General features: G+C 68.9%; 51 protein-coding genes and 1 pseudogene (1 of these 52 running past the window's edge). 24 read left to right on the plus strand and 28 right to left on the minus strand.

Annotated elements, in window-relative coordinates; all coding sequences use genetic code 11:
* Positions 1-130 precede the first annotated feature (130 nt).
* The 6 genes from A3CU_RS0115890 to A3CU_RS0115915 form a co-directional block, all read right to left on the minus strand.
* Positions 131-1477 carry an MCE family protein gene (locus tag A3CU_RS0115890; RefSeq protein WP_027943138.1) on the minus strand — a complete coding sequence of 449 codons (1347 nt, stop codon included), beginning with the start codon at positions 1475-1477 and terminating at the stop codon, positions 131-133.
* A complete protein-coding gene (locus tag A3CU_RS0115895; RefSeq protein WP_027943139.1) occupies positions 1474-2337 on the minus strand; it encodes an MlaE family ABC transporter permease in 864 nt (287 codons plus the stop codon). Before A3CU_RS0115895 ends, A3CU_RS0115890 begins: the two co-directional genes overlap by 4 nt.
* 277 nt (positions 2338-2614) lie before the next feature.
* Complete coding sequence (locus tag A3CU_RS0115900) at positions 2615-3409, minus strand: MlaE family ABC transporter permease (RefSeq protein WP_027943140.1); 795 nt, start codon at positions 3407-3409, stop codon at positions 2615-2617.
* An 83-nt stretch (positions 3410-3492) separates the two neighbouring features.
* Positions 3493-4248, minus strand: coding sequence for a glucose 1-dehydrogenase (locus A3CU_RS0115905; protein ID WP_027943141.1), 756 nt, complete (start codon positions 4246-4248; stop codon positions 3493-3495).
* Between the two features lie 6 nt (positions 4249-4254).
* On the minus strand, positions 4255-5754 hold the full coding sequence (locus A3CU_RS0115910; protein ID WP_027943142.1) for an aldehyde dehydrogenase family protein: 1500 nt from the start codon (positions 5752-5754) through the stop codon (positions 4255-4257).
* Between the two features lie 105 nt (positions 5755-5859).
* A complete protein-coding gene (locus tag A3CU_RS0115915; protein ID WP_027943143.1) occupies positions 5860-6051 on the minus strand; it encodes a ferredoxin in 192 nt (63 codons plus the stop codon).
* A 237-nt stretch (positions 6052-6288) separates the two neighbouring features.
* Here A3CU_RS0115915 and A3CU_RS0115920 point away from each other — a divergent pair, with 237 nt between their 5' ends.
* From A3CU_RS0115920 to A3CU_RS0115930, 3 genes are read left to right on the plus strand one after another with little or no spacing between them, the layout of a single operon-like run.
* Entirely contained in the window at positions 6289-7470 is a 1182-nt protein-coding gene (locus A3CU_RS0115920) for an acyl-CoA dehydrogenase family protein (protein ID WP_027943144.1), read from the plus strand.
* Positions 7471-7485: 15 nt separating this feature from the next.
* Complete coding sequence (locus A3CU_RS0115925; RefSeq protein WP_027943145.1) at positions 7486-8556, plus strand: acyl-CoA dehydrogenase family protein; 1071 nt, start codon at positions 7486-7488, stop codon at positions 8554-8556.
* Positions 8557-8611: 55 nt separating this feature from the next.
* Positions 8612-9763, plus strand: a complete 1152-nt coding sequence (locus A3CU_RS0115930; RefSeq protein WP_027943146.1) for a hypothetical protein — start codon at positions 8612-8614, stop codon at positions 9761-9763.
* Positions 9764-9827: 64 nt separating this feature from the next.
* On the opposite strand, the gene A3CU_RS0115935 is transcribed toward A3CU_RS0115930, so the two are convergent.
* Together A3CU_RS0115935 and A3CU_RS0115940 are read right to left on the minus strand one after the other, a co-directional pair.
* Positions 9828-12509 carry a bifunctional acetate--CoA ligase family protein/GNAT family N-acetyltransferase gene (locus A3CU_RS0115935; RefSeq protein WP_027943147.1) on the minus strand — a complete coding sequence of 894 codons (2682 nt, stop codon included), beginning with the start codon at positions 12507-12509 and terminating at the stop codon, positions 9828-9830.
* A gap of 3 nt (positions 12510-12512) precedes the next feature.
* Positions 12513-13682 carry an acetoin utilization protein AcuC gene (locus tag A3CU_RS0115940; protein WP_027943148.1) on the minus strand — a complete coding sequence of 390 codons (1170 nt, stop codon included), beginning with the start codon at positions 13680-13682 and terminating at the stop codon, positions 12513-12515.
* A gap of 199 nt (positions 13683-13881) precedes the next feature.
* Between A3CU_RS0115940 and A3CU_RS0115945 the strand changes: the two genes are divergently transcribed.
* The 3 genes from A3CU_RS0115945 (at position 13882) to galE (ending at position 16845) form a co-directional block, all read left to right on the plus strand.
* A complete protein-coding gene (locus A3CU_RS0115945) occupies positions 13882-14574 on the plus strand; it encodes an iron-dependent transcriptional repressor DtxR (protein ID WP_027943149.1) in 693 nt (230 codons plus the stop codon).
* Complete coding sequence (galK, locus tag A3CU_RS0115950) at positions 14571-15773, plus strand: galactokinase (RefSeq protein ID WP_027943150.1); 1203 nt, start codon at positions 14571-14573, stop codon at positions 15771-15773. The genes A3CU_RS0115945 and galK overlap by 4 nt, the downstream gene beginning before the upstream one ends.
* An 82-nt stretch (positions 15774-15855) precedes the next feature.
* Positions 15856-16845: a UDP-glucose 4-epimerase GalE gene (gene galE / locus A3CU_RS0115955; RefSeq protein ID WP_027943151.1), complete on the plus strand. Its 990-nt coding sequence runs from the start codon at positions 15856-15858 to the stop codon at positions 16843-16845.
* Positions 16846-16872: 27 nt separating this feature from the next.
* On the opposite strand, the gene A3CU_RS45000 is transcribed toward galE, so the two are convergent.
* Entirely contained in the window at positions 16873-17967 is a 1095-nt protein-coding gene (locus A3CU_RS45000) for a DUF4192 domain-containing protein (protein WP_052371769.1), read from the minus strand.
* 249 nt (positions 17968-18216) lie between these two features.
* On the opposite strand from A3CU_RS45000, the gene A3CU_RS0115965 reads away from it, so the two are divergent.
* The 4 genes and pseudogenes from A3CU_RS0115965 (at position 18217) to A3CU_RS0115980 (ending at position 21707) form a co-directional block, all read left to right on the plus strand.
* Positions 18217-18723 (plus strand): hypothetical protein, encoded by a 507-nt coding sequence (locus tag A3CU_RS0115965; RefSeq protein ID WP_027943152.1) that lies wholly within the window; start codon positions 18217-18219, stop codon positions 18721-18723.
* Between the two features lie 5 nt (positions 18724-18728).
* Positions 18729-19844 (plus strand): sensor histidine kinase, encoded by a 1116-nt coding sequence (locus A3CU_RS0115970; protein ID WP_052371770.1) that lies wholly within the window; start codon positions 18729-18731, stop codon positions 19842-19844.
* Positions 19841-20488, plus strand: a pseudogene (locus A3CU_RS45005) (response regulator). Before A3CU_RS0115970 ends, A3CU_RS45005 begins: the two are co-directional and overlap by 4 nt.
* Positions 20489-20639: 151 nt before the next feature.
* Positions 20640-21707, plus strand: coding sequence for a DUF2293 domain-containing protein (locus A3CU_RS0115980; protein ID WP_027943154.1), 1068 nt, complete (start codon positions 20640-20642; stop codon positions 21705-21707).
* Positions 21708-21783: 76 nt separating this feature from the next.
* Here A3CU_RS0115980 and A3CU_RS0115985 read toward each other — a convergent pair whose 3' ends face one another.
* Positions 21784-22212, minus strand: coding sequence for a CBS domain-containing protein (locus A3CU_RS0115985; protein WP_027943155.1), 429 nt, complete (start codon positions 22210-22212; stop codon positions 21784-21786).
* Between the two features lie 97 nt (positions 22213-22309).
* Entirely contained in the window at positions 22310-23719 is a 1410-nt protein-coding gene (gene pdxR / locus A3CU_RS0115990; protein ID WP_027943156.1) for a MocR-like pyridoxine biosynthesis transcription factor PdxR, read from the minus strand.
* 89 nt (positions 23720-23808) lie between these two features.
* Here pdxR and A3CU_RS0115995 point away from each other — a divergent pair, with 89 nt between their 5' ends.
* Both A3CU_RS0115995 and A3CU_RS0116000 read left to right on the plus strand, forming a co-directional pair.
* Positions 23809-24381: a TIGR03086 family metal-binding protein gene (locus tag A3CU_RS0115995; RefSeq protein WP_027943157.1), complete on the plus strand. Its 573-nt coding sequence runs from the start codon at positions 23809-23811 to the stop codon at positions 24379-24381.
* Between the two features lie 52 nt (positions 24382-24433).
* Positions 24434-26458 carry a prolyl oligopeptidase family serine peptidase gene (locus tag A3CU_RS0116000; protein ID WP_027943158.1) on the plus strand — a complete coding sequence of 675 codons (2025 nt, stop codon included), beginning with the start codon at positions 24434-24436 and terminating at the stop codon, positions 26456-26458.
* Here the strand turns inward: A3CU_RS0116000 and A3CU_RS0116005 are convergent.
* A complete protein-coding gene (locus A3CU_RS0116005) occupies positions 26433-26834 on the minus strand; it encodes a hypothetical protein (protein ID WP_027943159.1) in 402 nt (133 codons plus the stop codon). The genes A3CU_RS0116000 and A3CU_RS0116005 overlap by 26 nt on opposite strands.
* A 150-nt stretch (positions 26835-26984) precedes the next feature.
* On the opposite strand from A3CU_RS0116005, the gene A3CU_RS0116010 reads away from it, so the two are divergent.
* Positions 26985-28250 carry a glycosyltransferase gene (locus A3CU_RS0116010; protein ID WP_043841305.1) on the plus strand — a complete coding sequence of 422 codons (1266 nt, stop codon included), beginning with the start codon at positions 26985-26987 and terminating at the stop codon, positions 28248-28250.
* Between the two features lie 111 nt (positions 28251-28361).
* On the opposite strand, the gene A3CU_RS0116015 is transcribed toward A3CU_RS0116010, so the two are convergent.
* Positions 28362-29567 carry an MFS transporter gene (locus tag A3CU_RS0116015; RefSeq protein WP_084143300.1) on the minus strand — a complete coding sequence of 402 codons (1206 nt, stop codon included), beginning with the start codon at positions 29565-29567 and terminating at the stop codon, positions 28362-28364.
* Between the two features lie 75 nt (positions 29568-29642).
* Here A3CU_RS0116015 and A3CU_RS0116020 point away from each other — a divergent pair, with 75 nt between their 5' ends.
* Complete coding sequence (locus A3CU_RS0116020; protein WP_027943162.1) at positions 29643-30014, plus strand: MerR family transcriptional regulator; 372 nt, start codon at positions 29643-29645, stop codon at positions 30012-30014.
* Here the strand turns inward: A3CU_RS0116020 and A3CU_RS0116025 are convergent.
* The gene (locus tag A3CU_RS0116025; protein ID WP_027943163.1) at positions 29977-30276 is read right to left on the minus strand and encodes a hypothetical protein; all 300 of its coding nucleotides are present in this window, start codon (positions 30274-30276) and stop codon (positions 29977-29979) included. The genes A3CU_RS0116020 and A3CU_RS0116025 overlap by 38 nt on opposite strands.
* Positions 30277-30331: 55 nt before the next feature.
* Here A3CU_RS0116025 and A3CU_RS49830 point away from each other — a divergent pair, with 55 nt between their 5' ends.
* Positions 30332-30649, plus strand: coding sequence for a nuclear transport factor 2 family protein (locus A3CU_RS49830; protein ID WP_169739638.1), 318 nt, complete (start codon positions 30332-30334; stop codon positions 30647-30649).
* 276 nt (positions 30650-30925) lie between these two features.
* On the plus strand, positions 30926-31321 hold the full coding sequence (locus A3CU_RS0116035; protein ID WP_027943164.1) for a PPOX class F420-dependent oxidoreductase: 396 nt from the start codon (positions 30926-30928) through the stop codon (positions 31319-31321).
* A 239-nt stretch (positions 31322-31560) separates the two neighbouring features.
* Here the strand turns inward: A3CU_RS0116035 and A3CU_RS0116040 are convergent, their stop codons facing one another.
* The gene (locus A3CU_RS0116040) at positions 31561-32553 is read right to left on the minus strand and encodes a helix-turn-helix domain-containing protein (protein WP_027943165.1); all 993 of its coding nucleotides are present in this window, start codon (positions 32551-32553) and stop codon (positions 31561-31563) included.
* Between the two features lie 111 nt (positions 32554-32664).
* Between A3CU_RS0116040 and A3CU_RS0116045 the strand changes: the two genes are divergently transcribed.
* A complete protein-coding gene (locus tag A3CU_RS0116045; RefSeq protein ID WP_027943166.1) occupies positions 32665-33696 on the plus strand; it encodes a saccharopine dehydrogenase family protein in 1032 nt (343 codons plus the stop codon).
* Between the two features lie 190 nt (positions 33697-33886).
* On the opposite strand, the gene A3CU_RS0116050 is transcribed toward A3CU_RS0116045, so the two are convergent.
* From A3CU_RS0116050 to A3CU_RS53495, 4 genes are all read right to left on the minus strand, one after another.
* Positions 33887-34477, minus strand: coding sequence for a hypothetical protein (locus A3CU_RS0116050; RefSeq protein ID WP_052371773.1), 591 nt, complete (start codon positions 34475-34477; stop codon positions 33887-33889).
* A 163-nt stretch (positions 34478-34640) separates the two neighbouring features.
* Positions 34641-37439: a vitamin B12-dependent ribonucleotide reductase gene (locus A3CU_RS0116055; protein ID WP_027943168.1), complete on the minus strand. Its 2799-nt coding sequence runs from the start codon at positions 37437-37439 to the stop codon at positions 34641-34643.
* Positions 37440-37474: 35 nt separating this feature from the next.
* Positions 37475-37969 (minus strand): transcriptional regulator NrdR, encoded by a 495-nt coding sequence (gene nrdR / locus A3CU_RS0116060; RefSeq protein ID WP_027943169.1) that lies wholly within the window; start codon positions 37967-37969, stop codon positions 37475-37477.
* A gap of 274 nt (positions 37970-38243) precedes the next feature.
* Complete coding sequence (locus A3CU_RS53495; protein WP_027943170.1) at positions 38244-38708, minus strand: LysM peptidoglycan-binding domain-containing protein; 465 nt, start codon at positions 38706-38708, stop codon at positions 38244-38246.
* A gap of 314 nt (positions 38709-39022) precedes the next feature.
* On the opposite strand from A3CU_RS53495, the gene lexA reads away from it, so the two are divergent.
* On the plus strand, positions 39023-39688 hold the full coding sequence (gene lexA / locus A3CU_RS0116070) for a transcriptional repressor LexA (RefSeq protein ID WP_245617123.1): 666 nt from the start codon (positions 39023-39025) through the stop codon (positions 39686-39688).
* Positions 39689-39986: 298 nt separating this feature from the next.
* Here the strand turns inward: lexA and hflX are convergent, their stop codons facing one another.
* Together hflX and A3CU_RS0116080 are read right to left on the minus strand one after the other, a co-directional pair.
* Positions 39987-41417 carry a GTPase HflX gene (hflX, locus tag A3CU_RS0116075; protein WP_027943172.1) on the minus strand — a complete coding sequence of 477 codons (1431 nt, stop codon included), beginning with the start codon at positions 41415-41417 and terminating at the stop codon, positions 39987-39989.
* A gap of 42 nt (positions 41418-41459) precedes the next feature.
* Positions 41460-41963 (minus strand): ArsR/SmtB family transcription factor, encoded by a 504-nt coding sequence (locus tag A3CU_RS0116080; RefSeq protein WP_027943173.1) that lies wholly within the window; start codon positions 41961-41963, stop codon positions 41460-41462.
* Between the two features lie 59 nt (positions 41964-42022).
* Between A3CU_RS0116080 and A3CU_RS0116085 the strand changes: the two genes are divergently transcribed.
* Complete coding sequence (locus A3CU_RS0116085) at positions 42023-43291, plus strand: MFS transporter (protein ID WP_027943174.1); 1269 nt, start codon at positions 42023-42025, stop codon at positions 43289-43291.
* Between the two features lie 43 nt (positions 43292-43334).
* On the opposite strand, the gene dapF is transcribed toward A3CU_RS0116085, so the two are convergent.
* From dapF to A3CU_RS0116100, 3 genes are read right to left on the minus strand one after another with little or no spacing between them, the layout of a single operon-like run.
* Positions 43335-44156 (minus strand): diaminopimelate epimerase, encoded by an 822-nt coding sequence (dapF, locus tag A3CU_RS0116090; protein WP_425388250.1) that lies wholly within the window; start codon positions 44154-44156, stop codon positions 43335-43337.
* Between the two features lie 5 nt (positions 44157-44161).
* Positions 44162-45067: a tRNA (adenosine(37)-N6)-dimethylallyltransferase MiaA gene (gene miaA / locus A3CU_RS0116095; protein WP_027943176.1), complete on the minus strand. Its 906-nt coding sequence runs from the start codon at positions 45065-45067 to the stop codon at positions 44162-44164.
* Positions 45064-45735 (minus strand): class III extradiol dioxygenase subunit B-like domain-containing protein, encoded by a 672-nt coding sequence (locus A3CU_RS0116100; protein WP_027943177.1) that lies wholly within the window; start codon positions 45733-45735, stop codon positions 45064-45066. The genes miaA and A3CU_RS0116100 overlap by 4 nt, the downstream gene beginning before the upstream one ends.
* A gap of 283 nt (positions 45736-46018) precedes the next feature.
* Here A3CU_RS0116100 and A3CU_RS0116105 point away from each other — a divergent pair, with 283 nt between their 5' ends.
* Positions 46019-47329: a DUF349 domain-containing protein gene (locus A3CU_RS0116105; protein ID WP_027943178.1), complete on the plus strand. Its 1311-nt coding sequence runs from the start codon at positions 46019-46021 to the stop codon at positions 47327-47329.
* Positions 47330-47469: 140 nt separating this feature from the next.
* Here the strand turns inward: A3CU_RS0116105 and A3CU_RS0116110 are convergent, their stop codons facing one another.
* Positions 47470-48447, minus strand: a complete 978-nt coding sequence (locus A3CU_RS0116110) for a 2-dehydropantoate 2-reductase (RefSeq protein WP_027943179.1) — start codon at positions 48445-48447, stop codon at positions 47470-47472.
* Positions 48448-48605: 158 nt separating this feature from the next.
* Here A3CU_RS0116110 and A3CU_RS0116115 point away from each other — a divergent pair, with 158 nt between their 5' ends.
* From A3CU_RS0116115 to A3CU_RS0116130, 4 genes are all read left to right on the plus strand, one after another.
* Positions 48606-50291, plus strand: a complete 1686-nt coding sequence (locus tag A3CU_RS0116115) for a thiamine pyrophosphate-binding protein (RefSeq protein ID WP_027943180.1) — start codon at positions 48606-48608, stop codon at positions 50289-50291.
* Between the two features lie 9 nt (positions 50292-50300).
* Complete coding sequence (gene frc / locus A3CU_RS0116120) at positions 50301-51527, plus strand: formyl-CoA transferase (protein WP_027943181.1); 1227 nt, start codon at positions 50301-50303, stop codon at positions 51525-51527.
* Positions 51527-53653: an acetate--CoA ligase family protein gene (locus A3CU_RS0116125; protein WP_425388251.1), complete on the plus strand. Its 2127-nt coding sequence runs from the start codon at positions 51527-51529 to the stop codon at positions 53651-53653. Before frc ends, A3CU_RS0116125 begins: the two co-directional genes overlap by 1 nt.
* A 90-nt stretch (positions 53654-53743) precedes the next feature.
* Positions 53744-55138 (plus strand): OFA family MFS transporter, encoded by a 1395-nt coding sequence (locus tag A3CU_RS0116130; protein ID WP_027943183.1) that lies wholly within the window; start codon positions 53744-53746, stop codon positions 55136-55138.
* Between the two features lie 61 nt (positions 55139-55199).
* On the opposite strand, the gene A3CU_RS0116135 is transcribed toward A3CU_RS0116130, so the two are convergent.
* The 3 genes from A3CU_RS0116135 to A3CU_RS0116145 all read right to left on the minus strand — a co-directional run.
* Complete coding sequence (locus A3CU_RS0116135; RefSeq protein ID WP_027943184.1) at positions 55200-55919, minus strand: GntR family transcriptional regulator; 720 nt, start codon at positions 55917-55919, stop codon at positions 55200-55202.
* Positions 55920-56025: 106 nt separating this feature from the next.
* Positions 56026-57315, minus strand: coding sequence for an MFS transporter (locus A3CU_RS0116140; RefSeq protein WP_043841308.1), 1290 nt, complete (start codon positions 57313-57315; stop codon positions 56026-56028).
* 192 nt (positions 57316-57507) lie between these two features.
* A protein-coding gene (locus tag A3CU_RS0116145; RefSeq protein WP_027943186.1) for an Rv2732c family membrane protein crosses the window boundary here: on the minus strand, positions 57508-57671 show its 3' end. The gene runs 319 nt beyond the window's last position; only the last 164 of its 483 coding nucleotides appear in the window; its start codon lies beyond the right edge, outside the window — the gene reads right to left on this strand; it ends in the stop codon at positions 57508-57510.

Raw genomic sequence — 57671 nt, forward strand, 5'->3', positions numbered from 1 at the left:
GCCCCCACAAGGCAGAGCGTCTGGGGGCTTGCCCCCAGACGGGGGCGTGGGGGCGGAGCCCCCACAAGACACGGGACAACGGCGCGCGCGTGCTGGTCATCTTGATTGCCGCGACTTGCCAAAGCTCTCCTCACTGCACCTCCACCTCCGCTCCGCGATAGAGCGGGCCGAGGAGCAGACTCGACCAGCCGGGCACCGCATCCGGCGTGGTGCCCAGTTCCGGTGCGACCAGCGTGGCGATCAGGTCCTGCTCGGCGGGCGAGTTGGCCAGCGAGCCGGCGGGCGTGGCGGAACCGCCGCCGATGATCCCGTTACCGGGCAGCGGGGGATTCTCGCCGGGTGGCAGGGCCGGGTGCGACGAGCCGTCCTGGACCGGGCCGTCCGGCGGGTACTGCGGCCACCGTCCCGGCGGTACGACCTGCGGATAGCACCGCGGCCCCCGTTTGTCGAGGTATTTCGGGGTGTCCACACCGGGCAGGTACTTGGTGCGGTCGGCGATGAACCGGATCGTCACGTGGTTCATCTGGTCGGTGCCGTAGCCGAACGCCTCGTACGCGCGGGGAACCGACTCCGCGACCTGCTGGAGCAGGCACGGGTACTCGGGCGCGTACTTGGCCAGCACATCCAAAGTGGGCTGTGCGCTGACGGTCAGCTGGATGATGTTGTTCTCGTTGACCCGCAGGAAGCTCGCGAGGTCGGTGGACGCGGTCGTCACCGACGAGAAGAAGCCGGCCAGCCGCTGTTGCTCGTCCACCAGGGTCTTGCTCGTCGTGGTGAGGTCGGAAAGCGCTTGCAAGAAGTCGGGCGCGGCCTTGGCGTAGGTGTCGCTCACGTCGGCCAGTCCGGCTATGTCCGCCTTGATGTCGGGCAGCGACGGGTTCAGCTCGCCCAGGTAGTCCGAGAGCTTGACCAGGGTCGAGCCGAGCTGCTCGCCGCGGCCGTCGAGCGCGTTCGCGACCGCACTCAGCGTCGCTGAAAGTTTCTGCGGCTGCACCGACTGCAGCAGCGGCATCACGTCGTCGAGAACCTTCTGCAGTTCGATCGCCGCGCTGCTGCGGTCCTGCGGGATCACGTCCCCGGCGGCGAGGTGCCGCGGCGCGGGCTCCTGGGGCAGCTGAAGCGCCACGTACCGCTCGCCGAACAACGTCTTGGGGAGCAGGCGCGCCGACACGTTCGCCGGTATCTCGTCGAGCATGTCCGGCTTGAGCGCGAGATCCAGCGCCGCATGCGTCGTCGAACCGTCGCCGGCCACCCGCACCGCGGCGACCTCGCCGACCACCACACCGCGGATCTTGACGTCGGCGCCCTTGCCGAGCTGGTTGCCGGCCCGGTCGGTGTCCAACCGCACCATCGCGACCGGCGTGAAATCCTTGTGGTACACCGCGATCGTGGTGACGAAGAACATCGCGCACACCACCAGGAACACCAGGCCCAGGAACTGGTACCCCAGCCGTCGCAACAGGATCGAGCGGTTCATCCCGAGATCCTCACCGTCGTGGTCGCGCCCCAGATCGCCAGGCTGAGAAAGAAGTCCAGCACCGAGATCAGCACGATCGAGGTGCGCACCGCGCGGCCCACCGCCACACCCACCCCGGCCGGGCCGCCGGTGGCCGTGTAGCCGTAGTAGCAGTGCGAAAGGATCACCAGCGCACTGAAGATCATCACCTTCAAGAACGACCAGAGCACGTCTTCCGGGGGCAGGAAGAGCGCGAAGTAATGGTCGTAGGTGCCGGTGGACTGGCCGTAGACCCACACCGTGATCTGCCGGGACGCCAGATACGAGGACAGCAATCCGACCGCATACAACGGGATCACCGCGGCCACCCCGGCCAGCACGCGCGTGGTGACCAGGTAGGGCACGCTGGGGATGCCCATCACCTCGAGTGCGTCGACCTCCTCGGAGATCCGCATCGCGCCCAGCTGGGCGGTGAACCCGCAGCCCACGGTCGCCGACAGGGCAAGACCCGCGGCCAGCGGGGCCACCTCGCGGGTGTTGAAGTAGGCCGAGATGAACCCGGTGAGCGCGGCGGTGCCCAGCTGGTTGAGCGAGGCGTAACCCTGCAGGCCGACGATCAGGCCGGTGAACATGGTCATGCCGATCATCACGCCCAGCGTCCCGCCGATCACCGCGAGCCCGCCGGTGCCGAAGCAGACCTCGGTCAGCAGCCGTAGCGTTTCCCGCGAATACCGGCGGATCGTGCGTGGCGACCACATCAACGCCCGGATATAGAAGGAAAGCTGGACACCGAAGCCTTCCAGCACCTGCCCCGGACGCGCGATGTATTCGAGAGCCCGGTCGGAGACCGCCTCGCTCGACTCGACCGACTCTGTACTCACTGTTCCTCCGCGGGTTTGCGCGCGACCGCGATCGTGTCGACAGGGCGCTCCCTCCGGAGTCGTGTCACGTCCTCGCCCAGGGCGCCCTGCCGCCCCGATAAGGGGGTCTGGGGGCTTGCCCCCAGTCGGGGGCGTGGGGGCAGAGCCCCCACAAGACAGAGCGTCTGGGGGCTTACCCCCAGTCGGGGGCGTGGGGGCGGAGCCCCCACAAGACACGGGACAAAGGCGCGCGCGTGCTGATCACCTTGCTGGCCGCGACTTGACACAGGAGTACTCATCAGATGGCCTTCGGTGGCACGATCCGCAGGTAGATCGCGGTCAGCACGACGTTGATCAGGAACAGCAGCAGGAAGGTGATCACGACGGCCTGGTTGACCGCGTCGCCGACGCCCTTCGGCCCGCCCGCCGGGTTCAGCCCGCGGTAGGCCGCCACCACCCCGGCGACGAAGCCGTACAGCACCGCCTTGATCTCGCTGATGTAGAGGTCCGGCAACTGCGCCAGCGCGTTGAAGCTGGCCAGGTAAGCGCCCGGAGTGCCGCCCTGCATGATGACGTTGAAGAAGTAGCCGCCGAGCACGCCGACCACGCTGACCAGGCCGTTGAGCAGCACCGACACCACCATGGCGGCGAGCACGCGAGGCACGATCAGCCGCTGCACCGGGTTGACGCCGAGTACCTCCATGGCGTCGATCTCTTCGCGGATCTTGCGCGCGCCGATGTCCGCGCACACCGCGCTGCCGCCGGCGCCGGCCACCAGCAGCGCGGTGATCAGCGGGGACGCCTGCTGCACGATGGCCAGCGCACTGGCCGCGCCGGTGAACGACTGGGCGCCGATCTGCGCGGTGAGCGAGCCCAGTTGCAACGCGATCACCGCGCCGAACGGGATGGCCACCAGCGCGGTCGGCAGGATGGTCACGCTCGCGAAGAACCAGCACTGCTGGATCCATTCGCGAAACTGGAACGGCCGGCGGGGAACGGCGCACAGCACCTCCCAGGCCAGCGTGGACAGCCGCCCTACCTGGGCCAGTGCGGCGGCGCCCGGAAGGTGTGGTGAACTTTCGCGAGAACTCATCCACACCTCCGAAAGTCAGGCTCTGCCGACCTGAGTTTTACGCATTAGGGGAAAGCGCTTTCCGTTAGCGGTGTTCACTACTCCTAGACCTTCAGCGCGTGGGTCGCCGTCGCACCGCCATCGGCCACGAACTCCGCGCCCGTGCAGTAGGAGCTTTCTTCACTGGCCAGAAAGAGTGCGAGATTCGCCACCTCCTCCGGCCGGCCGACCCGGCCCAGCGCCACCTTCTTGCCGAGCCAGGACGAGTCGATATCCACTCCTCCCGCCGCGTCGCGCACCATCTGCGTATCGATGACCCCCGGGTGCACCGAATTGACCCGGATGCCCCGGTTGCCCAGTTCCAGCGCGGCCACCTTCGTCATGCCCCGGATGGCGAACTTGCTCGCGGTGTAGGCGACCACGAAGGGAAGCGCGGCAAGTCCTTCCACAGAGGACACGTTGACGATGGAACCACCGCCAGCCCGTTCCATGGGTTCAACGACCGAACGCATCCCGAGAAACGTGCCGATCTGGTTCACTTTTATCACGCGCTCGTAGTCCGCGAGACTGGTTTTGCCCAGCTCGGAGAAATGCAGGACACCAGCGTTGTTCACCAGCACGGTCAGGTCGCCGAACTCGTCGACGGCCCGGGACACGGCCGCCGCCCAGTCCCCTTCGTCCGACACGTCGAGATGCTGGTAGAGCGCGCCCAACTCCTTCGCCAGCGCCTCGCCCGCCTCGTCGGCGATGTCCGCGATCATCACGCGGGCTCCCTCGGCCACGAACCGCCGGGCCGCCGCCGCACCCTGTCCCCTGGCCGCGCCGGTGATCAGCGCGGTCTTGCCGTCAAGCCTGGCCATCGGCGATCACATCATCTCTTCGGTCAGCGGCATGAGCACCGACTTGAGCTCGGTAAACGCTTCGATCGAGCTGGCCCCGCCCTCGCGGCCGAGTCCCGACTGGTTGAAGCCGCCGAAGGGCAGGTGCGGCTCGATCTGGAAGCCGTTGATGCCGATCGTCCCGGCACGGAGCCTGCGGGACACGCGGAACGCGCGCTGCGCGCCGGCGGTGAACACGCTCGCGCCCAGTCCGTACTCGGTGTCGTTGGCGATCGCGACCGCCTCGTCCTCGTCCTCGAAGGGAATCACCGCCAGCACCGGGCCGAAGATCTCCTCCTGCGCGATGGTGGCCGAATTCTCCACGTCGGCGAAGATCGTCGGGCCGACGAAGAACCCGGCCGCGAGGTCCCCGCCCAGCCGCTGGCCGCCCATCACGAGGCGGCCCTCGCCCCGGCCTCGCTCGATGTAGCCGAGTACCCGGTCGAGTTGGCGCTCGTTCACCAGAGGGCAGGCGAGCACGCCGGGGTCGAACGGGTCGCCGTAGGTGACCGCCGACGCGACACCCTGCGCGGCGGCAAGGAACTCGTCGTAGACGTCGCGATGCACGAGCGCGCGGGTGTTGGCCACGCATGCCTGCCCGGACAGGCCCAGGGTGACCGCACCGACGACGGTCGCGGCGGCCAGCCCGACGTTGGGCGCGTCGGCGAAGACCAGCGCGGGGCTCTTGCCGCCCAGCTCCAGGGAAACCCGCTTGAGGGTGCCCGCCGAGGCCTCGACGATCCGCTTCCCGACCGCGCGGCTCCCGGTGAAGCTGACCTTGTCCACGCCCGGATGCGTGATCAGCGCCTCGCCGACCGGATCTCCCGGCCCAGTCACCACGTTGACCGCCCCGGCCGGCAGCCCGGCCTCGGCCAGCAGCTCGACCATGCGCAGGACGGTGAACGTCGCGTACTCCGACGGCTTCACCACGACCGTGCACCCGGCGGCCAGCGCGGGCGCGACCTTCTGCGCGAACAGCAGGAACGGCGCGTTCCACGGCAGGATCGCCGCGACCACGCCGATCGGTTCGCGGAAGGTCATCGCCAGGTGGTCACCGCCCTGGTACGGCGGGAGGGTCTGGCCGCCGAGCTTGTCCACCCAGCCGGCGTGGTGGTCGAACACGTCCGCCGCGGCGGCGACGGACATCGCGTAGATGCCCGAAGTGAACGACACCGGCACCGAGTTGTCCAGCGCCTGCAGGGCACGCAGCTCCTCGGCGTGCTCGCGCAACAGCTCGGCATACCGGTGCAGCAGCGTGACTCGAGTGCCGGCGCGCGCGGTGGACCACGTGCCGAACGCGGTTCTGGCGGCGGCGACCGCGGTGTCCACATCGGACTTCGTCGCGCTCGCGAACTCGCCGATGACCTCGCCGGTGGCCGGATGGCGGTGGGTCCAGGTGTCCGAGGCCGCGACCCACTCGCCGCCGAGGTAGAGCCGGCCGGGCTTCAGGCCGACCGACTCGCGGTGGGGTTGAACGGTCAGCGTCACAGCAACTCTCCTCCTCCACGGCGGCCGGCCTGCGACCGCGTGCCAGCAGATCTTCGCCCGCGAGGGCTCAGATTAGAATCTGTTCTTGTTACGGGCAAGCCTCAACTACTCGACAGTGAACAGGGCATTCCTCGGGCAAGCCACGATCGCATGGGTAACACGTTCTACCTCGTCCTCCGGCACCTCCGGCGCCAGGATGCGCAGTTCGTCGTCATCGCCCAGTTCGAACACGGCGGGCGCGAACGAGACGCACACCTCGTTGGCCTCGCACCGCATCCGGTCGACCCCGATCCGCATTGCCACCTCCTCAACAACTAGAACATGTTCTAGACTAGCTCCGTGGTCCGGCTGAACCAAGACGGAAGGTCACCCAGAACGTGAGATGTGCACGCTTGGTAAGCCAACACAAGACTGCACGTGGGCGGGGAGGCAGGCCGCCGTGCTGCTCAACCGGCGGCCGGCGAAGAGAAGTCGTGGCCTGGCCACCCGAACACGTTCTGAAAAAAGTTGCGGCGCGCGGAAAAGGGTGAGCACATGCGGATCGGCTACACGGCGGAGCAGGAGCAGCTGCGGGACGAACTGCGCTCCTACTTCGCCCGCCTGATGACCCTGGAACGCCGCGAGGCGCTCTCCGCCGGCGAAGGCGAGTACGGAGACGGCTTGGCGTACAAGGAAATCGTGCGCGAACTCGGCCGTGATGGCTGGCTCGCGCTGGGCTGGCCCGCCGAGTACGGCGGGCAGGCGCGGTCCATGCTCGACCAGCTCATCTTCACCGACGAGGCCGCCGTCGCCGGGGTGCCGGTGCCGTTCTTGACGGTCAACACGATCGGCCCCACGATCATGCGGTTCGGCACCGAAGAGCAGAAGGCGTTCTACCTGCCGCGGATCGCCCGCGGCGAGCTCCACTTCTCGATCGGCTACTCCGAGCCCGAAGCCGGCACCGATCTCGCGTCGTTGCGCACCCGTGCCGTCCGGGACGGCGACGAGTACGTGATCAACGGGCAGAAGATGTGGACGAGCCTGATCGAACACGCCGACTACGTGTGGCTCGCCGTGCGCACCGATCCCGACGCGCCCAAGCACAAGGGCCTGAGCATCCTCATGGTGCCGACCTCCGCCCCGGGCTTCTCGTGGACGAAGGTGCACACCGTCGCCGGGCCGGGCACCAGCGCCACCTACTACTCCGACGTTCGGGTTCCCGTGAGCGCGCGGATCGCCGAGGAGAACGCGGGGTGGCCGCTGATCACCAACCAGCTCAACCACGAGCGGGTCGCGTTGACCTCGGCCGCCCCGATCCAGACCGCGCTGGGAGAGGTGCTGCGGTGGGCGCGGGAGACCAGGCAGCCCGACGGCAGCCGGGTGATCGACGCCGAGTGGGTGCGCCTGCACCTCGCGCGCGTGCACGCCCACGTCGAGTACCTCAAGCTGCGGAACTGGCACATCGCCTGGGCCGCGTCCCAGCACGAGCTCGGCCCGGCCGAGGCGTCGGCGAGCAAGGTGTTCGGCACCGAGCTGGCGATCGAGGCCTACCGCCTGCTGATGGAGATCGTGGGCCCGGCCGCCGTCGTCCGCGAGAACTCGCCCGGCGCGATGCTGCACGGCCGGCTGGAACGCGCTCACCGTGGCGCGCTGATCCTCACCTTCGGTGGCGGCAGCAACGAGGTCCAGCGCGACCTCATCGCGGCCACCGCGCTGGCCCTTCCGGTAACTCGTTGATTTCAGGAGTGGCGCATGGACTTCAGCTTGACCGAGGCGCAGCAGGAGCTGGGCACACTCACCCGGCGGATCCTGGGGGACAAGGTCCGTCCGGAGACACTCGGGCGGCACGGGGAGGGCGGGTTCGACCGCGCCCTGTGGCAGGACCTGGCGAAGGCCGGAATCGTCGACGCCGCACTGCCCGCACCCGCGGGCGGCGGGTTCGGGCTGCTCGAACAGTGCGCGGTGCTCGTCGAGATCGGGCGGACGGTGGCGCCGCTGCCGTACCTGCCGACGATCACCATGGCGGCCTCCGCGCTCGCGGAGTTCGGCGACGGCGATCTCCTCGAACTCTGGCTGGTACCGGTGCTGCGCGGCGAAAAGGTACTGGCCGTCGCCCTGCCCGACGCCGGGGCGCCGTGCGGGTTCACCGCCCAGCGGTCCTCGGGAAATGGCTGGCGGGTGTCCGGCTCACAGACCGCGGTCTCCTTCGGCGCGTTCGCGGACGGTTTCCTGGTTCCCGCCGAAACAAGCGACGGGGTCACGGTTTTCGCCATCGAAAGCGCGGAAACGGAGATACTCACCCAGAGCACGACCGACCACGCCGACGCCGCCTTGATCTCGGCCTCCGACGCTCCCGCGACCTTGCTCGGCGAGCCGGGAGCGGGAATCGACGAGTGGCTACGACTGCGCGGCACAACCGGATTGTGCGCCCTTCAACTCGGTGTGCTGGACAGCGCGTTGCGCTCCACCGCCGAATACACGCGGGAACGGAAGCAGTTCGACCGGTCCCTCGCGGCGTTCCAAGCCGTGCGGCAACGACTGGCCGACGCCTACGTGGACGTCGAAGCCGTCCGGTTGACGCTGTGGCAGGCGGCCTCGCTGCTCGCCGACGGCCGGCCCGCACACGAGGAGGTGGCCACCGCCAAATACTGGGCCGCCGAGGCCGGGCACCGCGTCGCGCACACGGCCGTGCACCTGCACGGCGGGGTGGGCATCGACGTGGACTACCCGCTGCACCGGTTCTTCGCCGCGGCCAAACGGATCGAGTTCTCGCTCGGCGGTGCGACCGCGCAACTGCGCGCGCTCGGCGAACTCCTCGCTTAGTGTACGATTAACCAAATACTTCACATTGTCGTCATTTCCCCCTACCGTAAGTCGCATGCGTAGATGGTTAACCGTATTGGTCGCCCTGGTGGTCCCGTTCGCCCTCCTCAGCTGGCCGGCAGAGGCGGCGCCGGCGAAACTCACCGCGAGCGATTTCCGGCTTCAAGAAAGCGCTTACAATTCGGTCATCGCCAAACTCGACGGGCTGCTGCCGAACGCGTCCGTCCCCGCCGTGCTGGACAGCGCGAACCGCGCCGGCACCGCATGCGACCCCGGTGCCACCCACCAGGCTGCCGCGTTCTGCTGGAACTCCGGCGACAACAACACCACCGACTGGTATCCGCAAGGCATCAGCACCACGGCCGACGCCTACGGCAACGGTCTGTATGACGGCCGCACGGCGCTCTTCGCCAGCTGGTACTACAGCGGCACCGGCACGAACAAGGGCGTACGAGTGTCCTTTGTGGATATGGCAAACCCGAGCGCTCCGAAGTACCGCCACGTGTTGCTCGTCCAGCCGTACACGAACTCCGCGGGGCAGCCCGACTTCAAGCCGGTCACCGTGCACGCGGGCGGGATCTTCACCTACGGCTACTTCCTCTATGTGGCCGACACGTCGGGTGGCTTCCGTGCCTTCGACCTGCGCCATATCTGGAAGGTGACCACCGGCGACAACACGAAGGTCGGACGCCAGTCCGACGGCAGCTACCAGGCGTTCGACTATGCCTATGCGCTGCCCCAGGCGCTGACCTTCACCCACTCGACGACCAACGGCGCGGCGAAGCTCCGCTTCTCCGCGGCATCGCTGGACCGCACCAGCACACCGGACAGCGTGGTCGTGCCCGAATACAACGCGGACGGCACCGGAACGCGCGTGGTGCGTTTCCCGATCGACTACACCGACCGGAAGTTCGCCGAATCCGCCGACGGGTACACGCATGCGTCCGAGGCCTACCAGGTGAACATCAAGAGCATGCAGGGCGCGACCGCGATCGACGGCACCTTCTACGTTTCGGCCAGCGCCGGGGCCTCCACCCGAGGCGCGCTCTACAAGTTCTCCAACAGCAGCGGTCCGACCAAGTATTCGGGCGCCTTCCCGATCGGCAACGAGGACCTGTCCTACCGGGGTCCGCAGAACCAGTTGTGGACACTCACCGAATACCCCGGAAGCCGCTCAGTCGTCGCCGTCAATCCCACCGCGTTCTAGACAGTTTGCGGCTTGAGTGGCGATGCCGGCCGGCGCCGCTCAGGTGAAACACAGCCTGAAAGACTCATTCCGCGAGGATCGGCCGCAGCCGGCGGGGACCCGTGTCGGGCCGCGCCGGCGGCGGGCCGAGAACCACCCGCACGTTGGCCACATGGGCGCCCTCGGGCGAGGCCAGCACGGGATCGAGCGTGAGCGAACGCACCTCCGGGTGCTCCTCCGCCAGCGCGTTGACCCGCAGCACCAGATCCCGCACCGCAGCCAGGTTCGCGGGCTCGTCGCCGCGATACCCGCTCAACAGGGGCGCGGTCTTCGGCTCGCGGATCAGCATGGCGGCGTCCACGTCGGTCAGCGGAACCGCTCGGTAGGCGCGATCGGAAAGCAACGTGCCGACCAGACCGGACAGCCCGAACGACACGAGCGTGCCGAACGACGGGTCGTCCTGCAGGCCGACCAGGCACGAGACGCCCGCGGGCGCCATGCGCTGCACGTACACCTCGTCGTCACCGGAGACCTCGCGCAGGTCCCGGTAGCCACGGCGGACCGCGTCCGCGGAGGCGAGATCCAGGCGCACCCCGGCGAGATCGGGGCGCCCGCGAAACCGCTCGTCCACCGCCTTGACCACGACCGGGTAGCCGAGCGCCTCGGCCGCGGCCACCGCTTCGTCCTCAGTGGACGCCATCCGGAACGGCACCACGTCGATGCCGTAACAGCCAAGCAACCGTACGGCGTCGGCGTCGTCCAACAGGATGTTCTTGTCCGCCCCGGCCAGAATCTCCCGCACGATCTCCTGCGCCTGCTCGATGTGCAGGCCGGGTGGACGGATCAGATTGCCCTGCGGGCGCTGCCGCCACGCCGCGTAGCGCACGACCTTCGCCAGCGCGTTCACCGCACGTTCCGGGCTGGGATAGGAGGGGATGGAACCGCGCCCCGGCGAGCCGTCGGATCCGGGCACCGCCAGCTCGGCGGGCATGCCTTCGACGGCGAGAAAGGTCGACACGATGGGCTTGCGCTGATCGACCTCCCGCACCGCCTCGCGCACGGCGCGGGCGTAGGCGGCCCCGGGAATCGCCAGCGGCGGCACGAAGACCACGACCAGCGCGTCCGTTTCCGGTGAGACCATCGCCTCGCGGACCGCGTCGGCGAACCGCTCCGGCCCGGCCTGCGGGCCCACATCCACCGGTTCGAACGCCAGCCGCAGGCCCTGCGCCCGCGCGGTGTCCGCGGCCAGCAGGCCGATCGCGCTGGAATTGCCCACGATGCCGACCCGCGGCCCGGCGGGCAACGGCTGATAGGCGAACACCAGCGCGGTGTCGAACAGTTGCGCGAGCGTCTCCACCCGCACCACGCCGGCCTGCTCGAACAGGGTCTGCACACTGGCCTCGTCCACCTCGGCCGACGTGGCGGCCAACTGCGGGCGCACCGCATGCCGGCCCGATTTCACCGCCACGATCGGCTTCGTGCGCCCGAGCCGCCTGGCCAGCCGCGCGAACTTCCGCGGGTTGCCGAACGATTCCAGGTACAGCAGCACGAGATCGGTGTGTGGATCGGTCTCCCAGTACTGCAGCAGGTCGTTGCCGGAAACATCCGCCCGGTTACCGGCGGAGACGAAAGTCGACAGACCCAACCCGCGGGTGCGCGCGTCGGCGAGGATCGCCGTCCCCAGCGCACCGGACTGGCAGAAGAACCCGGCTCGGCCACGGCCGGGCAGTTCCGGCGCGAGGGTGGCGTTGAGCCGCACCGCGGGATCGGTGTTGAGCACGCCCAGCGCGTTGGGGCCCACCACCCGCATCCCGTGCGCCCGCGCCTCACCGACCAGCCGCCGCTCGGCATGCAGGCCGTGCGGGCCCGCCTCGGCGAACCCCGCCGACACGATCAGCAGCGTCTTCACGCCCTTGGCCAGCGCGCCGTCGAGCACCGACTCGACCTGGTCGGCGGGCACCGCCACGACGGCGAGCTCCACCGGATCGGGAATGTCCACAACGGACGGATAAGCCCGCACCCCGCGAACCGAGCGACGCTCCGGATTGACCGGATACACGGGACCGGCGAAATCCGCCGACAGCAGGTTCGACAGCACGGCATATCCGACCTTGGTCGGGTCCGCGGAGGCGCCGATCACCGCGACCGAGGCCGGGTGCAGCAGGTTGTGCACGCTGCGGGCCTCCGCCGCCTGCTCCCGGGCGCGCGCCACGGCAAGCGACTCCTCGGTCGGATCGATGTCGAACTCCAGGTGCAGCACGCCCTCCTCGATGGCGCGGCTGACCTGGTAGCCGGCGTCGCGGAACACCCGCACCATGCCCACGTTCTCGGCCAGTACCTCGGCCATGAACCGCCGCAGCCCGCGCTCCGACGCGGCGGCGGCGAGATGCTCCAGCAGGATCGAGCCGAGACCGCGGCCCTGGTGCGCGTCATCGACGACGAACGCGACCTCGGCGGACGGGCCGCCCTCGATCCGCTCGTACCGGCCGACCGCGACGATGGCGTCCCCGAGCAGCGCCGCGAACGCGACCCGGTCGAAGTGGTCGACGACCGAGAACCGCTCCAGGTCGCGCGGCGGGATACGCGGGTAGGCGCCGAAGTAGCGCAGGTATCGCGTGCGCTCGGACAGCTTGGCGTGGAAGGCGACCAGCCGGTCCGCGTCGCTGGGCACGATCGGTCGCAAGTGGACGGTGCCGCCGTCGCTGAGCACCACGTCGGCTTCCCAGTGCCGGGGATAGTCGTACGGGTCGCGGACAGCGCTGCTCATCGATCAGTCCCTCGGATCGTCGGGATCCAGTCCGTGCAGCGGGAAGACCGCCCGGCGGGTGTCCCGGATCGCAACGTCCACCGGGTCGTCGTTCCCGTCGCCCCACGGACGGTAGCCGGTGTCCGCGCTGTCGGTCATCGTGACCGGCACCTCGGCACTGGGCGCGGCCTCGCGCACCGAGTCCACCCACTCCGCGGGCAACGGCGTCGTGGGCGTCACGTCCCGGTCGAGCGCGGTCGCCAGCAGGTGGGTCCACGACCGCGGCACCACGCGGATCAACTGGTAACCGCCGCCTCCGACGGCGATCCAGTTGCCGTCCGCGTGCTCCCCGGCCAACTCCCGCAGCCTGGCGTAGATCGCCCGGTGCCCGTCCACGGACAGCGAGAGATCGGCGAGCGGGTCCTCTTCGTGCGAGTCGACCCCGCACTGCGTCACGAGAACCTGCGGCCGGAACCCGGCGAGCAGCGAGGGCACCACGGCGTTGAAGGCGCGCAACCACCCCGCGTCACGGGTCCCCGGTGGCAACGGGATGTTCACCGCCGTGCCCTCGGCTTCCCCCGTACCGATCTCCGACGAATGCCCGGTGCCCGGGAACAGGGTGAAGGGATGCTGGTGGAGTGAGATCGTCAGGACCCTGGGGTCGTGGTAGAACGCCGCCTGCACCCCGTCGCCGTGATGCACGTCGGTGTCGACGTAAGCGATCCGGTCGAAGCCGTGGTCGAGCAGCCACGAGATGGCGACCGCACAGTCGTTGTAGACGCAGAACCCGGAGGCATGGTCTCGCATGGCGTGGTGCAGCCCACCGGCGATGTTCACCGCCCGGCGGGCCCGGCCGGCCGCGACCTCGCGCGCGGCGAGCAGGGTCGAACCGACCACGAGCGCCGAAGCCTCGTGCATGTCGCTGAACACCGGGTTGTCCATCGTGCCCAGCCCGTGGCCCACGTCCCAGCCGGACAGCGGCGCCTGCTTGACGGCTTCCAGGTACTCCGCGGCGTGCACCCGCAACAGGTCCGTCTCACTGGCCGGCTCGGGCACGAGCATTCCTATCCCGTCGAGCACACCGAGGCCGCGGGCCAGGCGAATGGTCAGCTCCAGGCGCACGGGGTTGAACGGATGCTCACCTCCGAGGTCGTAGCCGAGCAGTGCGGGGTCCCAGACGACGGCGGGCTGCATGAACACCGATGGTAGTCCGGCGATGCGCGCTGGTGCGGCGTCCGAAGTGGCCTTCGATGAAACTCCTCGCCGAGCACGTGAAGTGCCGCCCGAATGTCGCTTGTGAAGGAAGGCGGCGCAGGCCGGCACGCGTCCCGCTCGCCTAAGGCGCGGTCGTCGCCAGCGACTACCATGGATTCCTGCGGACGAAGGGGATATTGTGAACGATCTCATCGACACCACAGAGATGTACTTGAAGACCATCTTCGAGCTCGAAGAAGAAGGTGTCGTGCCGCTGCGTGCCCGGATCGCCGAGCGCCTGCAGCAGAGCGGGCCGACGGTCAGCCAGACGGTCGCCAGGATGGAGCGTGACGGCCTGGTGAAGGTGGCCGACGATCGCCATCTCCAGCTGACCACGCACGGCCGGGAACTGGCCACCGCCGTGATGCGCAAGCACCGGCTCGCCGAACGGCTCCTGCTGGACGTCATCGGGCTCGAATGGGAGCAGGTGCACACCGAGGCATGCCATTGGGAGCACGTGATGAGCGAGGCGGTCGAACGGAAGCTCGTCAAGCTGCTCAACCACCCGACCACCTCGCCCTACGGCAACCCGATCCCCGGGCTGGACCGGCTCGGCACGGGCGAGGCCATCCCGGGCACGGAGCCCGGCCTGGTCCGCCTGGACGAGTTCGCCCGGGCGGGCGGCGGCAAGGTCGAGATCCGCCGCATCGCCGAGCACGTGCAACTCGACGCGAAGCTGATGGTGGACCTCAAGACCGCCGGGGTGGTGCCCGGTGGCATCGTGAAGGTCGGGCGGGCCACCGGCGGCAGCACGGTCGAGGTGGCCGGTGACGGCTCCAGCCTGCAGGTGCCCATGTCGGTGCTGCACGCGGTGTTGGCGCAGGCGAAGTGAGCCCGGCTCGGCACGAGGCGGGCCTCCCGCCCGCGAAGGCCGCATTCGAGTCGTTCCGGTCCGTGCACGGGCGCCCGCCCACGGGTGTCTGGTCCGCGCCGGGGCGCGTGAACCTGATCGGTGAGCACACCGACTACAACGACGGTTTCGTCCTCCCTTTCGCGCTGCCGCACCGGCTGGCCGCAGCGGCCTCGCCCCGTGACGACCAGGTGCTGACGGTGTCCACCCTGGGCTCGGACGGCCGGCTCCAGGAGGCCGCGCCGGTCCGGATCCCGGACCTGCGGCCGGGCTCGGTCCAGGGCTGGGGCGCGTATCCGGCCGGGGTGGCGTGGGTGCTGCGTGACCACGGCTTCGACCGTGGCGCCGACCTGGTGCTCGCCGGTGACGTCCCCACCGGAGCGGGCCTGTCCTCCTCGCATGCGCTCGAGTGCGCGGTCGCGCTGGCCCTGCTGGGCCTGGCCGGGCTGGAACTGGACGATCCCCGGACGCCGGACCGCATGGAGATCGCACGCTGGGTGCAGCGGGTGGAGAACGACTTCGTCGGCGCGCCCACCGGGCTTCTCGACCAGACGGCGTCCCTTCGCTGTAGTGCGTCACATGTCCTCTTCCTCGATGTCCGCTCCGGCGAGGCGGAGCAGGTCCCGTTCGACAGCGCCGCGCTCGGGCTGCGGATCCTCGTCATCGACACGCGCACGAAGCACTCCCACAGCGAGTCGGGTTACGGCGAGCGCCGCCGCGGCACGGAACGAGCCGCCGAGTTGCTCGGGCTCAAGGCCCTGCGGGACATCCCGTTCGACGGTCTCGGCCCGGCGCTCGACCGGCTGCCCGCGGAACTGCGGCCGCTGGTGCGCCACGTCGTGACGGAGAACCAGCGCGTCCTGGACACGGTGGCGCTGCTGCGCGCGGACAGGCTCGCCGAGATCGGCCCATTGCTCGACGCGTCGCACACGAGCATGCGGGACGACTACCGGATCTCCACCCCCGAACTCGACCTGGCCGTCGAGGTGGCGCGGGAGACCGGCGCGCTCGGCGCCCGGATGACCGGCGGTGGCTTCGGCGGCTCGGCCATCGCGCTGCTGCCCGAGTCCGCTGTGGCTGCGGCCGGCCAGGCCGTCACCGCGGCCTACGAACGGTCCGGCTGGCGCGCGCCGCGAACCTTCGTCGCCGTGCCCTCGGGCGGCGCCGGCCGCGATCTGTGAGGCTGTGTCGGGCAGCACACCACCGTGGTCCAGAATTGGCGGACAACCTCCTCCCGTAGCGAGAAAGGCACTCGACGACACCATGGCTACCGGCTCCCGCAAGCCCCTCAAACTGATCGTCACCGGCGGTGCCGGGTACGTCGGCAGCGTCTGCACGGCGAGACTGCTCGAAGCCGGACACGAGGTCGTCGTGGTGGACGACCTGTCGACCGGCCACGCGGACGCGATCCCCGAGGGCGCCCGGTTCGTGGAGGGCGACGCCGCGGACGCGACCGCACGGGTGCTGGCTGACGGCGGGTTCGACGGCGTGCTTCACTTCGCCGCCAAATCACTGGTCGGCGAGTCCATGCAGGACCCCGGAAAGTACTGGCGCGGCAACGTGTTCACCGCCATCCGCCTGCTCGACGCGATGCGTGAGCACGGCACCCCGCGGCTGGTGTTCTCCTCGACCGCGGCGACCTACGGCGAGCCTGAACAGACCCCGATCACGGAGGCCGCGCCGACCCGGCCCACCAACACCTACGGCGCGACGAAACTGGCGATCGACCACGCCATCACCAGCTACTCGCAGGCACACGGGCTGGCCGCGGTGAGCCTGCGCTACTTCAACGTGGCCGGCGCCTACGGCCGCTTCGGGGAACGGCACACCGCTGAAACCCACCTCATTCCGCTCGTGCTGCAGGTGGCCACCGGTGACCGCGCCAGGGTGCAGATCTACGGCGAGGACTACCCCACCGAGGACGGCACGGCGATCCGCGACTACATCCACGTCACCGACCTGGCCGACGCCCACCTGCTGGCGCTCGAAGGTGCCCGCGCCGGCGACCACCGGATCTACAACCTGGGCAACGGAACCGGCTTCTCCGTGCGCCAGGTGATCGAGACCTGCCGTCAGGTCACCGAGCACGCCATTCCGGCCGTGGTGGCGCCCCGCCGCGCCGGGGACCCGGCGATCCTGGTCGCCGCCAGCGACCGGGCCCAGGAGGAACTCGGCTGGAAGCCCGAACGCACGGACCTGCGCGACATCGTCGCCGACGCGTGGCGGTTCACACAGGACCGCACCCGGGGCTGACCTCCCGCGAAGGGCTTGCCTCCACGATCACGGCTCGCCCGGCCCGGCCGGGCGAGGTCCCGGGATCGCCGAGGCCAGCAGCCGCACCAGATCCCCGACGTGGGCGAGATTGCGCACCCGCTCGGGCGGCAGGCCGACGTCGAGACAGCGCGCCAGGAGATCGGCCAGCGTGTGCCCCGGCATGGCGGTTAACGCGTTCTCGAAGGCGATACGGGCAAAGGCGCCTTCGCCCCGGGCGTAAGCGGAGTACCCGAGCAAGGTGGCGGCTTCGGCCCGTTCCGGTGCCGGCGTTTTGCGGACCAGTTCCAGCCACAGTGCTTCGGCCCGCATGCTCTGCTCGCTGCCGGCGGGCAGAGCCGCCGCCAGGCAGGCGTCCCGCACCCGCATGTCGGACAAGGCGAGCGCCAGGCGCACCACCTGCTCGTCGGACAGCTCCGGCGGGCCGGTTCGGGCCCGGGCGAGGGCCTGCCCGACCTCACGGAACGACTCGGCATACGAGTCCTGCTCCGCCCGGTCACCCAAGGCCTCGAGGCGATGCTCCAGCAGCCTTTCCCGCCGGGCCACCGCGACCGGGTCGTCAGGGTCGAGCAGGCGGGCCATCTGCTCCCGGCTGTCGAAGGTGACGAAACCCCTGCTCGCCAGTGCGGCGGCCACCGGCGTGGCGGCGTCGTCGGGAAGCACGCCCGCGCAGTCCGGATCGTCGTAACACGACCACGGCGCGCCCGCGCGAATTTCCGGCGTCCAGAACGCGTGCTCGACCGGTCTGCCGAGCGCGCGGAGCGCGGCGGCGAGCGCGCGGACGAACCGGCTAGCCGGCCGGTCTCCGCGATCCGGTGGATGGCCGGGAGGCCGGCCCACGATCACGATCGTGGCGGAAGCGATGGGATGCCGGGTGAGGAGGGCGGACAGCGCCGCGGCCGCCTCGTCCTCCCGCTCGGCCGCGGGGAGATCGAGCCGCAGCACCGGACCCACCGATTTCCCGGCGGCGCCGCCGGAACCGACGAGGACGACCGAGTTCGCGGGCCGGAACCCCAGCAGATGCGGAACCGCGGCGATCAGGTGCGCCGGGTCCTTGACGTGGATCGTGATCCCGCCATCGGGCGGGGCAGTCGTGGTGGTCATGTCTCCAGCCTGGCGGAGGCGGCGGCCACGTGGTGGCCCGATCCGAAATCTGTGGACAACCGGGACCACTGTGGACAAATCCGCCTTTTCGATCTTGGTGATGCGTTTTTCGTCGCACCCTTTCGTTAAGGTCCGCGGCTCCTGCACCCACGGGTGGAGAACGGAATCCACCCATGCGCCGACGCACGAACCGCCCTCTCCCGGCGATCCTGACCATCGCCACGGCAAGTCACCCTGGGAGAGAACCTCATGCCCACCACGGACATCCTGCTCTATCTGGCGATCGCGATACTGGTCGTCTGGCGCGTGATAATCCGCCAGTTCCGCGGAAGCGCCCCCACCGTGCGCGGTCTGACGGTGATCCCCGGCCTCCTCGTCATCGTGGGCGCCGTGAGTTGCGCGCCCCTGCTGCCGAAGGCATCGGGCGCGGAACTGGGCCTGCTCGCCACCGACCTGGCCCTGCTGATCGCGTTCGGCGTGGCCCGTGCCGCCAGCACCAGGCTCACCGAACGCAACGGCTATGCCTTCCAGAAGGGCACCGCGGCAACGCTCGTCCTGTGGCTGGCGACCATCGCCATCCGCGTCGGCGTCGCGCTGGTGGGCGTCCAACTCGGCGTGGCCGGACCACTGACCTCGGCTTCCCTCCTGCTGTCCATGGGTTTGACCATCGGCACGCAAAACGCCGTCGTCTATCTCCGCGCCCAGCGGCTCGGGCTCCGCATCGCCCCGGACCGGGCCACACCCGTGCGATCCTGACGGCCATGACCTACCAGCCTCGACGCATCCGGTTCGGCGGCGCGCTGGACTCGCTGCGCTGGCTGCTTCTGAGCGCACCACTGTTCACGCTGATCGGGCGCCTCACGCCGTCGACCTGGCCGCTGGTGGTCCTCGGCCTGGTCTCGTCGCTGCCGGTCATCCGGCTTCCTGCTCGACCAGGCTGGCTACTCCCCGCCGCGCTGGCCGCGACAGCCACGGCGAGCGCCGCACTGTGGATGTTGATGCCGAGCAACCTGGCCTCGGCGGCCATGTTCGCCGCTGTTTTCTACGCCGTGCGGTTCCTGTCCGGCCGGCAAGCCACCGCGATCGTGTCGATCGCGGTGGCGGTGATCGGAACGGTGTTCGCGCTGTCGCAAGAACACGTCCTCGGAACCTTGCTCAACCTCGCGTTGCTCACGGCGGTCGTGCTCGGGGCCGTCCATCGCCATGACCGCCAGGCCCGGGTGGAGCAGACCGAACTGGCGCTGGCCCGGGCGCAGGCGGTCGCGGAGGAACGCACCGTCGCCGCCGCGCTGGCCGAACGCGCCCGGATCGCCCGGGAGTTGCACGACGTGCTGGCGCATTCGCTCTCGGGTCTGGCGTTGAACCTGCAGAGCGCCCGGCTCATGCTGCTTCGCGACGGCGCGAGCGAGGAGTCGGTAGGCCAGGTCGAACGCGCTCAGCGCTTGGCGAACGACGGGATAGCCGAGGCGCGCAAGGCGGTCGCCGCACTGCGCGACGATCCGGTTTCCCTCGACCGCGCGATCGACGACCTGCTGACCGGATACCGGCTCGACACCAGCGCCCCCGCGAAACTCGCCATCCAGGGAAGCCCACGCGAGATCGGCACGGCGGCCGGCGCCACCGTGCTCCGCGCGGTGCAGGAATCCCTTACCAATACTCGAAAACACGCGCCGGGCGCACCGGTGGAGGTCACCCTGACCTATTCCCGGGCGCTGGTGGAGGTGACGGTGCTCGACCACCAGAACGGACCGGTGCCCAAAGGCACGGCGGGCTACGGTTTACGGGGCATGCGGGAACGGGCCGAACTGCTCGGCGGCAGCCTCTCGACCGGCCCCGGGGAGGATGGATGGCGGGTACACCTGACGGTTCCGGCGTGACGTTGCGCGTGGTGCTGGCCGACGACCAGGCCGTGGTCCGCGAGGGCCTGGTCACGCTGCTCGGCCTGCTCCCCGGGATCGAGGTGGCCGGCGCGGCCGCGGACGGCGAGGAGGCGATCGCACTGGTGGCCGAGCACCGGCCGGACGTGCTGCTGGTCGACCTTCGGATGCCGCGCTGCGACGGGGTCGAAGCCACCGAGAGAGTCCGCGCCACGCATCCCGGCACGGCGGTCGTGGTCCTGACCACCTACGCCGACGACGAATCGCTGCTGACCGCGCTTCAGGCGGGCGCGCGGGGCTTTCTCACCAAGGACGCCGACGCCGAGACGATCGTGCGGGCGTTGCACTCAGCGGCCAGCGGTTTGTCCACAGTGGATGGTTAGTTGCAGCGGCGGCTGGTGGAGGCGGCGAGCCGATCCCGGCCTCACGCGCGCTCACCGGGGACCGAGGGACTCACCGCGCGGGAGACCGATGTGCTGCGCCTGATCGCCGGCGGGCTGTCCAACGGCGAGATCGCCCGCGACCTGGGGGTCAGCGAAGCCACCGTCAAGACCCACATCAACCACCTGTTCGCCAAGGCGGGACTGCGTGACCGCGCCCAGGCCGTCGCCTTCGCCTACCGGACCGGACTGGTCCAGCACTGATTTAAACTCCCTTCCCGATGAGCAAGCTGTGTTGTTCAAAACGCGCGATCGGCGTCTACGGATCGGCGAGCCAGTCCGGCGGCCCGCAGCCGCGTTCGCGGGGCCTTCGGCGGCGCGTCTTCCACTCACCGAAACTGAACACGGACTTTGCATGACCCTCAAGCTCCAGCAGCGGGTAGTCGCGGCCGCGGAAGCGGCGCTGGCCCGGCAACACTATGTCGCCCCGGTCGAGGTGCTCACCGCGCTGGGCTGGCTGGCCACGGCCAACGTCGAGGACTGGCGCCGCGGCCGGTTCACTCCCCTGGCCCGGATCATGCAGGTCGACGAGGCGAAGCTCCGATCCGCCGTCGGCCTTCTCCGCGACTGGGCGGAAGGCCGTGGGCTGACCCCGAGCGAGATCCCTTACGTAGCGGGCACGCGCGACCGCCGGCCACTGGTCTTCGCCGACGAGGGCAACGAAACGGTCGAACGCGCGTTTCGCACGCACTGGGTTTCGCCGAAGCTGTCGGAAAAGAAGCGGGAACAGCTCGAAGCACGCCAGGCCAAGGCGCCGGATCTGGCCGTCATCTCACCAATCAACGACTGGACGTGCGCGACCTGCGGCAGCCCGGAGCAGGCGGGCGAATTCCTGTTCATGGAGGACGACCAGCCGCTGTGCCTGTCCTGCGCCGACTTCGATCACCTGGTGTTCCTGCCATCCGGCAACGCGGCGCTGTCTCGTCGCGCGAAGCAGGAAAGCACCCTGTCGGTTCTCGTCATCAGGCTCAACCAGCGCCGCAAACGCTACGAGCGGCAAGGCATCCTGGTCGAAGAGACGGCGCTGGAACGAGCCGAACGGCAGTGTCTGGCCGACGAGGACGTGCGCGCCCGGCGGCGTGAGCGCGACGCGCAGCGGCGCGCCGCGCAGGACGTCGAGTTCCAGGCCGCGATGGCGGCGGAGATCCGCCGCCTGTTCCCGGGCTGCCCGGCCGATCGCGCGCAGGCCATCGCCGAACACGCCGGAACCCGTGGTAGCGGGCGGGTGGGCCGCTCGGCGGCCGGGCGGGCCCTGGACGAGGGCGCGGTACGGCTCGCCGTGATCGCCTCGGTCCGGCATCTGGACACCGCCTATGACGATCTGCTGATGTCCGGGGTCCCCCGGGCGCTGGCCCGTGAGCGGATCCGTGCCGACCTCGACCGGGTCCTCGCCCGCTGGGAGGGGCACCCGGCCGGTCGCTAGGTGGTGTTCAAAGCGGTGGAGCCGCTGGCGGTGGGCCGTCCGCTTGCACCGCTACGCAAACCCTTCAGAGCAGTCTCTAACCGCGAGAGATGTAGGCGGCCAGGTGCTCGTGGGTCTCCTCCAGCTCTTCCATCCGGGTCTTGACCACGTCACCGATGCTGACCACCCCGGCGAGCCTTCCCCGTTCGAGGACCGGGACGTGCCGCACCCGGTGCCGGGTCATCAAAACGCTGAGATCGTCGACCGAGTCACGCGGAGTGCACGTCACCACCGCGGTGGTCATGATTTCCGAGACCGGGCGGGCGAGCAGTCCGGCGCCTCGCTCGTGGAGCTTTCGCACGACGTCGCGCTCGGACACCATCCCGGCGAGCCCGTTCGGCCCGACCACCACCATGGCGCCGATGTTGTGTTCGGCGAGACCGGCGAGCAGCTCCGTCACCGTCGTTTCCGGTGTGACGGTGGCGACCGCCGAGCCCTTGTTCCGTAACACGTCCGCGATTCGCATCGAGACCTCCCGGGTCGAGTGATCCAGTTCACATCAGGCTACGGCCAACCGGCCGATGACGAAAGCCGCGAGGCGCGCGAACGGGCACATAATGCAATCATGAAATCACTTCACGCAGCTTCCGCAAGCCGGGCTCGATGCGGTCGAGCGGTATGGCGCCGTATCCGAAGATCAGTCCTTGCATCACCCCGTGGGGCTCGCCGAAGCCGTCCAGCGAGTACAACCACACGCCCGCCCGCCTCGCGGCACTCACCATCGGCTGCGCCGGTTTCGCGGTAAAAGCGCTCACGTGCAGCCCGGCGGAGGAGGGCACGGGCGTGAGTACGTCCGCGAAATCCCGCCGTACGATCCGGTCGACCTCCTCCTTGCGGAGCTGGTACTCGCGACGAAGCCTCCGCACGTGCCGCGCGAATCCGCCTTCCGCGAAAAAGGACGCCAGCGCCGCCTGGCCGAAGCTGCCGGAGTGCCAATCCGTGAGACTCTTCGCCTTCTCCAGGGCCTCCCGCAGACTCGGTGGCGCAACCAGGAAGCCCAGGCGCAGACCCGGCAGCAGCACCTTCGAAAAAGATCCGATGTAGACGACACGACCGCCGGAATCCAGGCTGTGCAAGGGTTCCAGAGGACGCCCGGTGAACCGGAACTCGGTGTCGTAGTCGTCTTCCAGTATCGCGGCGCCGTGCGTCTCGGCCCACGCGATCAGGTCGAGCCTGCGCCGCAGCGACATCGCGACACCGAGCGGGAACTGGTGGGACGGCGTGACGTGCACGGCCCGGCAGTCCGCGGGAATCTCCTCGACGACGATGCCCTCCTCGTCGACCGGAACGCCGACGGGCCGCACGCCGAGCGCGGCGAACAGGTGACGGGGCGGTGGGTACCCGGGGTTCTCGACGGCGACCCGGTCCCCCGGCCTGAGCAGCACCCGCGCGAGAAGATCCACGGCCTGCTGCGAGCCGCTGGTCACCAGCACGTCGTCCGGCCTCGCCCGCACGTTCCGGGAAAGGCCGACGTGTCGCGCGATCTCCGCCCGCAACGCCGGAAACCCACGCGGATCACCGTAGGTCAAGACGTCGGGCCGCGAATGCCGCACCTGCTGGGTCAGCAGGCGCCGCCAGATCTGGAACGGGAACAGCCCGACGTCCGGCACGCCCACCCGGAAGTCGTAGTCCGGTCGCTGATGAAACGGCCCCGGCGGCTTGGGTATCGCCGACCAGACGTCGATGGGCTCCAGTGAAGTCACGTCGTCGTCACGTGGCTCGCGGGTCATCGCCGAACCGGCTCGCACGAACGTTCCCGCACCCACCCTGGGCTCCAGGAACCCTTCCGCGGTCAAGCGGTCGTAGGCCGCGCCGACCGTGTTCCGGGAGACCGCCAGCCTTCGCGCCAGTTCCCGCGTCGGCGGCAACGCCTCGCCCGGCCGGAGCCGCCCGTCCAGGATCGCCGCCCGGATCTGGTGGTAGATCTCGTCCCGCCGGCCGCGACCGCTCCCGATGTCGATGTGGATCTCCACGCGGCGAGCTTACGGCCGAAATCGGCCCAATGGTGAAGGCCGGATTTTGGCCCTTCGATGGGACCGCTCCGCCTCGTAGCATCGGCGACATGGACGTTCGTGAACTGGACCGGCGCGCCCTGGCCGCCCTTGATGAGATCGTGCGCGACCTGCGCCCGGAGGACCTGACCCGCCGCACCCCGTGCGAGGGCTGGGATCTTGCCGATTTGCTGCGACACCAGGTCAGCGAAAACCACGGCTTCGCCATCGCGCTCCGCAAGGGCTCGGCGCCGGACTGGCACAGCGGAACGCTGGGCGAGGACGCCTACCGGAGCTATGCCGCCTCGGTCGAGGAGTATCTGAACGCGCTGGACGACGACGGCCTGCTCGACCGGCAGGTCACCGTGGGCGAGTTCGGCGCCTTCCCCGGCCACGTCGCGGTCAGCATGCATCTGGTCGATTCGGTCGCGCACGGCTGGGACATCGCCAAGTCTCTCGGCCGCCCGTTCGAGCCCGATTCCGAAGCACTGCAAGCCGCCCTGCGGATCGCGGAACAGATCCCGGCCGATCCCGAGTTCCGTCTGGAGCGGGGCACCTTCGGGGCCGTCGTGGAAGTCGGCGCGGAGGCGTCCGAACTCGACCGGTTCGTCGCCCTCCTCGGCCGGTCACCAGACTGGCGGTGACGTGGCCTGAAGCAGGAGCCAGGGCGATGAACGAACTGGCAGACTGGCGGGCATGGCAGACGAAGACCCGTACCTGTGGCTGGAAGATGTGACCGGCGAGCGGGCGCTGACCTGGGTCCGCGCCCGCAACGCCGAGACCGTCGGGGAGCTGACCGGCGGCGAGCGGTTCGAGCGGTTGCGCGCGGAACTCCGTGAAGTGCTCGACGCCGACGACCGCATCCCCTACGTCCGCAGGCGCGGCGAGTTCTTCTACAACTTCTGGCAGGACGCCCAGCACCCGCGCGGGCTGTGGCGGCGCACCACGCTGGAGGAATACCGCACGGAGCGGCCCGAGTGGGAGATCCTGCTCGACCTGGACGCGCTGGCCGAGGCCGAGGGCGAGAACTGGGTGTGGCAGGGCGCGACCGTGCTGCGCCCGGAGTACCGCTGGGCGTTGGTCGAGCTCTCCCGGGGTGGCGCGGACGCGACCGTGGTCCGCGAGTTCGACGTGGACCGGCACGCCTTCGTCGAGGACGGCTTCCGGTTGCCCGAGGCCAAGAGCCGGGTCGGCTGGATCGACCAGGACCGGATCTACGTCGGCACCGACTTCGGCGCGGGTTCGCTGACCGCGTCGGGCTATCCGCGGGTGATCAAACAGTGGCGGCGGGGCACCCCGTTGAGCGAAGCGACCACGGTGTACGAGGGCAAGCCCGACGACGTGTCCGTGTACGCCTACCACGATCCGACCCCGGGCTACGAACGGGACTTCGTCGGCCGGTCCATGGACTTCTACCGGTCGGAGGAGTTCCTGCGCACGCCCGACCGGCTGGTCCGGATCGATGTGCCCGAGGACGCGCCGACCTCCGTCCACCGGGAGTGGCTGCTCATCCGCACCCGCTCGCCGTGGACGGTGGCCGGCACCGAGTACCCGGCCGGGACCCTGCTCGCCGCGAACTTCGATGCCTACCTCGCCGGGGAGCGCGACCTGACGGTGCTCTTCGAACCCGACGACCGCACGTCGCTGGAGTCCTACACGTGGACTCTCGACCATCTACTGCTGACCACGCTCTCCGACGTGCGCACCGAACTGCACGTGCTCACGCCCGGCGAGGACGGCTGGAGACGCGAACCGCTCGCCGGAGTGCCGGCGATGAGCACGGGCGACGTGGTCGACACCGACCCGTATGACAGCAACGAGTACATGCTGGACACCAGTGGCTTCACTGAGCCCTCCACGCTGGTCTACGGTCACGTCGGCGGCGAAACGGAGACGCTCAAGCGCGCCCCGGCCCGGTTCGACAGCGAAGGCATGTCGGTCGACCAGTACTTCGCGACTTCCGCCGACGGCACCAGGATCCCGTATTTCGTGGTGCGCCCACAAGACGGGCAGGGACCGGCCCTGCTCAACGGTTACGGTGGTTTCGAGATCTCCCTGACGCCCGGGTACAGCGGGGTGATCGGACGGGGCTGGCTCGCCCGCGGCGGCACGTATGTGGTCGCGAACATCCGCGGCGGCGGGGAGTACGGGCCGGGCTGGCACACCCAGGCGGTCAAGGAGAACCGGCACCTCGTGTTCGAGGACTTCGCCGCGGTCGCCGGCGATCTCGTCGACCGCGGGATCACCACCCCGGAACGGCTCGGCATCCAGGGCGGCAGCAACGGCGGGTTGCTGATGGGCGTCATGCTCACCCGCTATCCCGAACTGTTCGGCGCCATCGTCAGCCAGGTCCCGCTGCTCGACATGGCCCGCTACCACCTGCTGCTCGCCGGGGCGTCGTGGGTCGCCGAATACGGCGACCCCGATGACCCCGCGGAATGGGCCTACCTGAGCCGGTACTCGCCGTACCAGAACGTCCACAGTGGACGCAATTATCCGCCCGCACTGTTCCTCACGTCCACCCGGGACGACCGGGTGCATCCGGGGCACGCGCGGAAGATGGTGGCACGGATGCTGGAACAGGGCCACGACGTGCGCTACCACGAGAACATCGAGGGCGGCCACGGGGCGGCGGCCGACAACGAGCAGCTCGCCTACAAGTGGGCGCTGGTGTTCGAGTTCCTCTGGACCACGCTCAGCGGCGCGGCTCCTGCCCGCTGAGGAACTCCTCGAAGGTGATCTTTCTTGCGCCGTTTTCCGGCACGAGATTCCCTCCTTCGCGATATCCGCGGCCGGTCCGGCCAGGCATCCGGACCGGCACCACGGGGCGGCGGCCGACGGAACGCAGGTAGGACCGCGTAAGGTCTCGGGCCGTGCGCACCTGGAGGCCGTCCAGGCCGGACTCCTCAACGATGCGCTCAGTGGCAAGTTTCGCCTTGTAGTAGAACAACGGCACGCGGTCGGGTGCCGCCCGACGGCTGAGCACGCGTACTTCAATCCCTTTGGCCACCGGCTTTTCCGCGACGACACGGCCCAGCGTGCTGGGTGGAGCCATGTCTCGAAAGACGACACCGTCGAGCGCGGCAGTCGAACGCATTGACCAGACCTGACCGTTCGGTCTAAGATGAGATCTATCGGTCAGGGGACCCGCTCGATGTCAGCTTTCATGTGACCACGCGTCGGCGATCAGATCACCACGAAAATCCACAGTGGACCGTCTGATCTCGGTACAACTAGGGGAACCGAAATGACGTCAAAAGGCAATCGAGTAGTCATTGTCACGTTCGGCACGCGCGGAGATGTCGCGCCGTACACCGGCCTCGGTGTCGAACTCGAACGGGCCGGATACCAGGTAGCGATCGCCACCCAACGGCCATACGCCGAACTGGTCACCGGCTGTGGGCTGGAATACCGGGAAATACCAGGCGATCCGCAGGCCGTAGCCGCCTCCTCGACAGGACGCCGGACACAGGGCACCGGGCCGAAGGCGCTCGCCAACTCGCTCCGGATGATCAAAAACCATTTCCGCGAGGTCAGCGAGGGCATGCTGGACACCATGCGGGACAGCGCGGCCGACGTGTTCGTGCTGTCCATGGCTGCCATCCCGGCCGGCTATCACATCGCCGAAGGGCTTCGCGTTCCCAGCCTCGGCGCGGTTCTCGTGCCGGTTCACCCCACCGGCGACTTCCCAGCACCCGCACTCTCCCGGATACCGGCGCCCGGCCGCTGGGGCAACCGCATGGTGGCTCGCGTCAGCGCCGCGGGTACCAGCAGGATCTTCCAACCGAGCGTGGACTGGATACGCCAGGAACTCGGGCTACCGCGCCTCAGTGCCAAGGCAACTCGCCTGGAACAGGATGCCCGGCGCTGGCCGGTGTTGTGCGGCTACAGTCCTGCCGTACTCCCGCGACCCAGTGATTGGCGAGAAGGCGTCGACGTAGTCGGGTACTGGTGGCCGGCCAGACCCGCCGGCTGGGAACCACCGGCCCGGCTGGTGGAATTCCTGGAGAACGGCCCGCCGCCGGTATGTATCACGTTGGGCAGCATGACCACGCACGACCATTCGGACCTCGCCGAACTGTTCGGTGCCGCACTGAAAAAAGCGGGCGTGCGCGGCATAGTTCAGCAAGGCTGGGCGGATCTCGCACCCACCGAAAACGAGCAACTCATGGCTATCGGCGAGGTTCCCTACGACTGGTTGTTCCCCCGCCTGGCGGCGCTCGTGCATCACGCGGGCGCAGGCACGGCAGCGGCCGGTCTGCGAGCGGGTGTGCCCGCGATCGGCGTGCCGGTGTGGCTCGACCAACCTTTCTGGGCCGGCCGGTTGCTGGACCTGGGCGCCAGCCCGGCCAGCATCCCGTTGCGCCGGCTCAGCGTCGACCGGCTGGCAGCGGCGATCCGCGCCGCAGTCAGCGATCCCTCCTACCGGCAACGTGCCCAAGGAATGGCGCAACTGCTCCACGCAGAGGATGGCGCCGCGAAAGTCGTCGCCGCGGTGAAGCAGCTCGTGTGATCAGCTCCCTGACCGCCATGTAGATGGACCAGACGGAATCTGACAGCTTGTCAGCCCGACGCCCCCTCCCTCGACGTAGTTGACACCGGCGTCGATGATGCGGCTGGCGCATCATGCCTCCTGTGGAGTAGCCGCTGCGCGGGACGCGGCCAGCCAGGACAGACCGAGACCGGCCAGGGCGAGGGCGGCGCCCGCCAACCCGTTCCAGCGCAACGCGCCTGCGGCAACGATGCCACCGCCGAGCGCGGAGCCGAGCGCGTTGGCGAGGTTGAACCCGCTGACGTTGACGGCGACCGACAGGGTCGGCGCGTCCGCGGCGTGCCGGAGAATCAGGCCCTGCAACGGGGCGATCGTGGCGGTGGCCAGCAAGCCGAAGGCGAGCACCGCAACGATGGCACCCGGTTGCCATACAACGGCGAACGGCAGGACGGCCAAGATCACCGTCAGGCCGAGGAACACGGCTCGCACCGTCATGGTCGGTGAGACGTCCGTCAGCCGGCCGGCGGCGAAGTTCCCCAGCAGGCTGCCGACGCCGTAGGCCAGCAGCAGGGCGGATGCCACACCAGCAGAGAAGCCGCTGACCTGCGTCAACAGCGGCATCAGGTAGGTCAGTACGGTGCCGACTCCGGCGAACCCGATCGCGGTGGTGGTGATGGCCAGCAGCACCGGGCGACGCCGCAGGACCCGAAGCTCGGACCGGGCGCCGGTGATCGGTGCGGGCGTGCGCGGCATCGCCACGGCCAGCACGACACCGCCCGCGACGGCAACCAACGCAACGGCCAGGAACGGCGTTCGCCAGCCGAAGGCCCGGCCGAGCAGGGCGCCGAGGGGGACACCCAGCACGGTCGCGATGGTCAGTCCGGAGACCACGATGGCGATGGCGCGACCGGCCCGTTCGGGCGGCACGACGGTCGTGACCACGACCATCGAGATGGCGAAGAGCGTTCCTTGGGACAGCGCGGCGAGTACCCGGCTGACCACCAGCAGACCGTAGGAGGTCGCCGCGGTACTGACCAGGCTCCCAGCGACGAACAGCGCAACCAGCCCGAGAACCAGGCCCTTGCGGGGCATCCGTGCGGTGAGCACGGTGATCAGCGGGCCGCCGATCACAACGCCGAGGGCGTATGCGGTGACGAGTTGGCCGGCGCCGGCCACGGAAACGTGCAAGGTGCCCGCGATCTCCGGCAGCAGGCCGCCCACCAGGAGTTCGGCCGTGCCGATCGCGAAGATGCACAGGAGGAAACCGGCGATGACCGGGAACGCACGTCCCGTCGTGGCGGGCGCCGGAGTGCCGGGCGAGGTCGTTGCGGGTGTCATACCGCGGAACGTAAAGTCTCACATGGATGTGAGAGTCAACGTGTTGTGGCGGGAGTCGCAGTGTCGGTGCGGACGATCAGGATCGGCGAGTTGTCCCGGCTCAGCGGGGTGAGCCAGCGGCTGTTGCGTTACTACGAGGAGCAGGGTCTGCTCCGGCCACAACGCCGGCCGAGCGGATACCGGGAGTACCTGTCCTCCGACATCGCCGTCGTGCGCCAGATCCGTGGCCTGCTGGCGGCCGGGCTGTCCACCGCGACGATCTCCTCGGTATTGCCATGCATCCGCGAGGACGGCGGGCGACTGGTGCCCACCTGCCCGGACCTCGTCGCGCACCTACGAGGCGAACGCGACCGGATCGACCAGGCCATCGACGACCTCACCACATCCCGCCAGATCCTGGACACGGTGATCAACGCGGCACCGTCGGCACCGGCCCCGGCGAGCTAACGCCAGACCAGACACGTTCCGACAGCGCGGTATTCCCAGCCTGGAAGAAGCGGGCGGTCTCGGCGTCGGCGTCGCCGGGAAAGTACGCTTCGACGGCGATCTCCTCGAGCGTAATATCGAACGCCGCGCCGAAGGTCGTGATCGTGTTCACGAAGCACAGCTCCACGCCGCGATGACGGATGCGGACAGGCAGCGCGATTTCGGTGGGGCCGACGGGTCGATCCTGATGCATGTCCGAGTATCGCCCGACGACACCGATCACCGCAATTACATGGCATGTAATCGACAAATCCGGTCGACACTGGGATGGTCGGCCCATGAATGACAGCAGTCAGGCAGAACACAACAAGGAAATTATCGTGCACGGCTTCACGGAATTCACGGCGGGAAACGTTGAAATACTGCGCACGCTACTGCGCGAAGATTTCATCGAGCACAGCCCCGGAAATCCGTCCGGACGGAAGACCTTCATCGAATTCATCACCAACTCCCCGGTGGCCGACGCACGGCTCGACCTCAAGCGGGTCATCACCGACGACCAATATGCCGTAGTGCGCTACCACATGACCTCGAATGTTCTGACCCGCACGCGCGACAGGCCGTCGCGCTCAAGGTTGCGCAGGCGGTCAGCGTGACCATCCGCCGACTGACACCCTGATTGAACGGTGAAACGCACTGCCCCGCGGGCCGCCTCCATCAACACGCCGATGCTCCACTCGCCACTGGCCCGGTTGTGGACATCAAGGACCGTGTACACCTGCGCGCCGCTGACCTGGTCGGGAACACAGGTGTTCCGCTGTGACATGAAAGTGCCTTCTTCCGCCGGGACGCCAGGTCGCAGATCATGGCCACTGCAACAAGAGGTGCACTCAGGAGATCATGCACCGCAACATTCGGCGAGGAGCCCGACCATGACAGTCACGTTCGATGATGCGGTGCGCCACCTGCTCGACGGCAAAAACTTCGCCACCGTCGCGACCCTCAACCCGGACGGCGGACCGCAGACCTCGGTGGTCTGGATCATTTGCGACGGCGACACGGTGGCGTTCTCGACCACCGACGGCCGGCAGAAGGCTCGCAACCTCTCCAGGGACCCGCGGGTCAGCCTCACCGTCCTGGACGCCGGCAACCCCTACCGGTCCGTGGAGATCCGCGGCTCCGCCGAAGTAGCCGAGGACCGCGATGGGGCATTGCAGAAGGCGATCTCGCACAAGTACTTGGGAGAGGACCCGCCGACCGACCCTCACGGCACGGTCCGGGTGGTGGTCCGCGTCATCCCCCACAAGGTCAACAGTTTCTCGGTGTGAGGTCGTGCCAGCTAATCACATTCCGCGCCCGCGGCGGCCGGCACGTATTGTCAAATGCAACAGAATCCCGCGCGAATCAGTAAAGCGGGCCGCCACGAACTCGGCGCGGGCCTGCTCGATCGCCTCGAGGAGCCGCTCCGCTGGGCGTGCTCGGCCAGCGCGGTAGATGCCGGCCACGCTCGGGTTTGCCGGTCGGGCCAATGGATGGCCGCCGTGCTTTCTCTTGCGGGAGGCAGCGTTCACGGCTTTGGGACTGGTGGACTCGCAGGTTCAAGTGCCGCGGGGCCGGGGCGAGTCCGTTCGCGAAAGGTGCGGCGGTAGCGGTCGGGAGGCACGCCGACCGTGCGGTTGAAGTGTCGGCGCAGCGTTGTGGCGGTGCCCATGCCGGTGGCCGCCGCGATGGTGTCGACGCTGTTGTCGGTGGTCTCCAGCAACTCCTGGGCGTGACGTATCCGCTGAGTGAGCACCCATTGCAGCGGGGTGGTGCCAGTGACCAACCTGAAGTGGCGCCCCAGGTTGCGCGAGCTCATCCGTGCCTGGCGAGCCAGGTCCTCCACGGTCAGCGGCTGGTCCAGCCGTTCGATCACCCAGGGGAACAGTTCGGCGAGCGGGTGCTTGTCCGGGGCGGGTACCGGGGTGGTGATGAACTGGGCCTGGCCGCCGTCCCGGTGCGGCGGCACGACCAGGCGGCGAGCGACGGCGTTGGTGATCGACGAGCCGTGGTCGAGCCGGACGAGATGCAGGCACAGGTCCATGGCGGCGGCTTTGCCGGCGGAGGTGAGCACGCTGCCGTTGTCCACGTAGAGGACGTCCGGGTCCACCTGCACCTTCGGGTAGCGGGCGGCCAGGTCCCGGGTGTGCGCCCAGTGCGTGGTCGCGCGACGCCCGTCCAGCAGTCCGGCGGCGGCCAGCACGAACGCGCCCGTGCAGAGGGAGGCCACACGTGCGCCTGCCTCGTGGGCCGCGCGCACCGCGTCGACCAGGTCGGCGGGTGGATCCTCATCGACGTCGGCCCAGCCCGGGACGATCACGGTGTCGGCGCGCGGAAGGCGGTCGAGGCCGTGGTCGGGCTCCAGCCCGAACCGGCCGGCCCGCACGGCGCCCGGCCCGCAGACGGAGACGTCGTACCAGGGACCTGCTACACCGGCCGGTGCGAAGCCGAAGACCTCGTACGCCAGGGACAGTTCGAAGTGCAGCATCCCGTCGGTGACGGCCAGGGCGACAGTGTTCACGTCCGGAATTGTATGGGTCATGGCGTTCCGGACACTCGCGCTGGGAGTCCGCCCTGGTCAGGATGATCACGACGGATCGCAGCAGATCATCTGGTTACGAGGAGAGAACCCATGGGGTTGGGGCACACGGTGGCGGTGTTCGGCGCGTACGGGCACACCGGGCGCTTTGTGGTGGCAGAGTTGCGGAAACGCGGGTTCGTCCCGGTTCTCTCCGGCCGGGATGCCGACAAGCTGAAGGCACTGGCGGAGTCCGGGCCCGGGCTGGACGCCCGCCCGGCGTCGGTCGGCGACCCGGCCTCGCTCGACCGGGCACTGGCCGGCGCGGCGGCCGTGATCAACTGTGCCGGACCCTTCGCCACGACGGCCGCCCCCGTGATCGAGGCGGCGCTGCGCGCCGGGATCCCGTATGTGGACGTGGCGGCCGAGATCGAGGCCAACGTCGATACGTTCGCGCACTTCACGGACCGCGCCCGGGCCTCGGGAGCGGTGATCGTCCCCGCGATGGCCTTCTACGGCGGCTTCGGCGATCTGCTGGCCACCGCAGCAATGGGCGACTGGACGACGGCCGACGAGGCGCACATCGCGTACGGGCTGAGCAGTTGGCACCCCACCGCCGGGACACGTGCCGCGGGCGCGGTCTCCCATCAGCGGCGGGACGGCCGACGTGTCCGCTACCGGAACGGGCGTCTGGAGTACCACCAGGACGACCTGCCGACCCTGGAATGGCCCTTCCCCGAGCCGGTGGGATCCCGCGCTGTCATCGGAGAGTTCACGATGGCCGACGTCGTCACCCTTCCCAGCCACCTGAGCATCCCCGAAGTGCGTACCTACATGTCTCTCGAGGCGGCCAGGGACATAGCGGCCCCGGACACACCGGAACCTGCCGCGGTCGATCAGCGTGGCCGGTCCGCGCAGACCTTCCTCGTTGATGTCGTTGTGCGCTCCGGCGGGAGCGAACGGCGCGCTGTGGCGAGGGGCCGGGACATCTACGCCGTCACCGCACCGCTCGTTGTGGAAGCGGTTGACCGCATCCTCACGGGACGGACCAGGACGGTCGGTGTTGCTTCCGCCGGCGCGATCTTCGACGCGCCCGACTTCCTCCGCGCACTGTCCTCGCAGATTTCCCTGGAGCTGCGTCCGTAGCGGGCAGACTACCCATGCAGCGCGCCGGGCTGCCTTAGTTCGGCGGCGGTAAGAACGGCGTATGCCACTACGTCGACTCGGGGGCGGCGGTGTGGCGGGCATCGCCTGGGCACACGGGCATGCTCGCCGGCTTGGCCTGGACATGACCACCTTTACCGGCCACTATCGGGAAGGTCCTCGCCGAGGTGCGCTATTCCTCCACGTCTGGGACGGCGACAAGCATGGCCGCGACCCATAGGAAGACCTTGGGGTCGCCGAGCTCGGAAGCCGTGAGCCAGTCCGCCGCCCGACGCGCCTGTTGCTCATCCTGGATCAAACCCCATCGCCCTGGACGAACGCCGGTCGCCTGCCGGACATCACGGACGAGACCGCCAAGGCAGGTCCAGGTGTGCCAGAGTCCGCAGTCGTAGCCAACCAGCTCGAAACCGAGCAACCGACCGGCGGCGATGGGCGCCCGTCGCGCCAGCCGCTCCGGCAAACTGCCCGCTTGCTGGTCCCACCCGCCTTCGGCCATATCAGCCAGCAACGCGGGAATATCCGAAGCGGCGATCCCCACCCCGAGCGCATGCAGGCCAGCTCGATTCGCCTGAACACGTGCTTGTTCGGCCGATTCCGAGTCGCCGAACCAGTCAACCCAGCCTTGCGGATCCGCGGCCAGCAACTCCACGACACAGCTGCTCATCGACACCAGGTCAGTGCTCGGCAGGTCAGCGTCCTGCCAGTCTTGCCGAGTCTCTCGCGAAGCGACGCGGTAGCCCGCCAGGGCGTAGTTGGTGGTCACTGAATCAGTTTCGTCGGCCGGGCAAGCGAAAATCTGTTGGTCGACGATCCGTCATGTTGCATCTAATGCATCAGCGGGCTGTCGAGGCCGCTGAGCGGGGTGTCAACCGAATCGATTGACACCCCGTCCAACCACGTGATTCACCTCGAACCTGTGCCTGGTTTCAGCTGCAGCCGGAGGTGGCTCCGCAGCCCTCGCAGGCGTAGCACGATCCGGCCGGGCGCATCTTGGTGCCGCAGGTCATGCACAGCGGGGCGTCGGCCGCCTTGCCGAGGTGCAGGTCCATCAGCTCGGCCGTGCTGTGCGCCGCCTTGGGCTTGTCCGAAGAGGACACCCGGTCGGTGTCCGCCTCGACGGTGCTCCGCAACGCTTCCAGATCCACGTTCTCCGTCGGCGCGCCGTAACCGGCCTCCACCTGCGCGCTGCGCTCTTCGGCGGTGAAGATGCCGAGCTGGGTACGCGTCTCGTACGGCAGGTAATCCAGCGCGAGCCGGCGGAACAGGTAGTCGAGCACGCTGGTGGCGATCCGGATGTCCGGGTCGTCGGTCATGCCCGCCGGCTCGAACCGCAGGTTGGCGAACTTCGAAACGTAGAACTCCAACGGGATGCCGTACTGCAGGCCCACCGAGATCGACATGGAGAAGGCGTCCATCACGCCGGCCAGCGTCGAACCCTGCTTGCCCAGCTTGACGAAGATCTCGCCCAGCCCGTCGTCCGGGTAGGAACCGGCATGCAGGTAACCCTCCGCGCCACCCACGGTGAACGACAGGGTCTGGCTCGGGCGCTTCTTCGGCAGGCGCTTGCGCACCGGCCGGTACTCGACGACCTTCTCCTCCGGCTGCTCGGCGCCCTTCTTCGCCGTCGACAGCGGCTGACCGACCTTGCAGTTGTCGCGGTAGATGGCCAGCGCCTTCAGGCCGAGCTTCCAGCCCTGGAAGTAGATCTGCTCGACGTCCTCGACGGTGGCCGACTCGGGCATGTTCACCGTCTTCGAGATGGCGCCCGAGACGAACGGCTGCACCGCCGCCATCATCCGCACGTGCCCCATCGGCGCGATGGACCGCTCGCCGACCGCGCAGTCGAAGACGTCCTGGTGCTCCGGACGCAGCCCGGGCGCGTCCACCACGTGGCCGTGCTGTGCGATGTGCTCGACGATCGCCTCGACCTGCTCACCCTGGTAGCCCAGCACGGTGAGCGCTCGCGGCACAGTCTGGTTGACGATCTGCATGGAACCGCCGCCGACCAGCTTCTTGAACTTCACCAGCGAGAAGTCCGGCTCGATGCCGGTCGTGTCGCAGTCCATCATGAAGCCGATGGTTCCAGTCGGCGCGATCACGCTCGCCTGTGCGTTGCGCCAGCCGCTCTTCGTACCGAGCTCGATGCCCCGCTTCCACTCCTTGGTCGCCAGGTCCCGGACCATGACGTCGTTGGCGTGGTAGGTGCGGATCTCGTCGTTGGCTGCGGCGTGCTTGCGCATCACACGCTGATGCGGCTCGGCATTGCGGGCGTACCCGTCGTAGGCGCCGACGATGCCCGCCAGCTCGGCCGAGCGGCGGTAGGACGTGGCGGTCATCAGCGAGGTGATCGCGGCCGCCAGCGCGCGGCCGCCGTCGGAGTCGTAGGCATGCCCGGTCGCCATGAGCAGCGCGCCGAGGTTGGCGTAGCCGATGCCGAGCTGGCGGAACCTCCGGGTGGTGTCGCCGATCGCCTCGGTCGGGAAGTCGGCGAAGCAGATCGAGATGTCCATCGCGGTGATGACGAACTCGACCGCCTTGACGAACAGCCGTGCGTCGAACACGCCGTCGTCACCGAGGAACTTCAACAGGTTCAGGGAGGCCAGGTTGCAGCTGGAGTTGTCCAGATGCAGGTACTCCGAACACGGGTTGGACGCGGTGATCCGGCCCGACTCGGGGCAGGTGTGCCAGTCGTTGATGGTGTCGTCGTACTGCAGGCCGGGGTCGGCGCACTCCCACGCCGCCTGCGCCATCGACCGGAACAGCTTCTTCGCGTCGACCCGCTCCAGCACCTCACCGGTCAGGCGGGCGCGCAGGCCGAAGTCGGCGCCGGACTCCACCGCCCGCATGAACTCGTCGCTGACCCGCACCGAGTTGTTCGCGTTCTGGTACTGCACGGAGTTGATGTCCGCGCCGGAGAGGTCCATGTCGAACCCGGCGTCGCGCAGAACCTTGATCTTCTGCTCCTCGCGCGCCTTGGTCTGGATGAACTCCTCGATGTCCGGGTGGTCGACATCGAGCACCACCATCTTCGCCGCACGGCGGGTCGCACCGCCGGACTTGATGGTGCCGGCCGAAGCGTCGGCACCGCGCATGAACGAAACGGGCCCGGACGCCGTGCCGCCCGAGGACAGCAGCTCCCGCGACGACCGGATCCGGGACAGGTTCAGCCCCGCGCCCGAGCCGCCCTTGAAGATCAGGCCCTCTTCCTTGTACCAGTTGAGGATCGACTCCATGCTGTCGTCGACGGACAGGATGAAGCAGGCCGAGACCTGGTGCTTGGAGGGCGTGCCCACGTTGAACCACACCGGCGAGTTGAAGCTGAACACCTGGTGCAACAGCATCCAGGTCAGCTCCTGCTCGAAGATCTCGGCGTCGGCCGCGGTGGCGAAGTAGCCGTACTCGGTGCCGGCACGCACGTAGGTCCGCACGACGCGGTCGATGAGCTGCCGGAGGCTGTGTTCGCGCTCCGGGGAGCCGACCGCGCCGCGGAAGTACTTGTTGGTGACGATGTTGGTCGCGTTGACCGACCAGAAGTCCGGAAACTCGACGCCGCGCTGCTCGAAGTTGATCGAGCCGTCGCGCCAGTTCGTCATCACGACGTCGCGCTTCTCCCAGTTCACCTCGTCGTAGGGATGCATACCCTCGGTGGTGAACACACGTTCGACGGTCAGGCCCCGCTTGCTCTTCTTGGTGCCCTTACCGCCGGTCGCCACGGTCTCCGTCATGGCTTGGGTGTCCCCTCTCCTGCCGGACGGCGAACTCACTCGCCGCCGGCGCTCTCGCCGCCGTCCTGCGGCGCTGCCGGTTTCCCCACGGCCTTGCGCAGGTCCGAGATCTCCTTCTCGAAGTCCTCGACCGAGGAGAACGAGCGGTAGACGCTGGCGAATCGCAGGTAGGCGACCTCGTCGAGCTCGCGGAGCGGGCCGAGGATGGCCAGGCCGACCTCGTGACTGGGAATCTCCGCGACCCCCGTCGACCGGATCGACTCCTCCACCCGCTGGGCGAGTTGCTGCAGGGCATCGTCGTCGACCGGCCTGCCCTGGCATGCCCGGCGAACGCCGCGCACCACCTTGTCCCTGCTGAACTGCTCGGTGACCCCGGACCGCTTGACGACGGCCAGCACCATCGTCTCCGAGGTGGTGAACCGGCGCCCGCAGGCCGAGCACGACCTGCGGCGACGGATCGCCTGCCCCTCGTCAACCTCACGGGAGTCGACGACCCGGGAGTCGGCATGCCGGCAGAACGGACACCGCATCGCCGAACCACTTCCCTTCCCGCCGGCCTCCGGAGTACCCGCTTTGGCATGGCCGCCACACAAACGACCATCACACGATGATTAACTCGTGCACCCGGTGATTGAGAACGCCGATCAGCCGTGGACTAACTCGCCTTCGAGTCTACCCCAACCTGTGGACCAATTACAGCCGTGTAACTACTAGATGTTGCGGTAGACCTTAAGGCTCGGGTGACTTCCACGCAAGAGACCCACGCGAGTGAACCGCCGTGGCGGCAGGCACACCGGGCGGCGGTCAGGGCCGGCCGGCGACCTCCGTCACCCCGACCGGCACGGCCAACGGCTGCCCGGACACCGGCATCGCGTCCCCGAGGCCGTTGAGCTGCCGGATGCGGGCCACCACGGCCGCCGGATCACTGTCCGGCGCGTACTGCCGCGCGAGGTCGGTCAAGGTCTGGCCCTGGCCGACCAGCACGGTCGCGGTGCGGTCGGGAACGCCGCCGGACACGCCGTCGGCGAATACACCCAGTCCGGCGACGGCCAAGCCGATCGCCACCGCGACCGCGGCGAGCCACGGCCAGCGCGGTGACACCCGGCGCGGCGCACACTCCGCCACCGGCACCGGCCGGCGACCCGCCACGACGCGCGCCCGCGTCGGCGGGCGGCGTGGCTCGCCGGCGCGGCGGCGGGCCCGCACCGGCGTCCGCGGCCGGGTGGCGGCCCGTGCGGCGATCTCGTCCTCGTCCGCCAGGATCGACATCGGCCAACCTCCTCGCAGCCTCGGCGTGGCAGCCGGCGACACCGCCACGTCGAACAACAGTTCTATCGAAACCCCGAGCGAATGTGTACCACCCCGGCCCGGCGAAATCGAGCCCCTCCCGGCGTGTCGCTCGAACAATTGTTTGATGTTCCGGGCTCGGTGGACTACCGTGGGTGACCAGAGGAAGACGAGACACGCCGGACGTCCAGGCCAGTCGCCCGCATCAACTTCAGACCCAGCCAGGAGGAACCACCGTGACCGACACAGAAGAGACGGCCGAGATCCCCCGCCGGCCCGGCGGCCGGTTCGGCGACGTGCACCCCCTTCCTGATCCGGGGGACGTCGAGGAGGGCCTCAGCCCACGCCAGCAACAGGTGCTGGAGGTGATCAGGGCATGGGTGGACCGGTTCGGGTACCCGCCCAGCGTGCGTGAGATCGGCGAGGCCGTGGGGCTGACCTCCACGTCGTCGGTGTCACACCAACTGCGCACCCTCCAGCGCAAGGGATACCTGCGCCGCGACGCGAACCGCCCCCGCGCGGTCGGCGTGCTCACCGCCGATGCGGAGCGGGCGGCCCGGATCGGCCGCACCGAGAGCGAGATGCCCAAGCCGGCCTACGTGCCGTTGGTCGGACGGATCGCCGCGGGCGGGCCGGTGCTGGCCGAGCAGTCCATCGAAGACGTGTTCCCGCTGCCGAAGGACATCGTCGGCGAAGGGGACGTGTTCCTGCTCAAGGTGACCGGCGACTCGATGATCAACGCCGCGATCACCGACGGCGACTGGGTGGTTGTGCGCCAGCAGCCGACCGCGAACAACGGTGAGATCGTCGCCGCGATGATCGAGGGCGAGGCGACGGTCAAGACGTTCAAGCGCAAGAGCGGGCACGTGTGGCTGCTCCCGCACAACGAAGCCTACGAGCCGATCGCCGGCGACGACGCGACCATCCTGGGGAAGGTGGTGGCCGTACTGCGCAGGCTGTGAGACCCACCCGATCGGGGGGTCTGCTCGTCGCTGGGGATCGAGTGGTGATCATGTTGGGGGGCCGAGCCCCCTAACCCCCACGGTGCGAACTCCTCCCGACCCGGCGTGGTCCCGATTCTGAGGAACCAGCGCCCGATCCGATCAGGCCGATGCTGACCCGACTCTGAGGGTCGACTCCTGAACTCGCACGAAGCGAACTTCTCCCGGCCCGGCGTAGTCCAGTCAGCGGTGACCACCGCCCGCCCGGTCCGATCAGGTCGGTCCTGACCCGATCGGAACCGGCCTGGCGGTCGGTGGACTACACGGGGAGGCTGGTGGTGGTGTAGGCCTCCAGGGACGACGCCAGGTCGGGACGTACCCGGGCGCACAGCCGCGTACCTTCCGGCAGGTGTTCCTCAGCGAGGACCTCACCCTCGGAGTGGACACGGGCCACCAGTTCGCCACGGGTGTAGGGCACGACGGCCTCGATGGTGACCTCCGGCCGCGGCAGCCCGTCGGCGATGGCCTCGGCCAGCGCGCCGATCCCCTCCCCGGTTCGCGCGGAAACGACCACCGCGTCCGGGAGCAGATGGCGCAGCCGTACCAGCGACAGCTCGTCGGCCGCGTCCGCCTTGTTGATCACGATCAGCTCCGGCGGCAGCGGACCCTTGCGGTGCCGGGAGATGTCGGCGAGGACCTCGCGCACCGCGGCGACCTGCTCCTCCGGCGCGGAATCGGCGCCGTCCACGACGTGGAGCAGCAGGTCGGCGTCGGCCGCCTCGTCGAGGGTGGACCGGAACGCGTCGACCAACTGGTGCGGCAGGTGACGGACGAAACCGACGGTGTCGGTCAGCGTGTACGTACGCCCATCCGGCGTGGTCGAACGCCGGGTAGTCGGGTCCAGGGTCGCGAACAGTGCGTTCTCGACGAGCACGCCGGCGCCGGTGATCGCGTTGAGCAAGCTCGACTTGCCGGCGTTGGTGTAGCCGACGATCGCGACGCTGGGCACCTCGTTGGCGACCCGGCGGCTCCGCTTGGTCGTGCGGATCGCGTCCATCCCGGCGATCTCGCGGCGCAGCTTCGCCACCCGCTTGTTGATCCGCCTGCGGTCGGTTTCCAGCTTGGTTTCACCGGGACCACGCAGCCCGACGCCGCCGTTCGCGCCGCCGGCACGGCCACCGGCCTGCCGGGACAGCGACTCACCCCAGCCGCGCAGCCTCGGAATCAGGTACTGCAACTGAGCCAGCTCGACCTGCGCCTTGCCCTCCTTGGAGCGGGCATGCTGGGCGAAGATGTCCAGGATCAGCGCGGTCCGGTCGATCACCTTGACCTTGAGCCGGGCCTCCAGCTGACGGAGCTGGCCGGGGGAAAGCTCACCGTCGCAGATCACCGTGTCCGCCCCGCTGGCGACCACGACGTCGGACAGCTCCCGCACCTTGCCCGAGCCGATGTAGGTGGCCGGGTCGGGCTTGCTGCGGCGCTGCACCACGCCCTCCAAGACCTGCGAACCCGCGGTCTCGGCGAGCCTGGCCAGCTCGGCCAGCGATGCTTCGGACTGCGCCGCGGTACCTTCGGTCCACACCCCGGCCAGCACCACCCGTTCCAGGCGAAGCTGCCGGTACTCGACCTCGGTGATGTCCGCAAGCTCTGTGGACAACCCGGCGACGCGACGCAGTGATGCGCGGTCTTCCAGCTCCAGCTCACCGGTGGAGGGCTCGTCGGCCGGGTTCAGGTAAGTAAATTCTGTCATCGTCCTTCCATCGTCCCACGAAACGCGGGATAAGCGAGTCAATTAGCGGCTGGGATAGGTCGCGACGTAGATGGCGAAGGCATCGGCGCCGCCCTCATCCGCCCTGGCTGCGAACTCGTCCAGCAGGCTGTTGATCCGTTGTTCGAACTCCTCGCGTGCATCCGGTCCCAGGGTCAGGACCAGCCGTCGCTGCAGCAGCTCGCCGACGTCGATCTCGCTGATCTCGCCGAGGTATGCCTCGAGCACTGCTTGTTTGATGTCCCGGTGATGCGGGCTGCCCTGGCAGAGCAGGGCCCACGACAGCCCGGTGGACAGGTACGGGATCTCCTTCGCTCCCCGTTTGCCCCGGCGAGGCGGTTGCGGTTCGAGGAACCCGGTTTCCACGAGTTTGCGCACGTGGTGCAGGGTCGTCGCGGGGTCACGACCGAGTCGTTCGGCGAGTTCCTTGTTGGTCAGCGCCTCACCCTTGGTCAACCGGATGATGCGCAGCCTTATTCCGGAGGCGAGCGCGCTCGCCTCCGCCTCGGTCGCCTTCCGTCGGTCCATTGACCAAGCCTACGCAGTAAGTGATTGACACTTTCCAATTACTTCAGCAGGCTCTCCCCATGCAACGCCGAGACTCCCTGTGGTTTCATGCCGGCTTCCGCCGGCTCTGGGCGGGTGACACGATCAGCCAGTTCGGCAGCTTCGTCGGCCAGACCGCACTACCCCTGCTCGCCGCGACCGTGCTGGCCGCGACCCCGTTCGAGATGGGCCTGCTGACCGCGGCCGAGAACCTGGCCTTCCTGGTGATCGGACTGCCCGCCGGGGTCTGGGTCGACCGGATGCGCCGCCGACCGCTGATGATGCGCGCCGACATCGCCCGGGCGGTGGCGTTGCTGTCCGTGCCGGTCGCATGGTGGGCCGGCTGGCTCACCCTCACCCAGCTCGTCGTGGTCGCGCTGCTGGTCAGCGTCGGCACGGTGTTCTTCGACGTCGCCTACCAGTCCTACCTGCCGTCGCTCATCGGCCGCGAAAAGCTCGTGGAGGGCAACGCGAAACTCCAGGCAAGCCAGTCGGTCGCGCAGATCGCCGGCCCGAGCATCGGTGGCTGGCTGACGCAACTGATCGGCGCGGCGAACACGGTGCTGACCACCGGCGCCGGGTACGTCGTGTCCGCACTGTTCTTGTGGCGCATCAAGGAGACCGAGCCCGAACCAACCCGCCCCGGCGACACCAGTCTGCGCGCGCAGGTGGTCGAGGGGCTGCGTTTCGTGTTCGGCAACGTCACATTGCGCGCGATCACCCTTTGCACCGCAAGCGCCAACCTCGTCGGCAGCGTCTTGATGGCGGTCGAAATCCTGTTCCTGACCCGGGATCTCCACCTTTCCCCGGGCGCCGTCGGCATGATGCTGACCGGTGGGGGCGTCGGCGGCGTGCTCGGCGCGCTCACCACGGGCTGGTGGACCCGCCGCGTCGGGCAGGCCAGGACGATCTGGGTGGTGTGCATCGTGACCTACCCGCCCACGATGCTCATCCCGCTGGCCCAGCCGGGCTGGATGGTCGCTTTGGTGCCGGTCGGACTGGTGTTCTTCGGCTACGGGGTCGTCGTCTACAACGTGTCTCAGGTCAGCTACCGGCAGGCGATCTGCCCGGACCGCCTGCTCGGCCGGATGAACGCCAGCGTCCGGTTCGTGATCTGGGGAACCATGCCCATCGGCGGCCTGATCGGCGGCGCGCTCGGCGAAACGATCGGCGTGCGCGGCACCATGTGGGTGAGCGTCATCGGGTACCTGGTGGCCATCACGCCGCTGTTGCTTTCACCGCTGCGGAAGTTGCGCGACATACCGGAGGAACCGGCCGCGCCCCACACCGATTCCGCACTGTTGCCCTGATCACCGTCCACATCGAACAATCAGCGAACCCGGCGGGTGCGGCCTACCCGTGCCGGGTCCACCAGTCGTCGCGGAGCTGGCCGCGAGCGACGAACTCGGCCGGGCCGGTCAACGTCGCGTCGCCGCGCTGCAGGCCGACCGTGACCCGCCCACCCGGAATATCCACTGTGGACTCGCCGGTGTCGGTGCCGGCCAGGTGCAGCGCCGCGGCCACCGCGGCGACCGTGCCCGTGCCACAGGACCGGGTCTCGCCCACCCCGCGCTCGTGCACCCGCATCCGCAGCGCGCCCTCGCCCACGGGGTTCACGAACTCGAGGTTCACCCCTTCGGGGAAGAAGTCGGTGTCGTAGCGCGGCTCCGCGTGCAGGTCGAGCTCCGCCACATCGTCGTCCACAATAGACACCAGGTGCGGGTTGCCGACGTTCACCGCGACCCCGGAGAAGCTCCGGCCATCCACGATGGCCACCGAGGCCCCGGTGATCGCGGCCGGGCCCATCCACACGGTCACGGAACCGTCCGGGCGCACCGCGACCCGCCGGTCCCCGGCGCGGCTGCCCACGACGAACTCGGGACCGGACTCGAGCCCGGCCTCCACCAGGTACCGCGCGAACACACGCATTCCGTTGCCGCACATTTCGGCGACCGAGCCGTCGGCGTTGTGGTAGTCCATGAACCACTCGCCCTCGGACGCGATACCCAGCGCCTCGGCACGGATCACCCGCAGCACTCCATCGGCACCGAGCCCGCGCTGCCGGTCGCACAGCGCGGCGATCCGCCCTGGCGTCAACTCGAGACCGCCGGACGGGTCGGGCAGCAGCACGAAGTCGTTTTCTGTGCCGTGCCCCTTGAGAAACTCGATTGCCACGCCGATCAGCCTACCCCGCCGACCACAGACAGCACTCGCTCGGCCACGTCCTGGTCTCCTCCCGTGAACCACTGGATCCGGGTGTCCCGCCGGAACCAGGATCGTTGCCTGCGAACGAAACGACGCGTCGCCTGCTTCGTCGCGGCGGCGGCCGCGACGAAGTCGCCGTCGCCATCGAGCGCGGCGAGCACCTGCTGGTAACCCAACGCCCGGGAAGCGGTCTTGCCTTCCCGCAAGCCCTTGCCGGCGAGCAGTCGCACCTCGTCGACCAGACCGGCCGCGAACATCAGGTCCACCCGGCGGTCCACCCGTTCGTCGAGCTCCGTGACCTCTCGATCGATCCCGATCAGTACCGCGCCGTACCGCGCCGGTCCCGGTTTCGGCATGGTCGCGGAAAACGGCCTTCCGGTGATCTCGATGACTTCCAGTGCTCGCACGATGCGGCGCGCGTTCGTCGGCAGGATCGCGTTCGCCGCCACGGGATCACGCTCGGCGAGCCGGGCGTGCAGGGCGGCCGGGCCGAGGAGGTCCGCCTCCGTCGCCAGCCGCGCCCGCACGTCGGGGTCCGTGCCGGGAAAGCGCAAATCATCCAGTACGGCCTGCACGTACAAGCCGGACCCGCCGGCGAGCACCGGCACTTTTCCCTCCGCCAACAGCCGTTCAACGATTGCGCGCGCGTCCCGCTGGTAGGCCGCGACCGACGCGGTATCCGTCACGTCGAGCACGTCCAGCAGGTGGTGCGGAACGCCGCGCCGCTCGGCGGCGGTGATCTTCGCGGTGCCGATGTCCATGCCGCGGTAAAGCTGCATCGCGTCGGCGTTGATGACCTCGCCGCCGAGGTGGAGCGCCAGTGTGACGGCGAGTTCCGACTTGCCGGTCGCGGTCGGACCGACGACAGCGATCGGTTTCACGCGCGCTCCCACACCGCGACGTGATAGCCGACGCCGAATGGCGCCGCGCTATAGAGCAGTTCCGCCCGCCAGCCCGGGCCGAGCCCGGCGAGCACCTGCCATGGTGCACGACCACCGGCGCCGAGTTCCTCGGCGAATCGGGGGTCCAGGGCAAGCAGTGCGGCGGCGTCGGCCCGCTCCAGAGCCTTGGCGATGTTCTCGTCGAAGCCGGGCGCGCGATCGTCCTCGCTGCCCGGGGCGCGCGGCCCGTGCCGGTTCGAGCCGTCACCCAGCACGAGCAATCCGGTTTCCGGCGACTCCGCCAGCCGCCTGCCCAGCTGGGCGCATTCGGCCGGTTTCGCCGTCCGCGCGATGAGCCGGACCCGGACCGAGGTCGCGCCGGCCTGTTCCCGCAGCCAGCCGGCCACCAGCGCGGGCAACGGCAGGTCCCGGGGCGCCACACTTTCGGTGGACAGGCGCACCGGCACGTCCACCCCGTAGCCCCGGAACGATCCCGCCGATTCCGGTTCAATGGAGACGTCCTCGTCATGCGCGCCGACCGCGAGCCACTCCTCGCCCAGCCGCGATACCGCGGTCAGGCAGGCGGCCCGCAGTGAGCCGGCCGATCCCGGGGAAAGCTCAGGCACCAGAAGGGGTGGATGTGGTACCACGGCGACATGCGAGATCACACCCTCCGAGGTTACCGGCCGCGACCACCGTCCTAGCGCCGGTAGCGGAGAGGTCACGGCTACCCGCGCGGGCGGCGATCACCGCCCGCCACACCGCGAGGTAGCCGATCCGGCAGTAGAATCACCCGCTCCAGACACCTCCCCGAATACCGCGAGCAGCGCTGAACTGCTTGAATGCGGCGAGGGGTCGAAACACCCCGAGATTCGACACCCGCACGACCCGGCCCCACTTCGGTGGGGCGCCCGCCCCGGTGGCGGGCCGACAGGCGATAAGGAGCCTGCGATGGCCGACGAGACAGAGACCGGCGCTCCGGCGCCCCATCCCTTGCCCCATTCCCAGACGGCGGGCCAGGGTGCGCGGCCGGTGCCCTTGGCCGAGTCGAACCCGTCCCGCTGGGGGCGGGTGGACGACGAGGGCAACGTCTACGTGCGGACCGCGGACGGTGAGCGCACCGTCGGCGTCTGGCAGGCGGGCACCCCGGAGGAAGGGCTGCTGCACTTCGCGCGGCGGTTCGACGACCTGCGCACCGAGGTCGAGCTGCTGGAGACGCGGCTGGCCTCCGGAGCCGGCGACCCGAAGCATGCCCTGGCCAACGCGACACAGCTGCGCGACGGGCTCGCCGAGGCCGCCGTGGTCGGCGACCTGGAAGCGCTCGGTGCCCGCCTGAACCATGTCATCGCCCACGCCGAGAGCGCGCTGGCCAGCGCCCGGCAGGAGCGGGAAGAGGCGCGCGCGGCCGCGATCGCGCGCAAGCGTTCGCTGGTCGAGGAGGCGGAAGAGATCGCGGCTACCTCGACCCAGTGGAAGTCGGCCGGCGACCGGCTGCGCGCGATTCTCGACGAGTGGAAGACGATCAAGGGCGTCGACCGCAAGACCGACGACGAGTTGTGGCGGCGGTTCTCCAAGTCGCGCGAATCCTTCAACCGCCGCCGGGGCTCGCACTTCGCCGAGCTCGACAAGCAGCGCGCGGCCGCGAGGACGCGCAAGGAGGAGCTGATCGCCGAGGCCGAGGCGCTGGTGGACTCCACCGACTGGGGTCCCACCGCGGGCCGCTACAAGGATCTGATGGCCGAGTGGAAGGCCGCCGGGCGCGCGCCGAAGGAAACCGATGACGCGCTCTGGCAGCGGTTCCGTGCCGCTCAGGACAAGTTCTTCGCCGCCCGGTCGGCGGTGTTCGCCGAGCGGGACAACGAGTTCGCGGCCAACGCCACGCGCAAGGAGGAGCTGCTCGCCGAGGCGGAGAAGATCGACCCGGCGGCCAACCTCGACGCGGCGAAGGCCCAGCTGCGGCGCATCCAGGAACAGTGGGACGAGATCGGCAAGGTCCCGCGAGAGCGCATCCGTGAGCTGGACGGGCGCCTCAAGGCGGTGCAGGACCGGATCCGCGAGGTCGAGGACAGCCGCTGGCGGCGCACCGACCCGGAGGCGCAGGCGCGCGTGGACCAGTTCCGCGAGCGAGTCGCGCAGTTCGAGTCACAGGCCGCGAAGGCCCGCGCCGCGGGTGACGAGCGACGCGCCCGCAAGGCGGAGGAGCAGGCCGCGCAGTGGCGTGAGTGGATGCAGGCCGCCGAACGCGCCGTCGCCGACCGCTGACCGAACCCTCCGCTCGCCCGTCACGACCCGGGTGGGCGGAGGGGAACAAAGGCGCCGCGCCAAGACCCGCCCACGCCACCGAAGTGCTCTGCGCGATCGCCCCGTGAGCGCAGTGAACCCTTCGGGTCCGGGCTTTACCCTCACGCGGTTCCCTTGAGCTGGTCGTTGAGCAGCCCGGCCAGCGCGTTCACCACGCGCAGCGTGGGGACCTCGGCGCCGGTGAGATCGGCCAGTTCGACCACCGCGGTGAGGATCGCGTCCAGTTCTAGTTGCTTGCCCTTTTCCAGGTCCTGGAGCATGGACGTCTTGTGCTCACCGGTCCGCTCCGCCCCGGCGAGACGCCGTTCGATGGACACCGCGGGCCGCACGCCCAGCCGTTCCGCGACGTCGAGGGTCTCCCGCATCATCTGCATGACCAGGCCGCGGGTGCCCGGGTGCCGGCAGATCCCCAGCATGGTGGCCCGGGTGAGCGCGCTGATCGGGTTGAACGCGATGTTGCCCATCAGCTTGGTCCAGATGTCCTGCCGCAGCTCGGGTTCCACCGGGCACTTGAGCCCGCCCGCGATCATGGCCTCGGAGAACTCCGTGCAGCGCGCGGAAATGCTGCCGTCCGGCTCGCCGATGGACAGCCGGGTGCCCTCCAGATGCCGGATCTCACCGGGCGCGCAGATCTCGGTCGCGGCGTAGACCACGCACCCGATGGCCCGGTCCACGGGCAGCGCCGCGCTGACCGCACCACCGGGGTCGACGGCTTCCACCCGCCTGTCTTCGTACGGGCCGGGCAGCTTGTGGAAGTACCACCACGGAATCCCGTTCTGGGCCGCGATGATGGACGTGCGCTCGTGCAGCAGGGGCCGCACGAGTGGCCCGGCCGAGGCGTACTGGTTCGCCTTCAGCCCGAGGAACACGTGATCGACCGGGCCGATCTCGCGCGGATCGTCCGTGGCGTTCGGCCGGGCCGTGAAGTCCCCGCGGGGGCTGTGGACCCGCACGCCGGCCCGGCGGACGGCTTCCAGATGCGGACCGCGCGCGATGAGGTGGACCTCGGCTCCCGCCGGGCAGAGGCTGGCGCCGACATACGAGCCGATGGCACCGGCACCGAGAACTGCGACCTTCACGGTGTCTCCCGTCGTCCGCTGAATTGTATGCAATATACGATATGTTGACGGCAATATCCGGATCAACCCTGGACAAGCGACCTGATCAAGGCAACGATGGAGCCCATATCGTATGCAGTATTCGGTAGTCACATCGGTGTGAGGAGTTGACGACGCAGATGGCAGGCGACGGCGAACCCGAACTCATCTCCGGCGGGCATCTGGTGGCCAAGGCGCTCAAGGCGGAGGGGGTCGAAGTCATCTTCACCCTGTGCGGCGGCCACATCATCGACATCTATGACGGCTGCGTGGACGAAGGCATCGACGTGGTGGACGTGCGCCACGAGCAGGTCGCGGCGCACGCGGCCGACGGTTACGCGAGGATCACCGGACGGCCCGGCTGCGCGGTGGTCACCGCCGGGCCAGGCACCACCGACGCGGTCACGGGTGTGGCGAACGCGCTACGCGCGGAAAGCCCGATGCTGCTGATCGGCGGCCAGGGCGCGCTCAGCCAGCACAAGATGGGCTCACTGCAGGACCTGCCGCATGTCGACATGATGGCGCCGATCACCAAGTTCGCCGCGACCGTGCCGAGCACCGAGCGGTGCGCGGACCTGGTCTCCATGGCGTTTCGCGAGTGCTATCTCGGCGCGCCCGGCCCGTCGTTCCTGGAGATTCCGCGGGACGTGCTCGACGCCAAGGTGGCCCTGGATAAGGCGCGCATTCCGAAGGCAGGGGCCTATCGCGCGTCGACCCGCAGCGCCGGCGACCCCGAGGCGATCGAGAAGCTCGCAGATCTGGTGGTACGGGCCGAAAAACCGTGCATCCTGCTCGGCAGTCAGGTATGGACCACGCGGGGCACGGATGCGGCGCTCGAGTTCGTCCGCACCCTCAACGTGCCGGCGTTCATGAACGGCGCCGGGCGCGGCACGCTGCCGCCCGGCGATCCGCACCACCTGCAGTTGGCCCGGCGTTACGCGTTTTCCAACGCGGATCTGATCATCATCGTGGGCACGCCGTTCGACTTCCGCATGGGGTACGGGAAACGGCTGTCCAACACCGCGACGGTCGTGCAGATCGACCTCGACTACCGGACCGTCGGCAAGAACCGCGACATCGACCTCGGCATCGTCGGCGACGCCGGGCTCGTGCTCGCCTCGGTCACGCAGGCGGCCTCCGGCCGGGAGGACAACGGCGCGACGGGACGCAAGCAGTGGCTCGAAGAACTGCGTTCGGTGGAAACCGCCGCCTACGAGAAGCGCCTGCCGCGCCAGCATTCCGACGCGAACCCGATCGACCCCTACCGGCTGGTCCACGAGATCAACGAGTTCCTCACCCCGGACTCGATCTACATCGGCGACGGCGGCGACATCGTGACCTTCTCCGGCCAGGTGATCCAGCCCAAGGCACCGGGCCACTGGATGGACCCCGGTCCGTTGGGGACACTCGGCGTCGGCGTGCCGTTCGTGATGGCGGCCAAGTACGCCCGGCCGGACTCCGAAGTGGTCGCACTCTTCGGCGACGGCGCGTTCAGCCTGACCGGCTGGGACTTCGAGACGCTGGTGCGGTTCAACCTGCCGTTCGTGGGGATCGTCGGCAACAACTCGTCGATGAACCAGATCCGCTACGGCCAGATCCAGAAGTACGGCGCGGACCGCGGCCGTGTCGGCAACACTCTCGGCAACGTGCCTTACGACCAGTTCGCGAAGATGCTCGGCGGCTACGGCGAAGAGGTCCGCGACCCCGCCGACATCGGGCCCGCGCTCCAGCGCGCGCGTGAGTCCGGAAAGCCCGCTCTGATCAACGTTTGGGTCGACCCGGACGTGTACGCGCCGGGAACCATGAACCAGACCATGTACAAGTAGGAGGCTGCCGTGGGTAAGGCGTTGGAAGGCGTACGCGTCCTGGACATGACACATGTCCAATCAGGACCGTCCTGCACGCAGATCCTGGCCTGGCTGGGCGCGGACGTGGTCAAGCTGGAGTCACCAAGCGGCGACATCACCCGCAAGCAGCTACGCGATCTGCCTGATGTGGACAGTCTCTACTTCACGATGCTCAACTGCAACAAGCGGAGCATCACGCTGAACATGAAATCGGACGAGGGAAAGCGGATCTTCACCGAACTGCTCCCCCGCTTCGACATCCTGGCGGAGAACTTCGGTCCCGGCGCCGTGGACCGGATGGGCTTCACCTGGGACCGCCTGCGTGAGATCAACCCCAGGCTGATCTACGCCTCCATCAAGGGTTTCGGCGAAGGTCCCTACACCGACTTCAAGGCATACGAGGTCGTCGCGCAGGCCATGGGCGGCTCGATGAGCACGACCGGGTTCGACGACGGGCCGCCGCTGGCGACCGGGGCGCAGATCGGCGACTCCGGCACCGGAATCCACACCGTGGCCGGGATTCTCGCCGCGCTGTACCAGCGGGAACACACCGGGCGCGGCCAGCGGGTCACCGTCGCCATGCAGCATGCCGTGCTGAACCTCTGCCGCGTCAAGCTGCGCGACCAGCAGCGGCTGACGCACGGGCCGCTCAAGGAGTACCCGAACAAGGAGTTCGGCGACACGGTCCCCCGGTCCGGCAACGCATCCGGCGGTGGTCAACCGGGCTGGGCGGTGCGGTGCGCGCCCGGCGGGCCGAACGACTACATCTACGTGATCGTGCAGCCGGTCGGCTGGGGGCCGATCGCCCGGTTGATCGGCCGTCCCGAACTCGCCGAGGACCCGGAGTGGGCGACCCCGGAGGCGCGGCTGGACAAGCTGGACAAGATGTTCCAGCTGATCGAGGAGTGGAGCATCGGGCACGGCAAGTGGGAGGTGCTCGCCAAGCTCACCGAACACAACATCCCCTGCGGCCCGATCCTGTCCACCAAGGAGATCATCGAGGACTCCTCCCTGGTGGCCAACGAGATGGTGGTCCGCGTGGACCATCCCGAACGGGGCGAGTTCAGCACGGTCGGCTGCCCGATCAAGCTGTCCGACTCGCCGGTCGACGTGCAGCGTTCCCCCTTGCTGGGCGAGCACAACGAGGAAGTGTACGTGCGCGAGCTCGGGCTGGACTCCGATCTCGCGGCTCTGAAGGCGAAGGGGGTCATCTGATGGACAAGGCGGCGGTTCGCAACGTCCTCGACAAGGTGCGCGCGGAAGGGCGGGACGCCCTCACCGCGCCCGAGGGCAAGCGGGTGTGCGACGCCTACGGTATTCCGACGCCGCGTGAGGGTCTGGCGACCACGGCGGACGAGGCCGCGGCGCTGGCCGGGGAGATCGGCGGCCCGGTCGCGTGCAAGATCGTCTCCCCGGGCATCCTGCACAAGACGGAGGCGGGCGGAGTGATCGTCGGCGTCGAGGGCGCCGACGCCGTGCGTGACGCCTTCGACAAGATCATCGCCAACGCCAAGGCCTACGACGCTTCCGCCGAGGTGGTCGGCGTCCAGATCCAGCAGATGCTCTCCGGCGGGCACGAGGTCATCGTCGGGGCCACGACCGACCCGACCTTCGGCAAGGTGGTCGCGTTCGGGCTCGGCGGCGTGCTGGTCGAGGTGCTCAAGGACGTCACGTTCCGGCTGGCACCGGTCGGGACGGCCGAGGCGCGGTCCATGATCGAGGGCATCAGGGCGGCCGAGGTGCTGCGCGGGGTGCGCGGCGCCGAGGCGGTGGACTTCGACGCGCTCGCCGGCGTGATCCACCGTGTGTCCACTTTGGTCACCGACTTCCCGGAGATCCGGGAGTTCGACCTGAACCCGGTGTTCGCCACCGCGACCGGGGCGAGGGCGGCCGACGTCCGGATCCTGGTGCACACCGGGGAGGTGACCGAGCCGGTCCGGCCCCCGCGCGAGGAGATCCTGCGGGTGATGGACCGGATGATGAACCCGCGTGCGGTCGCCGTCATCGGCGCCTCCGACCAGGAGGGCAAGATCGGCAACTCGGTGATGAAGAACCTGATCAACGGCGGCTACGCCGGGAAGATCTACCCGATCAACCCTAAGGCGGACGAGATTCTCGGGCGCACGGCGTATCCGGCGATCGGCGACGTCCCGGGCGACGTCGACGTGGCGGTGTTCGCGATACCGGCCAAGTTCGTGCCCTCGGCGCTGGCGGAATGCGGCCGGAAGGGGGTTCCGGCCGCGGTCCTCATCCCGTCCGGGTTCGCCGAGACCGGCAACCACGAGCTCCAGGAGGAGATCGTCGCGATCGGCCGCCGGCACGGGGTCCGCCTGCTGGGCCCGAACATCTACGGCTACTACTACACACCGCAGCGTCTGTGCGCGACGTTCTGCACACCGTACGACGTGCGCGGCGGGGTGGCGCTGACCTCGCAAAGCGGCGGCATCGGGATGGCCATCCTCGGGTTCAGCCGGACCACGAAGATGGGTGTCTCGGCGATCGTCGGCCTCGGCAACAAGTCCGATGTGGACGAGGACGACCTGCTGACCTTCTTCGAGCAGGACGACAACACCCAGTGTGTCGCGATGCACCTGGAGGATCTCAAGGACGGCCGCGCCTTCGTCGAAGCCGCGCAGCGGATGACGAAGAAGAAGCCGGTGATCGTCCTGAAGGCGGGGCGGACCGCCCTGGGCGCGCGGGCCGCCGGTTCGCACACCGGGGCGCTGGCCGGGGACGACCAGGTCTACGACGACATCCTGCGGCAGGCGGGTGTGGTGCGCGCACCCGGCCTCAACGAGATGCTCGAGTACGCGCGGTCGTTGCCGCTGCTGCCCGCTCCGAAGGGCGAGAACGTGGTGATCATCACCGGGGCCGGTGGCTCCGGGGTGTTGCTGTCGGACGCCTGTGTCGACAATGGACTGTCGCTGATGGATATTCCGCCGGATCTCGACGAGGCGTTCCGGCGGTTCATCCCGCCGTTCGGTGCGGCCGGCAACCCGATCGACATCACCGGGGGCGAGCCGCCGTCGACGTACGAGGCGACGATCCGGCTGGGCCTGGAGGACCCCCGCATTCACGCGCTGATCCTGGGCTACTGGCACACGATCGTCACGCCGCCCATGGTGTTCGCCGAGGTCACCGCGCGCGCGGTGGACCAGGCCAGGGCGAAGGGAATCGACAAGCCGGTGGTCGCCTCGCTCGCCGGAGATACGGAGGTGGAGAAGGCCTGCGAATACCTGTTCGACCACGGCATCGTGGCCTACCCGTACACCACGGAGAAGCCCGTCGCGGTACTCGGCGCGAAGTACCGGTGGGCCCGCGCGGCCGGCCTGCTGACCTAAAACAACTTCCTAGCAGCGAAAAAGCACGAACTCGCTACGGGGTGAAACTCACAGCGGACAACGAAGTCACCGAGTTCGGGAGAAGCTCAGATGAGCACTGCTACCACGAAATACCGGGAGATAACTGATCAAAACGGACGTGTTTACCGGATAGGCGAGTCGCCCCACGACCTCATGGGGCGCTCGCGTTCCTGGATGGTCTGGCTGCCGTGGGTGGCGATGATGGCGGTCAGCGTGTTCGAATACGGCTGGGGTGCCGCGGAGGAAACACTCGAGAAGGCGCACGGCTGGAGCCTGACCAACGCCTTCTGGCTGGCCAGCATCTGGGCGGTGTTCCAGGCCGGCGTGGCGTTCCCGGCCGGAAGGCTCCGCGAGAAGGGCATCGTCTCGGCGCGGACCGCGATGGTGGCCGGCGCGATATTCAGCGGCATCGGCTATTTCAGCATCGCGCACAGTGGAAATCTCGTTGTCGCCTTCATCGGGTATTCGGTGTTCGGCGGCACCGGCGCCGGCCTGGTCTACGCCACCTGCATCAACATGGTCGGTAAGTGGTATCCGGAAAAGCGGGGTGCCAGGACGGGTTTCGTCAACGGCGGTTTCGCCTACGGCACGGTGCCGTTCATCTTCGTGTTCAGCTACCTGTTCCACGAGAGCAACCTCACCCTGGTCCTCGACCTGATCGGCCTGTACATGCTGGTGGTCGTCGCGATCTGCGGGGTGCTGTTCCGGGATCCGCCGAAGAACTGGTGGCCGGCGGAGGTCGACCCGATCGCCTGGACCAGCGGCCAGGGCGGCGGGCAGGCGGCCAGGCGGCTGGCCAAGAACCCGCCCGCGGTGCGGCAGTTCACGCCGAAGGAAGCGATCAGGACCGGCATGCTCCCGTTGATGTGGGTGTGCCTGGTGATCATCGGCGGCGTTTCGCTGTTCGGCATCAACTTCCAGGTGCCGTTCGCGAAGGCCAGCGGGTTCGGCCCGTTCGTCGTCGCCTCCTCGGCGGGCATCCTGTCGGTGGTCAACGGGACGGGCCGCGCGCTCACCGGCTGGCTCTCCGACCACATCGGACGCCGGCAGACCCTGACGCTGGTGCTGCTGATCGCCGCGATCGGCCAGTTCGGCGTGCTCTACGCCGGCAACGCCGAGATCCTGTGGTTGTTCATGATCTTCGCGTTCATCAACGGGTTCGGCAGCGGCGCGTTCTACCCACTGTTCGCCGCGCTCGTGCCCGACTATTTCGGCGAGAACTACAACGCGTCGAACTACGGTCTGGTCTACAGCGCCAAGCTGATCGGTGGCATCGGCGGTGGCGGTCTCGCCGCTGCCGTGGTGGTCGCGTGGGGTTACACCGGCGCCTACGTTCTGGCCGGCTGCATCGCACTGCTGGCCGCGGGCATGACGCTGTTCCTCCGTCAGCCGGGGCGTGGCCAGGTGCGGATGTCACCGCTGACTGCGTCCAGCACCGACGCCGGGGTCGCGCCGTCGACGTGAAACCGGGGATCGGGTGTCTTACCGCGTCGCTACCGCGGCAAGACACCCGGTCACGGGAGGGTCAGCGCTTGTACTGCTCGTGGTAGACCTGCCGGGTCCGTTCGGTGTGCTGGGCCATGATCTTGGCGGCCAGTTCGGCGTCACCCGCGGCGATCGCCTTGATCAGCTCGGCGTGCTCGTTCCACGCGTCGTGGCCGCGCGGCTTGGCGATCGGCCGGTAGTACCACTGGACTCGGCGTTCGACGAGATCGATGTGCTCGGCGAGCACGATATTGCCGGACAGCCTGGTGATCTCCGCGTGCAACGCGGAATTCGCCCGCACCATGTCTTCGGCGTTCTCCGCGGCCAGTGCGTCCAGGCCGGCCTGCTGGAGCTCCCAGAGCCGCTTGACGTCCTCCTCCGTGGCGCCCGCGGCGGCCAGCCGGGCGGAATGGGTCTCCAGTACGGCCCGGACGGACAGGAGCTGGTCGGCCTCTTCCTCGGTGGGCGTGTGCACGAACGCGCCCTGGCCGGGGCGCAGGTCGACCCAGCCGTCGGTTTGCAGGCGCTGCAACGCCTCACGGACCGGCTGGCGGCTGACGCCGAGGTACTCGGCCAGCTCGTTTTCCACCAGGTGCCGTCCGGGTTCCAGGGTGCCGTTGACGATCAGTTCGATGATCGCGTCGTACACTGCCTGCCGCAGCGGAGCCGGTCGCTGCACCCGGCGCGCGGCAGCCGGGGTCAGCGCATTACGTGCGCCACGGCTGGTCGGCGCGGGAAACGGGGCTCGCTGGGTCACCAGCCACTCCTTGTCCAGAGCATCGCTTTCTCACCAACACTGTCCACTTTGCTCCGCCTAGCATACAGGCTTCCGTATGCAAAAACCTCACCTGGCGAGGTGAGCTTCATCAGGCGAGGAGGCGGGGACGGCCGGGCTGCCGGAGAGAACGGAGGAGGATCGCGGCGAACAGCGCGAGCCCCGCGGTCACCAGGAATCCGGCAACCGCACTGAAATAGGCGGCGAAGAGCGCGCCGATGAGGCCACCCGCGGCCTTGGCGCCGTAGAACAGACCGAAGTTCGGCAGACCGAGGCGCTCGCCGAAATGGCTTTCCACCAACGAAGGCAGCAGCGCGTAGCACGCCCCGGAGGCCGCTCCGGCAAGGCATGCACCGGCGAAGAGCACGGCCGGGTCCCGGTCTCCGGCGAGCAACACCAGTTGTGCCACTCCGCCGACCGCCAACGCGGTACGCAGGATCGCGCGACGGCCGAACCGGGCACCCGCCCACCCGGCGGCGCCGCGGGCGAGCCCGCTGGCGAAGGCGAGCGCTCCCATCGCGGCCAGGCCGGCACCGCGCGCGAACACGGCGAGATAGGCGAGGTCGAACAGGCTCACTGCGGCCGCACAGGCCACGACGGTGTACAGCGTCCGTGCTTGGCGGCATCGCACGACCTCTGCCACCGAGTACCGCCGGATCGCTGGGCGGTTGCGGCGCAGACTCGGGTTCACCGTCTTGTCCAGCGCCCACTCCCGCGGGTCGATGTGACCGGGCCACCAGTCCTCCGGCGGGTCGCGCAGCACCACCGCGCTCGCCCCGGCGAGCACCAGCACCGCCAGCCCGGCGACCACGCCCGCCGTGGCGGGGTGGGAAACTCCGCCCGCCACCACCAGAATCGGGATCGAGCCATAGGCGAACGCGCCGCTCACCACGGCGGTTCGCGCGGGCTGCTCGGGATACCACCGCGAGACCACGCTCAGGCACGTGCCGTAGATCAGTCCAGCGCCGATGCCGCCCAGCACCGCATGGTTGACCATGACCACCGTGAAGCTGCCGGTACCACCCAGCGTGAGCAGCCCGGACGCGCACAGCACGGCACCGGCGGCGAGCGTGAAGGCGGGCGCAAGCCGCAACCGTGCGCGCGCCCGCGCGACGGGGTAAAGCGCCGCGCTCTGGCATACCGTCCACACCGCCAGCACCCAGCACCCCTGCTGCCAGCTCCAGCCGTGTGCGGAGACGAAAGACGGGAGCAGGGCACCGTAGCCGTACTGGCCGGCTCCGGCCGCCAGCATCGCAACCCAGGCGGCCCACCGCATCCAGCCGCGCGAACGTCCGAGCAGCTCCCGGTCGCTCTCCCCGACGCGATATCGCCTGCCGTAGAAGTCGCGGACGTCCCGGCGCGTCGCAATCATTCCGGACATACTCACCTCCTGCATACAGTATGTTGTATGCCTAATGGAGGTAACGACCAGAACGCCGAGAGGAGACTTTTCGATAACTTTGTGATCTGCGGCACTGCTCAGTAATTGGGGCAGCTTGTCGCCCGCCTTCGGTCGAGCGTGCGCTGAATGCATGGAAACGCTGGACGCCCAAGACGCCCCGGCCGGCTCGGTTCAGCTGCGCGACCAGGCGGTGCGCATCCAGTTCGCGGCCAGCACGATCGTGGCGATCAACGCGATGATCAGGCCGATGCCCGGCCCCGTGCCAGGCGTGTTCGTGGCGCTGGACGACTGCTGCGACCACACCGCGAGCAGACCGTCCACCGAGGCGAACCAGC

Origin of the sequence: Amycolatopsis taiwanensis DSM 45107 (assembly GCF_000519205.1) — a bacterium.
GTDB lineage: Bacteria > Actinomycetota > Actinomycetes > Mycobacteriales > Pseudonocardiaceae > Amycolatopsis_E > Amycolatopsis_E taiwanensis.

Coding starts and splice junctions, on each gene's coding strand:
- A3CU_RS0116115 (WP_027943180.1), top strand. CDS start 48,606: ATGGCAGGCGACGGCGAACCCGAACTCATCTCCGGCGGGCATCTGGTG.
- A3CU_RS0116010 (WP_043841305.1), top strand. CDS start 26,985: ATGACGTCAAAAGGCAATCGAGTAGTCATTGTCACGTTCGGCACGCGC.
- A3CU_RS0115935 (WP_027943147.1), bottom strand. CDS start 12,509: ATGAGCAGCGCTGTCCGCGACCCGTACGACTATCCCCGGCACTGGGAA.
- A3CU_RS0116105 (WP_027943178.1), top strand. CDS start 46,019: ATGGCCGACGAGACAGAGACCGGCGCTCCGGCGCCCCATCCCTTGCCC.
- A3CU_RS0115925 (WP_027943145.1), top strand. CDS start 7,486: ATGGACTTCAGCTTGACCGAGGCGCAGCAGGAGCTGGGCACACTCACC.
- A3CU_RS0115920 (WP_027943144.1), top strand. CDS start 6,289: ATGCGGATCGGCTACACGGCGGAGCAGGAGCAGCTGCGGGACGAACTG.
- A3CU_RS0115890 (WP_027943138.1), bottom strand. CDS start 1,477: ATGAACCGCTCGATCCTGTTGCGACGGCTGGGGTACCAGTTCCTGGGC.
- A3CU_RS0116015 (WP_084143300.1), bottom strand. CDS start 29,567: ATGACACCCGCAACGACCTCGCCCGGCACTCCGGCGCCCGCCACGACG.
- A3CU_RS0116005 (WP_027943159.1), bottom strand. CDS start 26,834: ATGCGTTCGACTGCCGCGCTCGACGGTGTCGTCTTTCGAGACATGGCT.
- A3CU_RS45000 (WP_052371769.1), bottom strand. CDS start 17,967: ATGACCACCACGACTGCCCCGCCCGATGGCGGGATCACGATCCACGTC.
- A3CU_RS0116125 (WP_425388251.1), top strand. CDS start 51,527: ATGGACAAGGCGGCGGTTCGCAACGTCCTCGACAAGGTGCGCGCGGAA.
- A3CU_RS0115970 (WP_052371770.1), top strand. CDS start 18,729: ATGACCTACCAGCCTCGACGCATCCGGTTCGGCGGCGCGCTGGACTCG.
- galE (WP_027943151.1), top strand. CDS start 15,856: ATGGCTACCGGCTCCCGCAAGCCCCTCAAACTGATCGTCACCGGCGGT.
- nrdR (WP_027943169.1), bottom strand. CDS start 37,969: ATGCGGTGTCCGTTCTGCCGGCATGCCGACTCCCGGGTCGTCGACTCC.
- A3CU_RS0115985 (WP_027943155.1), bottom strand. CDS start 22,212: ATGCGAATCGCGGACGTGTTACGGAACAAGGGCTCGGCGGTCGCCACC.
- A3CU_RS0116055 (WP_027943168.1), bottom strand. CDS start 37,439: ATGACGGAGACCGTGGCGACCGGCGGTAAGGGCACCAAGAAGAGCAAG.
- A3CU_RS0116140 (WP_043841308.1), bottom strand. CDS start 57,315: ATGTCCGGAATGATTGCGACGCGCCGGGACGTCCGCGACTTCTACGGC.
- A3CU_RS0115905 (WP_027943141.1), bottom strand. CDS start 4,248: ATGGCCAGGCTTGACGGCAAGACCGCGCTGATCACCGGCGCGGCCAGG.
- A3CU_RS49830 (WP_169739638.1), top strand. CDS start 30,332: ATGAATGACAGCAGTCAGGCAGAACACAACAAGGAAATTATCGTGCAC.
- A3CU_RS0116000 (WP_027943158.1), top strand. CDS start 24,434: ATGGCAGACGAAGACCCGTACCTGTGGCTGGAAGATGTGACCGGCGAG.
- A3CU_RS0116045 (WP_027943166.1), top strand. CDS start 32,665: ATGGGGTTGGGGCACACGGTGGCGGTGTTCGGCGCGTACGGGCACACC.
- A3CU_RS53495 (WP_027943170.1), bottom strand. CDS start 38,708: ATGTCGATCCTGGCGGACGAGGACGAGATCGCCGCACGGGCCGCCACC.
- A3CU_RS0115980 (WP_027943154.1), top strand. CDS start 20,640: ATGACCCTCAAGCTCCAGCAGCGGGTAGTCGCGGCCGCGGAAGCGGCG.
- hflX (WP_027943172.1), bottom strand. CDS start 41,417: ATGACAGAATTTACTTACCTGAACCCGGCCGACGAGCCCTCCACCGGT.
- A3CU_RS0115965 (WP_027943152.1), top strand. CDS start 18,217: ATGCCCACCACGGACATCCTGCTCTATCTGGCGATCGCGATACTGGTC.
- A3CU_RS0115940 (WP_027943148.1), bottom strand. CDS start 13,682: ATGCAGCCCGCCGTCGTCTGGGACCCCGCACTGCTCGGCTACGACCTC.
- A3CU_RS0115995 (WP_027943157.1), top strand. CDS start 23,809: ATGGACGTTCGTGAACTGGACCGGCGCGCCCTGGCCGCCCTTGATGAG.
- A3CU_RS0116130 (WP_027943183.1), top strand. CDS start 53,744: ATGAGCACTGCTACCACGAAATACCGGGAGATAACTGATCAAAACGGA.
- A3CU_RS0115900 (WP_027943140.1), bottom strand. CDS start 3,409: ATGAGTTCTCGCGAAAGTTCACCACACCTTCCGGGCGCCGCCGCACTG.
- A3CU_RS0116080 (WP_027943173.1), bottom strand. CDS start 41,963: ATGGACCGACGGAAGGCGACCGAGGCGGAGGCGAGCGCGCTCGCCTCC.
- A3CU_RS0116085 (WP_027943174.1), top strand. CDS start 42,023: ATGCAACGCCGAGACTCCCTGTGGTTTCATGCCGGCTTCCGCCGGCTC.
- A3CU_RS0115915 (WP_027943143.1), bottom strand. CDS start 6,051: ATGCGGATCGGGGTCGACCGGATGCGGTGCGAGGCCAACGAGGTGTGC.
- A3CU_RS0116035 (WP_027943164.1), top strand. CDS start 30,926: ATGACAGTCACGTTCGATGATGCGGTGCGCCACCTGCTCGACGGCAAA.
- A3CU_RS0115930 (WP_027943146.1), top strand. CDS start 8,612: ATGCGTAGATGGTTAACCGTATTGGTCGCCCTGGTGGTCCCGTTCGCC.